The organism is Janthinobacterium sp. KBS0711, from assembly GCF_000988085.1.
In the GTDB taxonomy this organism is placed as follows: Bacteria; Pseudomonadota; Gammaproteobacteria; order Burkholderiales; family Burkholderiaceae_D; genus Janthinobacterium; species Janthinobacterium lividum_E.
On the sequence record NZ_LBCO01000033.1, the window covers coordinates 37,739 to 94,788 of the forward strand.

Genomic DNA, 57,050 nt, shown 5'->3' on the forward strand with positions numbered 1-57,050 from the left:
TGTGTTCCCCACCTACCGCGCCCACAATGAACAGGCGATGGCGCATTCGGCGATTGCCTATGCCAAAGCCCACATGCGCCGGCGCATGATGGCCGTCACCAGCTCCATCGGCCCGGGCGCCACCAACTTGCTGACGGCCGCCGCCCTGGCCCACGTCAACCGCTTGCCCGTATTGCTGTTGCCCGGCGACGTGTTCGTCTCGCGCGCGCCGGACCCGGTGCTGCAGCAGCTGGAAGATGCCACGGATGGCAGCGTTTCCGTCAACGATGCGTTCAAGCCGCTGTCGCGCTATTTCGACCGCATCGTGTATCCGGAGCAATTGCTGACGGCCTTGCCGCGCGCCATTGCCGCCTTGACGGACCCGGCTGCTTGCGGTCCCGTCACCTTGTCCCTGCCGCAAGACGTGCAGACGATGGCGTATGACTATCCGGTCGATTTTTTTGAACCGCGCATTGTGCGTTTCCGCGCCTTGCCGCCTGTCGAGCAGGAACTGGAAGAGGCGGCGCTGCTGTTGAAAAACGCGAAGCAGCCGCTGATCGTCGCCGGTGGCGGCGTGCTGTATGGCAAGGCCAGCGCCGCCCTGCAGGCGTTTGCCGAGCGCCATGGCATTCCCGTGGCGGAAACCCAGGCCGGAAAAAGTGCCTTGCCATGGGACCACCCTTTGCAGCTGGGCGCCATCGGCGTGACGGGCTCGCCTGCGGCGAATGCCCTGGCGGCGGACGCGGACGTGGTGCTGGCCATCGGCACGCGCCTGCAGGATTTCACCACCGGGTCGAACTCCCTGTTTGCGCAGGCGCAATTGGTCAGCCTGAACGTCAACAGCTTTGACGCGCTGAAACGCCGTGGCCTCGGTGTGCAGGCGGACGCGACCTTGGGCTTGCAAGGCCTGTCGCGGCTGCTGGGCAGCTGGAATAGCGCGGGCCAGTGGATGGACCGGGCGCAGCAGGCAGGGAACGCGTGGCGCGAGACGGTCAAAAGCATCACGGGCCGGCGCGACGTGGCCGGCTTGCCGTACGACGGCGAAGTCATCGGCGCCGTGCAGCGCTCGTCACCGGACTCGACCGGCAACGACATCGTCGTCTGCGCGGCGGGGACTCTGCCGGCCGAGCTGCATAAACTTTGGCGCACGTCGACGCCGGGCGGCTATCACATGGAATACGGCTACTCGTGCATGGGTTACGAGATCGCCGGCGGCCTTGGCGTCAAGATGGCCAAGCCGAAATCGGAAGTGATCGTCATGGTGGGTGACGGCAGCTATCTGATGATGAATTCGGAAATCGCCACCTCCGTCATGCTCGATAAAAAACTCATCATCGTCGTGCTCGACAACCGCGGTTACGGTTGCATCAACCGCCTGCAGCAGGCGTGCGGCAATCCTTCGTTCAACAATATGTTGCCCGATAGCGCCCCGCACATCGACTTTGCCCTGCATGCGCAATCCTTGGGCGCGCTGTCCGAGCACGTGGCCTCGATTGCCGAGCTGGAACAGGCGATGCTGCGCGCCCGCGCCGCTTCCCGCACGTACTTGATCTGCATCGATACAGACGACACGCGCACGACCGAAGAGGGCGGTTGCTGGTGGGAGGTGGCCGTGCCAGAGGTTTCCACCCAGCCAGCCGTGCAAGCTGCGCGCGCCCGTTATGAACTTGACCGCCAAGGACAACAACAATGAACGCACCGACATGGAATGTGAAGATCGGCATCAACCCGATCTCGTGGATGAACGACGATTTACCCAGCCTGGGCGGCGAAACGCCTTTGGAAACGGCCCTCAAGGAAGGCGCCGAGATCGGCTACGTGGGTTTTGAGCTGGGCAACAAGTTTCCGAAAAATGCCCCGGCCCTGAACGCCGTGCTGGGGAAATACCAACTTGCCTGTGTTTCCGGATGGTATTCGGGACGGCTGGCGCAGCGCTCCGTGGAAGAGGAAATCGCTGCCGTGGCATCGCACTTGCGCTTGCTGGCCGACAGCGGCGCCACCGTCATGGTCTACGGCGAAGTGGCCGACGCCATCCAGGGGGAAGCGCGCCCGCTGTATAAACGCCCGCGTTTCCAGTCGCAGCAGCAATGGCAGGAATACGCCAACAAATTGACGGCCTTTGCCGCCCATCTGCTGGCGCACGGCGTGCGCCTCGCGTATCACCATCACATGGGCGCCTATGTGGAAACGCCGGCCGACGTGGACCAGTTGATGGCCTTGACGGGATCCGAAGTGGGCTTGCTGTTCGACACGGGCCACATCACGTTTGCCGGCGGCGACGCGCTGGCGGTGCTCAACAAGCATATCGACAGGATTTGCCACGTGCATTGCAAGGACGTGCGCCCCAACGTCGTGAAACTGGCCCGCAACGGCCACTGGAGTTTCCTGCAGGCCGTCATCAATGGCGCCTTCAGCGTGCCTGGCGACGGCAGCATCGATTTTCCTGCCATCCTCACGCGACTGTACCTGCACGGCTATGAGGGCTGGCTGGTGGTGGAAGCGGAGCAGGACCCGGCCGTGGCCCCCAGCTACGCATACGCGAAGATGGGCCACGATTACCTGGCCAAGCTCGTCGAGGCCATCCCGCGCATGAAACGGGAGGCGGCATGAGCCCGCTGCTCGTCAAGGCCCGGCCGGGTTCCACTATCGTCGAGGTGACACCGGAATCGGCCGGCTGGACGCATGTCGGTTTCGCCGCGCACCGTCTTCCAGCGGGCGAGTCCTTGCAACTGGACACGGGCAAGCGCGAGCTGTGCATCGTCGTGCTGACGGGCACAGTCACTGTGCAGGCCGGCGAACAGGCTTGGCGCGAGATTGGTAACCGCCAAAGCGTCTTCGAGGACTGTTCGCCGTACGCCGTGTATGCCCCAATAGCAACCACGGTCGGCATCACGGCCGTGAGCAATGCCGAGGTCGCCCTGTGCAGCGCGCCGGCCACGACCCACCGTCCGGCGCGCCTGATCGATCCCGCCACTATGACGCGTTCCGTGCGCGGCAAGGGCGCCAACACGCGCTATGTGTGCGACATCCTGCCGCAGACGGAAGAAGCCGATGGCTTGCTGGTGGTCGAGGTGGTCACGCCATCGGGCCATTCCTCGAGCTATCCGCCGCACAAGCACGATGACGACAATATTCCGACCGAAAGTTCGCTCGAGGAAACCTATTACCACCGCCTCAACCCCGAACAGGGCTTTGCCTACCAACGAGTCTATACGGACGACCGCAGTATCGATGAAGCCATGGCCGTGGAAAACCACGACGTGGTGATGGTGCCGCGCGGCTACCATCCCGTGACCGTGCCGTATGGCTACGATGGCTATTACCTGAACGTGATGGCCGGCCCCAAGCGGGTCTGGCATTTTAAAAATGATCCAGCCCATGACTGGCTGATGACGAAATAACCAAGGACAAGCAATGACAACGCAACAGATCGGCCACTTTATTGGTGGCAACCCCATGGCTTCGCGCGCCGAGCGCACGAGCGACGTCTTCAATCCCGCCACGGGCGCCGTCACGGCCAAGGTGTCGTTGGCGACGCCGTCCGAGCTGAATGCGGCCGTGGCGGCAGCCCATGCTGCCTTTCCCGCCTGGTCGCAAACCTCGCCGCTGCGCCGCGCCCGGGTCATGTTCAAGTTCAAGGAGTTACTCGAGCAAAACGCCGACAAACTGGCCGAGCTGATCACGCATGAACACGGCAAAGTCTTTACGGATGCCAAAGGGGAAGTCACGCGCGGCATCGAAGTGGTGGAGTTCGCCTGCGGCATCCCGCAAATGATGAAGGGAGAGTATAGCGAACAGGTAGCCGGCGGCATCGATGCCTGGTCGATTCGCCAGGCGCTCGGCGTGTGCGTCGGCATCACGCCATTCAACTTCCCCGTCATGGTGCCGATGTGGATGTTCCCGATGGCCATTGCCTGCGGCAATACGTTCGTGCTGAAACCGTCCGAGCGCGATCCGTCGGCCAGCCTGCTGCTGGCGCAATTGCTGACGGAGGCGGGCTTGCCGGACGGCGTCTTCAATGTGCTGCAGGGTGACAAGGAAGCCGTGGATGGCTTGCTGCACCACCCGGACGTGCGCGCCGTCAGTTTCGTCGGTTCCACGCCGATTGCCGAATACATCTATGCCACCGGCTGCGCGCAAGGCAAGCGCGTGCAGGCGCTCGGAGGCGCCAAAAACCACATGGTCGTCATGCCGGACGCGGATATCCCGCAAACCGTGGATGCCCTGATGGGCGCGGCGTTTGGCTCGGCCGGCGAGCGCTGCATGGCTATTTCTGTCGTCGTGGCGGTGGGCAATGTGGCGGACCAGCTGGTGGAAGCCTTGGTGCCGCGCATTGCCGCCCTGAAAATCACGCAGGGCATGGATTTACAAGCGGAAATGGGTCCGGTGGTCACGCAAGTGCACAAGGACAAAATTGCCGGCTATATCGCCAAGGGTGTGGACGAGGGCGCCAAGCTGGTGGCCGACGGGCGCGGTTTCGTCTTGCCCGGCCACGAAAACGGCTTTTTCCTTGGCGGCAGCCTGTTCGACAATGTGACGCCGGAAATGACGATCTACAAGGAGGAAATCTTCGGGCCCGTCCTCTGTATCGTGCGCGTGCCGGACTTCACGACGGCGCTGGACCTCGTCAATGCGCATGAATATGGCAACGGCACGGCGATCTACACGCGCGACGGCAACACGGCGCGCGAATATACGCACCGGGTGCAGGTGGGGATGGTGGGCGTGAACGTGCCAATCCCCGTGCCGATGGCCTTCCACAGCTTCGGCGGCTGGAAGCGCAGCCTGTTTGGCGACCACCATGCGCACGGTCCGGAATCCGTGCGTTTCTACACGAAACAGAAGGCCGTCACGCAGCGCTGGCCGGCATCGACGGCGGCAGGCGCCGAGTTTGCCATGCCGACTCTGAAGTAAAGTACCGTGTAAACCCGGCTGGTTCGCTTCTTGCTTACTGCAATTGTTGTGTTTAGCCATTGCAGATCGCTCCCATGACGTCCAGCCGTACCCAGCCTTTGCGCATCGTTGTCGTCAACACCATTGTCGAGCACGGCGTGCACGAGAATGCGGCCTTGGCTGCCCAGGTGCAGCGCGGCAATGCCTTGCGCATCGGCTTGCTGGAATCGGGCTTCGACATCGTCGCCTCGCTGCCAGCCGACCTCTACCTTCCCGAGCGCATCGCGCAACTGCAGCCTGACCTCATCATCATCGATGCCGAATCGGACGCGCGCGACGTGCTCGAGCACATCGTCATCGCCACGCGCGACGAGCGCCGCCCCATCGTATTGTTTACCGAAGACGGCGCCACGGCCAGCATCGACGCGGCCATGGCGGCCGGCGTCTCCGCCTATATCGTGGCCGGCCTGCATGCCGAGCGCATCCAGCCCGTGCTGAACGTGGCCCTCGCGCGCTTTCGCCAGGAAGAAAAGTTGCGCGCCGAATTGCTCGACACGCGGCACAAGCTGCAGGAACGCAAGGTGATCGAGCGGGCCAAGGGCCTGTTGATGACGCATCACGGCTTGACGGAAGAGCAGGCTTACCAGCGCTTGCGCAGCATGGCCATGAACAAGAAACTCAAACTGGCGGACATCGCCCAGCGCATCCTCGACGTGGAAGATTTGCTGGGATGAGCCGGTATGCCAATTTTATGACGTGTTTTTATGACATATTGTGGTGCAGTGCACTGTATTGGTGCAATGTTGCCAGCAAGGTCAGGCAAAGGAATCAAGTATGACAGAGCAAACGGGTAGCCCGGCGGCAAGCAGCGCCCACGCGATGCGGTCCCTGCATCCGGAAAAACAGACGATACGCATCGGCTATCTGCCGCTGACCGATTGCGCCTCGCTGGTGATGGCCTCGAAACTGGGTCTCGATGAAAAATACGGCATCAAGATCGAACTGAGCCGGGAGATGTCGTGGGCAGGCGTGCGCGACAAATTGAATAGCGGCGAACTCGACGCTGCCCACGTGTTGTACGGTCTCGTGTATGGCGTGCAGATGGGCATCGGCGGGCAACAGCACGACATGGCCGTGCTGATGAACCTCAATCACAGCGGCCAGGCCGTGACCTTGTCGGCGGCGCTGGCGCGCGAGGGCGCCCACGATGGCCCCACCTTGGCACGGCACATGCGCGGCGCGGCGCGGCCATTTGCGTTTGCGCATACTTTCCCTACCGGCAACCACGCGATGCTGCTGCAATACTGGCTGGCTGCGCATGGCATCGATCCGCTGCGCGACGCGCGCGTGATGACGGTGCCGCCGTCGCAGATGGTGGCCGCCTTGCGCGCGGGCCAGATGGATGGCTTTTGCGCCGGCGAACCGTGGGGCTACAAGGCCATCGTCGATGGCGTGGGCGTGACGGCCACCACCAGCGGCGCCATCTGGCCCGACCATCCGGGCAAGGTGCTGGGCACCAGCGCCGTATTTGCGCAGCAGCATCCGAACAGCTGCCGCGCCCTGATCGCCGCCGTGCTCGAGGCGGGACGCTGGATCGACGCCAGCGACAGCAACCGGCTGGCCATGGCGGCCACATTGGCCGAGCCCGCTTACCTGCATACGCCGCAGGAAACCCTGGCGCCCCGCATCCTCGGCCATTACCAGGATGGCCTGGGCAAGACCTGGGACGAGGCGCACGGCTTGAAATTTTACGGCGATGGCGCCGTCAATTTCCCGTATTTGTCCGACGGCATGTGGTTCATGACCCAGCACCGGCGCTGGGGCTTGCTGCGCGACGAACCCGATTACCTGGCGGTAGCAAGGCAAGTCAACCGCATCGACCTGTACCGCCAGGCGGCGGAGATGACTGCCACGCCCGTACCAAAAGCACCCATGCGCAGCTCGACCCTGTGCGACGGCGTCGTGTGGGACGGCAGCGCGCCGGAAGCGTACGCGGCATCGTTTGCCATCGGCCATTTTTTCTGATTGGAGAGTGCATCATGACGCAATGTGGTAGCGTGACCCTGGTCGGCGCCGGTCCCGGCGACCCGGACCTGCTGACCCTCAAGGCCGTGAAGGCCATCGCGCGGGCCGACGTGGTGCTGATCGACGACCTCGTCAACCCGGCCATCCTCGCCCATGCGGCACCAGGCGTGCGCGTGGTCGAGGTGGGCAAGCGGGGCGGTTGCGCTTCCACGCCGCAAGCGTTCATCGAGCGCCTGATGCTGGCCGAGGCGCGCGCGGGCCTGCACGTGGTGCGCCTGAAGGGGGGCGACCCGTATCTGTTCGGACGGGGCGGCGAAGAGCGCGCCTACCTGCGCAGCCATGGCGTGGCCGTCGAAGTGATCCCGGGCATCAGCAGCGGCCTGGCCGCGCCATCGTCCATTGGCGTGCCGCTCACGCACCGCGGCTGGAGCCAGGGCGCCATCTTCGTCACGGGCCACGGCAAGGATGCCGCGTCCGAGCCGAACTGGTCGGCCCTGGCGCAAAGCGGCTTGACGCTCGTCATCTACATGGGCGTGGCCAGGGTGGCGACGATCCAGGCCGGCTTGCTGGCCGGCGGCATGGCACCCGGCACGCCTGTGGCCGTGGTGCAATCGGCCAGTCTGGCCACCCAGCGCCAGTTGCTGAGCACCTTGCAGCGCTTGCCGGACGATCTGCAGACCAGCGGCCTCGGCAGTCCCAGCATCATCGTCGTGGGCGACGTGGTGCGCTGCGCCGACGCCTGGGATGACCATGGCGCAAGCACATTGCAGGCTGGAGCGTTGCGGGAAGCTTGAGCGCCAGGTGTTTTCCACAGCAACCACCCTGCGCGCTTTTTTTCTTGCACAAGCGCGTCGGGCATGAGCTTTGATAGTATCCTCGTACTTGCTGGGCGGCCGCGGCGCCGCCCATTCGAGGAAACCGGAATAAGCGATCGACAATGCACACTTTGAGCAAGGGCGGGGCGGGATCAGGTATCAGGATATGGGCGGGCGGCCTGCTGCTGGCCCTGGCGGTGGGCGGCGCCTTGTATGCGGGCGCGGCGCGCACGGTCAATGACGACGCCGAACAGCGTTTCGACAATCTCACGCATAGCGCCCAGCACAGCCTGATCACGCGCGTAAAAAGCTATTCCGACCTGCTGCGGGGACTCGAAGCCCTGTTTCGCACCAGCGAGCACCTGACGCGGCGCCAGTTCCACGATTACGTGACCGGCCTCGATATCGTGCGACAGTTCCCGGCCATCGAATCGGTCAACTACGCGGCGGCCGTGCCGTCCACGCAGCGGGCCGCTTTCATCGAGGCCGTGCGCCGTGATACCAGCCTGGCGCCGCGCGGCTATCCCGCTTTCACCATCCGGCCCGCGGGGGAGCGGCCTGAATACACGGTGCTCACTTACCTGGAACCCGATTCCCTGCTGGCCGAACGCATGGGTGTCGATATCGGCGCCAACCCGCTGGTGGCGCAATCGCTGGCGCAGGCGCGCGACAGCGGCCAGGTCAGCGCGTCGGGGCAGGTGATCATGATCAAGGGGCCGCCCGCGCACGTGGGCCTGGGCATGCGCCTGCCCGTGTACCGCAATGGCATGCCGCAAGGCAGCGTGGCCGAGCGCCGCGCCGCCTACCAGGGTTCCGTCGGCATCGGCTTTGGCGTGGCGCAGCTGGTGCACAGCGCGCTCGAACGCAGCGCCCTGGAGCCGCTGCACCTGACCCTGTACAGCGCGGCCGACCCGTTGACGGCCAGCGGGACCCTGTCCATCACGCCGCAGGACCGGCTGCTGTTCAATGATGACGGCGACCTGGCGGCGGCGCCGCCGCAACCGGGCAGCGATGCCGACTATTTCGACCAGGTGCTGCCCGTCGCGTACCAGGGCGGCCTGTGGAAGGCCCATTTCCGTGTGCGCAAGGCGGAGCTGTACAGCCCCTTCGACCGCTATTTCCCATGGCTGGCGCTGGCCGTCGGCGTGGCCGGCACCCTGCTCATTTATGGCTACATCTTTACCTTGTACCGTTCGCGCCGCAACGCGGTGGCGCAGCGCACCCTGCTCGATACGGTGCTCGACAGCGTCGACGCCTACGTCTACATGAAGGATGCCGACTTGCGCTACCGCTACGTGAATGCGCGCACGGCCACCATCCTGGGCCGTCCGGCGGAGCAGCTGATCGGCCGCCAGGATGGCGAGTTGATGCTGGGCGATGCGGCCGCCGCCGCGCAGCTGACGGAGCGCCAGGTCTTCGACAGCGGCGCCAAGTTCGTCGGCGAGGAGCGCTTCGTCGATGCGCAGGGCCAGGTGCATCACCTGTGGAGCGTGAAGGTGCCGCTGGGCTTGCCCGGTCCCGTCACGGGCCTGATCGGCCTGTCCACCGACGTGACGGAATTGCACCGCCTGAAAGAGCAGGCCGACGCGGCCAGCCAGGCCAAGAGCGACTTCCTGTCGAACATGAGCCATGAAATCCGCACGCCGATGAACAGCATCATCGGCATGGCGCACCTGGCGCTCAAATCCGTGGCCGACGCGCGCCAGCGCGACTACCTGCAAAAAATCTACCATTCGGGCCAGCACTTGCTGGGCCTGATCAACGATATCCTCGATTTTTCCAAGATCGAGGCGGGCAAGCTGGAACTGGAAGTGCTGGACTTCCGCCTCGACACCCTGCTGGCGAACGTTGCCAGCCAGCTGGGCGACGCGGCCGCCGTCAAGGGCCTGGCGCTGCAGTTCGATATCGCGCCGGAGCTGCCGCAGCGCTGGCGCGGCGACCCGCTGCGCCTGGAGCAGGTCTTGCTGAACCTGACCAGCAACGCCATCAAGTTTTCCGACAATGGCAGCATCTTCGTGCGCGTGCGCCAGTCCGAGGAACGCGGCAGCTACGCCATGCTGCGCTTCGAGGTGCAGGACCGGGGCATCGGCATGAATCAGGAAGAGGTGGCGCAGCTGTTCCGCTCCTTCCACCAGGCCGACCCGTCGACCACGCGCAAGTATGGCGGCAGCGGCCTGGGACTGGTGATCAGCAAGCAACTGGTGGAGCTCATGGGCGGCAAGGTGGGCGTGTACAGCCAGCCGGGCCTGGGCAGCACCTTCTGGTTTACGGCGCGCCTGGAGAAAAGCGCGCAGGCGGCCGACGAGCGCATCGCCGAAGTCGAGCCGGAAGTATTGGGCGTGATACGCGGCGCGTCCATCCTGCTGGTGGAAGATAACGTCTTCAGCCAGCAGGTGGGCTGCGAATTGCTGGAAGACGCCGGCGCCACCGTCTGCGTCGCCGGCAATGGCCGCGAGGCGCTGGAATTGCTGGCCCGCCAGCGCTACGACTGCGTGCTGATGGACGTGCAGATGCCGGAGATGGACGGCTTCGAGACGACGCGCCGCATCCGCGCCGACCCGAAACTCACTGGCTTGCTGGTGATCGCCATGACGGCCAATGCGGGCAGCGAAGACCGCGCGCGTTGCCTGGAGGCTGGCATGGATGAATTCGTGACCAAGCCGATCGCCCCGAATCTGCTGTTTCACCTGCTGGCGAAATGGTTCCGCTTACGTGGGGGTATTGGCGGCGTCGGCAGCATGGGCCAAGCGCGCGCAAGCGACAGGCTGGCGGCGCCGAAAGCGACGCCACCGGGCGCCGCGCCGGAGTTGCGCGATACGGCCATCCTCGACCTGGCCACCCTGGCCCTCACGTTCAGCAATGACGCCGTGAAGATGCGCAAATACACCCAGTTGTTCCTCGACACGGCGCGCGACGGCATCGCCGAAATGGAGCAAGCCATGGCGCTGGAAGACCTGGGGCGCCTGGCCGACCTGGGGCACCGCAGCAAATCGTCGGCGCTGGCCGTGGGCGCCCATGCCTTTGCGGGTCTGTGCACGTCGATCGAAGGCTTGCGCCTGGGCGGCGATCTGCAGCAGGCGCGCGCCTTGCTGGCGGCCCTGAGGCCGGCGCTGGCGCAGGTGGCGGAACAAATTTCCATGGAATTTGCCGCCAGCGACGCCCCCTGACGCACGCAGCGGCGATAATAGGCGTTTGACGTCTCTGGCCACCCGGCCGGAGACGCGGCAACCCATCGGATCAGCATGCATACACCCGTCACGCCCGGCCTCCTTATCCTGCACGGCAACCAGCTGGAACAGCTGCGCGCCGCCGTCTTCCAGTGGCTGCGCCAGCATCCGCTGGCGCCGCTGGAAACGGATATCTTCCTGGTGCAGTCGAACGGCGTGGCCGAATGGCTGAAGATTGCCCTGGCCGAGGAGATGGGCGTATGCGCCGCCACGCGCATCGCGCTGCCGGCGCGCCTGCTGTGGGAAAGCTACCGGGGCATGCTGGGGCGCGACAGAGTCCCGCGCGTGTCGCCGTTCGACAAGTCCCCGCTGACGTGGCGTCTGATGCGTCTGTTACCGTCGCTGCTGGCCGACCCCGTGTTCGCGCCGCTGCGCTACTTCCTGGCCGATGGCGATTGCGAACGTCGGCTGCAGCTGGCCGAGCGCCTGGCCGACCTGTTCGACCAGTACCAGGTCTACCGCGCCGACTGGCTGGCCGACTGGGCGGCGGGGCGCGACCAGTTGCGCACGGCGCGTGGTGAATCCATCGTTTTGAAGGAAGACCAGCGCTGGCAGGCGCAGTTGTGGCGCGCCGTGGCGGCCGACGTCGAGGATGTCGAGCGCGACACGGGCCGCGCCGACATCCACGATGCCTTCCTGGCGGCGATTGCCGCCGGCGATGCGCCGGCTGGCAAGCTGCCGCGTAGGGTGGTGCTGTTTGGCGTGTCGGCCTTGCCGTACCAGACCTTGCAGGCGCTGGCCGCGCTGGCGCGCCACACGCAGGTGGTGCTGGCCGTTCCCAATCCGTGCCAGTTCTACTGGGGCGACATTATCGACGGGCGCGACTTGCTGCGCGCGGAAAACAAGCGCCAGCGCCAGCGCAACGGCACCGACCTGGCGCAAATTCCGCTGGAAGAACTGCATGCGCACAGCCACCCGCTGCTGGCCAGCTGGGGCAGGCAAGGGCGCGACTTCATCCGCATGCTCGACGAATTCGACGAACACGCGCAAGCGGAAGGGCGCGACGACAGCCTGCGCATCGACCTGTTTGGCGAGGAGGTGGGCGAGACCCTGCTGCAGCAGGTGCAGGTGGCCATCCGCGAACTGCGTCCGCTGGCCGAGCATGAACAGGTGCCGCCCGACGCGGCCGACCGCTCGATCGAATTTCACGTGGCGCACAGCGTGCAGCGCGAAGTGGAAGTGCTGCACGACCAGCTGCTGGCCATGTTCGCGCACAGCGCCGAGACGCTCTTGCGTCCGCGCGACGTGGTGGTGATGGTGCCTGATATCGATACCTTCACGGCCGCCATCCACGCCGTCTTCGGCCAGTACCGGCGCAACGACGAGCGTTTCATCCCGTTCGAGATCGGCGACGTGAAGGACCGCAGCGTGAACCCGCTGCTCGTCGCGCTCGAGTGGCTGCTGCAACTGCCGCAGCAGCGCTGCCGCCAGAGCGAAGTGCGCGACCTGCTCGACGTGCCGGCGCTGGCCACCCGCTTCGGCTTGCAGCCGGACGACCTGGCCACCCTGGGCGCCTGGATCGAAGGGGCGGGCGTGCGCTGGGGCCTGGACCAGCATCACCGCAGCGGCCTGGGGCTGGGCGCGGCCGGCGAACAGAATGCGTGGATCTTTGGCGTGCGGCGCATGCTGCTCGGCTATGCCAGCGGCAGTGGCGCCAGCTTTGGCGGCATCGAGCCATATGCGGAAGTGGGCGGCCTCGATGCGGCGCTGGCGGGCTCGCTGGCGCAGCTGGTCGAGGCGCTGCTGCACTGGCGTACCGTGCTGGCCGGCGCGCGCACGCCGGCCGAGTGGGGCGTGCAGGCGCGCGCGCTGCTGGCCGCCTTCTTTGACGCCGACGACGAGGGCGACCGCCTGACCCTGGCGCAGCTGGAAGGCGCCTTGCAGGGCTGGCTGGAAACCTGCGAGCATGCTGGCTTTGTCGAGTCGGTGCCGTTGTCCGTGCTGCGCGTGGCGTGGCTGGGCGCGCTGGACGAACCGACCCTGAACCATCAATTCGTCTCCGGCGGCGTCACGTTCTGCACCCTGATGCCGATGCGCGCCGTGCCGTTCCGCGTCGTATGCCTGCTGGGCATGAACGATGGCGATTTCCCGCGCCGCGCGCAGAAGGCCGATTTCGACTTGCTGGCGCTGCCCGGCATGGCGCGCCCGGGCGACCGCTCGCGCCGCGACGATGACCGCTACCTGATGCTCGAAGCCTTGCTGGCCGCGCGCGACAAATTGTATGTGAGCTGGGTGGGGCGCAATGTGCGCGACAATTCCGAGCAGCCGCCGTCCGTGCTCGTGTCGCAGCTGCGCGACTACCTGGCGGCCGGCTGGTCGCTGGACCGCCACCTGGTCTCCCTGACGACCGAGCACGCGCTGCAGCCGTTCAGCCGCCGCTATTTCGAGGCCGATGGCTTGCTGACCTATGCGCGCGAATGGCGCATCGCGCATGCCGATGCGGATGCACAGGCCGAGGAACTGGCGCTGGGGCCCTACGAACTCGATCCCGGTACGCGCTTGAAACTGGGCGAACTGGCCAGCTTCTTGCGCCAGCCCGTCAAGTACTTTTTCCGCCGCCGCTTGAGCGTGCATTTCGCCGACGCGGCCATGCTGGGCGAGGATGAAGAGCCGTTCGGCCTGAATGCGCTCGAGCGCTATCTGCTGGAAGACACCATGCTGGACGATGGCGGCGCGGTGGAAGCCTTGGACGACGTGCGCGCCAGCCTGGAAGCACGCGCGGAAAAGCTGGCGCGCGAAGGCGTGCTGCCCATCGGCCTGATCGGCCGGCAAGTGCAGGCGCAGCTGGTCGAGGCGCTCGTGCCCGTGCGCAGCGCGTGGTTGTCGCTGCGCGCCTCGTTCCCGTACGCGGCCGACAAGCGCGCCATCAACTTGCCGTTTGGCGAGGTGCAGATCGACGATTGGCTCGACAGATTGTGCAGCAACGGGCAGGACACGGCCTGGCTGATGCAGATATCCTCGAAGGTGACGGACAAGGGCGGCCTGGCGCGCGGCGACAAGCTGATGCTGATGTGGTTGCGCCAGCTGGCCGCCGCCGCCCTCGGTTTCCCCGTCACCGGCTACCTGGTGGCGCGCGACGCCATCGTCAGCATGGCACCGCTCGATCCGGTCACGTCGCGCGACGCGCTGGCCACCTTGCTGGTGCTGTGGCGCGAAGGCATGAACCATCCGCTGCCCACGGCCTGCAAGACGGGCCTGGCGCTGGTGCAGCAGGGCGACCCGCGCACCGTGTATGACGGTGGCTTCGACATGACTGGCGAGCGCGCGGAACTGTGTTTGGCCCGCCTGTGGCCCGAGTTTTCTGCTTTGGCTGCGGAGGAAGCGTGGGAAGACTGCACGCGCGAGCTGTATGGTCCGCTGGCCGACTGGCTGCAACAGCACATCACGATCGACCCGATCAGCGCGCCCGATGATGATGCGGGAGAAGAACAATGACGAGCCATTTGCTCAACCCCCTGGCGTTCCCGCTGCATGGCTCGCGCCTGATCGAAGCGTCGGCCGGTACGGGTAAAACCTGGACCATTGCCGCGCTGTACGTGCGGCTCGTGCTGGGGCATGGCGACGACGACAGCCGCTTTACGCGTCCGCTGCTGCCGGCCGACATCCTCGTGATGACATTTACCCGCGCCGCCACGCGCGAATTGTCGAATCGCGTGCGCGAGCGCCTGATCGAGGCGGCCGCTTATTTTCGTCACGAATTTGGCATTGAATCCGGCGGCAGCGACCCGTTTCTCGACGCCTTGCTCGAATCCTATCCTGACGAGAGCGAGCGGCAAAAGGCCGCGCACCGGCTGATGCTGGCCGCCGAGACGATGGATGAAGCGGCCATTTTCACCATCGACGCCTGGTGCCAGCGCATGCTGCGCGAGCACGCGTTCGACAGCGGCAGCCTGTTCGACGAGGAGCTGGTCAGCGACGAGCAAGCCCTGTTCGAGGATGCGGCCCACGATTACTGGCGCCAGCAAGTCTATCCCTTGCCGCCGCAGGCGCTTGACGTGCTGCTGGCCTGCTGGCCCGACGTCGGCGCGCTGAAGAAAGGCGCGCGCGAGCTGGCGCGCCGCGCCGACATCATGCGCATGGCGGACGAGGAAGCGTTGTCGGCACTGATCGCGCGCGAACAGCGGGCCCTGGCCGCGCAGCTGGCCACCCTGAAGGCGGGCTGGGTCGAGCGCGTGGACCAGATGGCCGTGTGGATCAACGACCACCGCGCCGCCAATCCCAAGTGTTTTAACGGCGTCAAGATGAGGCCGGAAAACCTGGCGAAGTGGTTCGATGGCTTGCGCCGCTGGGCGCAGGATCCCCTGTTGCTGCTGCCGGCCATCACGGCCAAGGCGTGGGAGCGCCTGACGCCGTTCGGCATCGAGGATGGGTTTGCCAAGAGTTTCACGGCCCAGGTGCCCGAGTGCTTCGAGCATACGGAGGCGCTGGGGATCGCCCTGGCGGGTATCACGCCGCTGGCGCACAAGCTGCATCTGCATGCGGCGGCGGCCATCGCGCGGCGCATGGACCAGTTGAAGCGCCAGTCGCGCCAGTTCGGCTTTGCCGACATGCTGCAGCGCTTGCACGACGCGCTGGCCGGCGAAAATGGAGTGGCCCTGCGCCAGCGCATCATCGACCAGTATCCGCTGGCCATGGTCGATGAATTCCAGGATACGGCGCCGGCCCAGTACCAGATTTTCAACCTGCTGTACCGCATCGCCGACAACGACCCGGCGCTGGGCCTGTTCCTGATCGGCGACCCGAAACAGTCGATCTACGGCTTTCGCGGCGCCGACATCCAGAGCTACCTGGCGGCGCGGCGCGCCACCACCGGGCGCCACTATCAGCTGGGCACCAACTACCGCTCGACGGCGCCCTTGGTGGCGGCCGTCAACCAGCTGTTCCTGCACGCGGAGCGCGACGAGGTGCCGCTTGGGGCCTTCCGCTACCGGCAAAACGGCGAGAATCCGCTGCCGTTCGAGGCCGTCGACGCCAAGGGCCGCGCCGAGCACCTGGTGAACGCCGGCGGCCCGTTGCCGGCCCTGCTGGCCGCCTGCGCCAGTGATGAAGCGCTGCGCGGGGACAGCTACCGCGAGTATTTCGCGCAGCATTGCGCCGAACATATCGTCGCCATGCTGGGCGATGCGCAGGCCGGTTTTACGGGCCCCGACGGGTTTGCGCGCTTGCAGCCGGCCGATATCGCCATCCTCGTGCGCGACCGCAAGGAGGCGGCGGCCATCCGCCGCGCGCTGGCGCGCCGCCGGGTTGCCAGCGTCTACCTGTCCGACAAGGATTCCGTCATCGACAGCGAGGAAGCGCAAGACGTGCTGCGCTGGCTGGCTGCGCTGGCCAATCCCCTCGACGGGGGGCTGGCGCGCGCCGCCTTTGCCACGCGCACCATCGGCCTGTCGCTGGGCGAACTGGCGCGCCTGTCGAGTGATGAACTGGAATGGGAGCGCCGGGTCGAGCAACTGAAGGCCCTGCACCTGATCTGGCAGCGCCAGGGCGTGCTGGCCATGCTGCGCCGTTTCATCCACGAATTGCAATTGCCCGCCATGCTGCTGCAGCAGACGGGAGGCGAGCGGCGTTTGACGAATCTGCTGCACCTGGCCGAGCTGCTGCAATCGGCCAGCCGCCAGCTCGATGGCGAGCAGGCGCTGATACGCTGGCTGGCCGAGCAGATCGCAGGCGAAGGCGAAAACGGCGACGAGCGCGTGCTGCGCCTGGAAAGCGATGCGGAGCTGGTGAAGGTCATCACCGTGCACAAGTCCAAGGGACTCGAATATCCGCTCGTGTATCTGCCGTTCGCCGTCACGGCGCGCAAGGTGGATAAACGCAACCGCAGCTTCTTCGAGTATGCGGGCGACGATGGCGAACGCCGTCTCGACCTGTCCTTGTCCGACGAGGCGATGGCGGCGGTGGAAGAGGCGCGCATCGAGGAAGACTTGCGCCTGCTGTACGTGGCGCTGACGCGGGCGCGCCACTTTCTGTGGCTGGGCGTGGCCGCCCAGGCGGCGCGCAAGGCGGGCGAGAATACCTTGCACGAATCGGCGCTCGGCTACCTGTTGACGGGCGGCGACAAGCTGCCGTTCGACCAGCTGATGCTGCGCTGGCAGCAGGTGGCGGGCAGCTGCGACGCCATCTACGTCAGCACCTTGGGGCAGCCCGACGCCTGCACGGTGCTGGACCGGGTGGAGCGGCGGCCCGAGTTGCGTCCCGCGCCCGTGTTCGCGGGCGAATTCGAGCGCGACTGGTCGGTGGGCAGCTTTACTTCGCTGACACGCCAGATCGGCGCCGTGGCGGCCGCGCACGTGCCGCAGCGGGCGCTGGAAGAAACCTTGCTGGAAGACGGCACGGCGGTGGCCGTGGCCACGCCGACGCACATGGGCGACGCGCCGTGGCACCGCTTCCCGCGCGGTTCCGTGCCTGGCAATTTCCTGCACGAGCAGCTCGAGTGGATGGGTGGCGAAGGTTTTGACAGCGTCCGCGATGATAATTTCAACACGCGCCTGGCCGCGCGCTGCGAGCGGGCTGGCTGGGGCCACCGCCAGGACGACGCCATCGCCTGGCTCAGGGAAATCGCCATCACGCCGCTGCCGCTGCTCGATGCCTCGCTGTCGCAGCTGGACAGCACACTGTCCGAGATGGAGTTCTGGTTCCCCAGCGAGCATTTGTCCACGGCGGCGCTCGACCAGCTGTGCACGCGCTTGCTGCTCGATGGGGCATCGCGTCCCGTGCTGCCGCGGCGCCAGCTGCACGGCATGCTGAAAGGCTTTGCCGACCTGGTCATCGAACGGGATGGCCGCTACTGGGTGCTCGACTACAAGTCGAACGCGCTGGGCGCCAACGACGCGGCCTACCACACGCAGGCGCTGGCGGCCGGCATGGCGCAGCATCGCTACGATATCCAGGGCGCGATCTACATGCTGGCCCTGCACCGGCTGCTGAAAAGCCGTCTTGGCGATGCCTACGACCCGGCCGAACACCTGGGCGGCGCCATCTTCCTGTTCCTGCGCGGCATCGCGAATGCGGACACGCATGGCTGCTACTGGCTGGCGCCGCAACTGGAACTGCTGGACGGCCTCGATCAACTGTTAGAAGAAACGGAACACCATGCAGCATAACGTGCAGTTGGATACCCTGCAGATGGATGCCTTGTTCAGCCATGTCGACGGCCTCGCCGAGGCAGGGCACCTGCGCCGCCTGAGCGCCGCCTTTGCACGCTTTATCGCCAGCCTGGACGAACAGACGCCGAATGCGTCCGCCGTGGCCGTGGCCGTGGCGTGCGTGGTGCTGTCCGAGCTGGAAGGGCGGGGGCACAGCTGCCTGATGCTGTTTGAGCTGGCCAGCGAACCGTCGCAGCTGCTGGGCTGGAGCGAAGAGCTGTGGCATGGCGTGCTGGCCGTTTCCGGTCCGCTGCCGGGCAGCGTCGCTGGCTGGCGCGCGCTGCTGGCCGGCGCGCCGCAGGTGTGGCAGGTTGGTGCCCCCGACGTGAAACAGCCGCTGGTGCTCGATGGCGACCGCCTGTACCTGCGCCGCTACTGGCGCGACGAGACCCTGGTGGGCGAAAAAATCGCCGCGCGCGCGCAGGATTTGACGAATCCGCCGCTGCCGCAGGTGCGGCTATGGCTCGATATCCTGTTCGACCAGCCGTCCAAGGACGGTGGCCCGGACTGGCAGAAAGTGGCGTGCGCCATCGCCCTGCGCGGCAAGGTGGCCATCATCACGGGCGGCCCGGGGACGGGCAAGACCTACACGGTGGCCAGTTTGCTGACCTTGCTGTTTGCCGTCTCGCCGCAGCCGGAGCAGCTGCGCATCGCGCTGGCCGCGCCGACCGGCAAGGCGGCCGCGCGGCTGAAGCAGTCGATCGACAAGGCTTTGGAAGGTTTGGCGGCCAAGGCGGGCGATGCGTTGCCCCTGCTGGAACTGGCGCGGCGCATGGGCGCGGCGCGCACCCTGCATAGTTTGCTGGGCGCGCGACCCGATACGCGCGCCTTTGCCCACCACGCGGGCAATCCGCTCGACGTCGACGTGCTGATCGTCGATGAAGCGTCGATGGTGCACCTGGAAATGATGGCGTCCGTGCTCGACGCCTTGCCGCCCACGGCGACCTTGATCCTGCTCGGCGACAAGGATCAATTGGCGTCCGTGGAAGCGGGCGCCGTGCTGGGCGACTTGTGCCACGACGCGCAGGCGGGCGGCTACACGGACGCCACCATCGCGTATGCGCAGGCGGCCAGCGGCGTGGCCATTCCGCCCGCCTTTGCGGGGGCGGCAGGCGCGTTGGCGCAGCAGACGGTAATGCTGCGCCACAGCCACCGCTTCAGCGGCCCGATCGGCGAACTGGCCTTGGCCGTGAATGCCGGCAGGCCCGATCTGGCCAAAGCCTGCTTCGCAGGCGACAGCGGCGGCCAGCTGGGGTGGAGCGTGAGCGCGCAGCCGGACGAGGTGCTGCGCCTGGCCTTGCGCGGGCGCGCGGAGGCACCGGGCGGCTACCAGCCCTACCTGGCGCTGGTGACTGCCGGCGAGGCCGCGTACGCGCAGCATGACGACTGGGTGCGCGCCGTGCTGCATGCGTTTGAAGCATTCCGCATCCTGTGCGCCGTGCGCGAGGGCGAGTGGGGCGTGGCCGGCCTGAACACGGCCATCGAGCTGCGCCTGGAAAAGGAAGGCTTGATACGCCGCAGCGAATGGTATGTGGGCCGTCCCGTGATGGTCACGCGCAACGATTACGGCACGGGCGTGTTCAATGGCGACATCGGGTTGACCTTGCGCGATCCGGCGCGGCCGGGATCATTGCGCGTGTATTTCCTGGAAGGGGAGAACGTGCGCAGCGTGCTGGCCACGCGCCTGCGCCACGTGGAGACGGCGTTCGCCATGACCGTTCATAAATCGCAGGGCTCGGAATTTCGCCACACGGTGCTGGTGCTGCCGCAGGAAGGCGGCGCCATGCTGGCGCGCGAACTGGTCTACACGGGCATTACGCGCGCGCGCGACTTCTTTACCCTCGTCTCGCCCACGCAGGCCGTGCTGTTCGACGCGATTCTGCGCCGCACGCAGCGGGCCAGCGGCTTGAGAGGGCTGATCGGCTGATGGGTTGGTGGGGCTCGATAGATTTCCACATGGAAATATATCTGTTGTATTCCGAATATTGATGAAATTTGTTCCGATTTTTGTGTGAAAATGCTTTCATAGAGAAAGCGGTGCAACAGCACTGTTTCACGCCAATAAAATCGAAACGAGGAGTCCATCATGTTGTCTTCCCTTCGCACGCGGCTGGTGCTCATTTGCGTGGCCATCGTCGTCCTGTCCATGCTGGCCTTGTCGGCCGCCAATTACGTCACCACGCGCGGCAGCATGCTGGCGTCGTCGGACCAGCAGATGCAGCAGCTGCTGCAAAGCCAGTCGGCCGTGCTGGCGCAATGGGTCGATGGCAAGAAAAAGGTCATGGCGTCCGTCGTCATGTCGGCTGAGACGCCCGATCCGCTGCGCGCCTTCCAGATCGCGGAAAAGGCTGGCGATTTCGCGGAAGTGTTCATCGGCTACGTGGACAAGCGTTCCGTATTTACCCATCCTGGCCGTCCGGCCGATTTCGATCCCACGGCGCGCGCCTGGTACACGGATACCGTCAAGGCGGGCGTGCCGATGCTCACGCCGCCGTACGTGGATGCTGCCAGCCACAAACTCGTGGTGTCGTTCACGGCGCCCGTCGGGCCGAAAGAGGCATTGGTCGGCGTGGCGGGCGCGGATGTGCTGCTCGATACGGTGATTGCCAACGTGGTGGCGATCAAGCCGACGCCGCACAGTTTTGCCTTCCTCGTCGACCAGAGCGGCACCATCATCGCCCATGCGAACAAGGACCTGAGCCTGCAGCCGGTGGCGAAACTCGATGCGGCGCTGTCGGCCGCGCAGGTCAACCGCCTGGAAAGCACGCGCACCAGCGACGCCGTGCGCCTGAACGACCGCGACGGCAAGCTGTACGTCACGCGCGTGGCGGGCACCGACTGGCTGCTGGCCGTGGTGCTCGACCAGCAGGAAGCCATGCAAGCCTTGCAGACGATGCTGACGACGGCCACCGTCACGGCCGCGCTGCTGACGGGGCTGGCCGCGCTGCTGCTGTCGCTGCTGGTGTTCAAGATGCTCAAGCGCCTGGAACTGGTGCGTGACGCGCTCGACGACATCGCCTCGGGCGAGGGCGATTTGACGCGCCGGCTCGACGCTTCCGGCGTGGATGAACTGGCGCAGATCGCCGGCGCCTTCAACCGCTTCATCGACAAGATCGCCGCCGTTCTCGTGAAAATTCGCACGGCCAGCGAGTCGGTCAAGGTATCGTCATCGGAAATCGCCGCCGGCAACCAGGACCTGTCGTCGCGCACGGAGCAGCAAGCCAGTTCGCTGGAAGAGACGGCCGCCTCGATGGAGGAGCTGACCAGCACCGTCAAGCAAAATGCCGACAATGCGCGCCAGGCCAACCAGATGGCGCAATCGGCGTCCGGCGTGGCCAGCAAGGGCGGGCAAGTGGTGGCGCAGGTGGTCGATACCATGGCCTCGATCAACGATTCGTCGAAGAAGATCGTCGACATCATCAGCGTCATCGACGGCATCGCCTTCCAGACGAATATCCTCGCCCTCAATGCGGCTGTGGAAGCGGCGCGCGCGGGTGAGCAGGGACGGGGCTTTGCCGTGGTGGCGACGGAAGTGCGCAGCCTGGCGCAGCGCTCCGCTGGGGCGGCCAAGGAAATCAAGCTGCTGATCGACGATTCGGTGAGCAAGGTCGATTCGGGCGCGCGCCTCGTCGACGAGGCTGGCGCGACGATGCAGGAAATCGTCGACAGCGTGCGCCGCGTCACCGACATCATGGGCGAGATCACGGCCGCCAGCGTCGAGCAAAGCTCGGGCATCGAACAGGTGAACCAGGCGATCGCGCAAATGGACCAGGTGACGCAGCAGAACGCGGCCCTGGTGGAAGAGGCTGCGGCTGCGGCCGAAAGCCTGCAAGACCAGGCCAATACCCTGGCGCAGGTGGTGGGCGTGTTCAAGCTCGATGAGGGGCAGGCGCCGGCCTCTGTCAAACCGGTGGTGCGCGCACCTGCCGCGCCGCGCCTCGCCAGCAGTGCGGCAAGGACGCCTGCCGTCAAGGCGGAGCGCAGCGAGGAGTGGGAGACGTTTTAAGCCGGTTTCCAGGCGCGCCGTGGCGCCAGGGTCGGCGCCATCTGTTTCGCCACCTCGAAAAAAGCGTTGGTGGCCGGCGTGTTCTGGCGCCGGTCGCGCACGGCCAGGCCCACCTTGCGGCTGACGGGCGGATTCAGGGGCAGGGCGACCAGCTCAGGATACTGTTCGCGCAGGCGCTGCGGCAGGGCCAGTTCGGCGACGATGGACACGCCGTCGCCGCGGCTGACCATGTCGAGGATGGTGATCACCTGGCTGATGCGGTACGGCACCTGCGGCTGCAGCCCCGCGTTGGCGAACAGCGGCTCGATCAGGCAGGCGCAGCCCGCCTCGGACATGATGAACGGCCCCTCGCACAGCTGCGCCAGGGTGATGGAGTTTTCGCTTGCCAGCGCATGGCTGCGCGGCACCAGCGCCATCATCTGGTCTTCCACCAGCGGCGCCGTATCAAAACGCTCGTCGGGCAGCACGACGAAGCCCACGTCGACCCGGCGTTCGCGTATCCACTGCACCACCTCATGGTCGGCGCCTTCGTCGATGCGCAGGTCGATGCCCGGATAGCGCAGGCGGAATTGCGCCGTGATGGCGGGCAACAGATTCAAGGACGAGGTGGGGCCAAACGAGCCGATGCGCAGGGTGCCCTGGCGCTGGCCCAGCACGTCGGCCGCTTCCTGGCGCATGGCTTCGGACAAGCCGAGGATTTCGCGCGCGCGCACGAGCAGCTGGCGGCCCACGTCGGTCAGCTCGGCCGAGGCCTGGTGGCGCACGATCAGGTCCACGCCCATCTCCTTTTCCAGCGCCTTCAAGGCGTGCGAGACGGCCGACTGGCTGATGCCCAGCTGCGCGGCGGCGGCGGAAAAGCCGTGCAGTTCGGCCACCAGGGTAAAAATTTCCAGTTGCGTGAAGGTCATGGTGTGGTTTCTTTGATGTATGAGTATTTACTCATTATTTCATGAGTTGATATTAGTATTAATATATATCTGCAGCGTCCGCTGCACAAGCGACATCATAGGACTTTCCATGCGCACTACCGCCATCCCTTCAGCCGCCTTGCCTTCCGTGCAATCGCCGCTCGTCTATCTCAAACTCATTTTCGTCGCCCTATTCTGGGGCGGTACCTTTATCGCGGGACGCGTGCTGGCGCAGCAGATGCCGCCCATGACGGCCGCCAGCGGACGCTTCGGCGTGGCCGTGCTGTTGCTCGTTGTGCTGGCGTGGAAACTGGAAGGGGGCTTGCCGCGCCTGGACCGCAAGCAGCTGATGACGACGGCCGCGCTGGGCCTGACGGGCATCTTTCTGTATAACCTGTGCTTCCTGGCGGCCCTGTCGCGCATGCCGGCCGGGCGCACGGCCCTGTTCGTGGCCTTGAATCCCATCGTCACGGCGCTGGCCTCGGCCATGCTGTTTCGCGAACGGCTCGGCTCCTTCAAGTGGCTGGGGATCATGCTGGCGTTCTGCGGCACGGCCATCGTCATCACGCGCGGCGACCTCGCCGGCGTGCTGCATGGTAACGGCGGCGGCATCGGCGCCGGCGAGATCTTCATGTTTTGCGGCATTTCCAGCTGGGCCGCCTACACCCTGATCGGCCGGGTCGCGCTGAAGGGCTTGAGCCCGATTGCCGCCACCACGTATGCGGCGATGTGGGGCCTGGTCTTTTTGCTGGTGGGGGCGGCCGTGGAATTTCCCACCGTGCCATGGCGCAGTTTCGGCTGGCAAGTGTGGGCCGCCATCGGCTACCTGGGCGTGTTCGGCACAGTGATCGGCTTTGTCTGGTATTACGAGGGCGTCAAAGCGCTGGGCCCGTCGCGCACAGCCGTGTTCAACAACCTCGTGCCCGTGTTCGGCATCGTGCTGGCGGCGGTGTTGCTGGGCGAGCCGGTGCTCGCCTCGATGCTGGTGGGCGGGGCGGTGACGATTGCCGGCGTCATCATGACCAACCGGCAAGCGAAATAGTTCCGGGGTCAGTTGCGCTCAGCGGGCGCGGCGGCGCTTACTTGGCTTCGCCGGCGCCTTCTTGTGCCGGCTGACCGAGGCGCGCATCACCTTCGGCTCTTCGATGCCGTTCTCGGCCGCCAGCATGCGGCGGATGTTGACGGCGTCCATGGCGCGCACGGAATTGGCGCGCGCGTTGAGCAAAATCATGGTGGCGAACTTGCCGGCCGACTTGATGCGCATGATCAGGCAGCGGCCCGCTTCATTTGTGTAGCCCGTCTTCGACAGGCCGATGTCCCAGCCTTTGGCGCCCACCAGGCGGTTCGTGTTGTGGTATTCCACGTCGCGGCCCTTGATCTGGATGATGTCCTTCGAATCCGTCGTGATACGGCTGATTTCCGGGTAGCGCGAGGCGGCCACGGCCATCTTGACGAGGTCGGCCGCCGTCGACTGGTTGTTCGGCGACAAGCCCGTCGGCTCTTCGATCACGGTCTGGCGCATGCCCAGGGCCTTGATCTTGGCGTTGACGGCCACGGCAAACGCCGTCGGGCCGCCGGGGAAGGTACGCGCCAGCGAGGCGGCGGCGCGGTTGTCGGACGACATCAGCGCCAGTTGCAGCACGTCGTGGCGGCTCAGGGTGGCGCCCACGGGCACGCGCGAGGTGCTGTGTTTCAAGGTGTCGACGTCTTCACGGTCGATGCTGATCTCTTCCTGCATGTTCGCCTTGGAGTCGAGCACGACCATGGCTGTCATGAGTTTGGTCAGCGAGGCGATGGGCACCACCACGTTGGAATTTTTTTCGAGCAAGACTTTGCCTGTACCGTCTTCGACCACCAGTATCGACTGGGAACCGAAGGGCACGGCGATGGCCGCTGTCGAAAGCGTCATCAGCACCGCGGCGAACATTTTTTTGAGCATGGGATTGTATGTGGAAAAGCAGTTTTGGGGCGCCATCGTGGGCGCTGCGCGCAAATCCGGGACGGGGCCGCGCGGGGACGCGGCGTGTATCTCGGAGGCAATATTTGCCAAGCTTAAACAATACCATTAAAGATCAAGCGATGTCTACGGTACAGGCCCGCAACAGGCGGCGTTGCGGCCAATTTGGCAAATAAAAACGGCTGTTCTTGCCGTAGTGAAAATTGTTGCGCATTTATTGATTTCATCTTGGAAACTTCGTATGATTTGAGCAATATTGGCAGCGAGGGCCTGGCGGACGCCGCGCGCTTCGTCGTTGATCCCTGCCGCTTCGTGCTTCGTCGCCCCGCGCTATGCCCCGCAACAGGGGCGCCGTAGACTGCGTTCATGCCTGAATCACAGACCACGGGGAACGCATCGTGTTAAAAAAATATACGGATTGGTACCGCAGCGTCGATGAGGAATCGTTGCTGGTACTGAAACACCCGGAGATGGCGGAGCAGGTCCAGGGACGGGTGCGCCGCTACGTCGCCATGAAGCTGGTCAAGCTGACGCCGATCGAGCGCCAGCAGCTGCACGATTTCCTGCTCAAGTACCGTGGCGCCGGTTTTTACATCGCCGCGGGAAAGCTGATGCTGTTGTTCAGCGCCATCGGTGTCGCACTGCACCTGCTGCTGCCGGCCAGGTTCGAATTGCTCAAGGCCCTCATCTTCAGCAACGGCCTGGGTTTTGCGCTGGCGTGGGGCCTGGTGGGCGTGTGGTTCAATTACCGCAGTTCCGTGCGCAACAGGCTCAAGAAACTCTTGCTGATCGTGTCGACCTGCGTGGCCGGGGTGGCGGTTGGCGTGCTGCTGGCCGGCTTGAGCGATACCGGTTCCATGGACATGGCCTTCGAGCGCTTGCTGCGCGTGGGCGGCACGGCCTTGCTCGTCGCTTGCCTGTTTTATATGGTGCCGCTGGCGATCGTCACCACCTGGCGCAACCGGCAGTACGAAGCACTGACCCTGCAACTGCAGCAGGATGCCGAGCGCGACCGCCTGGCGCGCGAACTGAGCGAATCGCAGCTGCGCCTGCTGCGTGCGCAGATCGAGCCGCATTTCCTGTTCAATACCCTGGGCGCCGTGCAGCAGCTGGCCGAGCAGGGAGCGCAAGGCGCCAGCCGGGCCGCCGCATTGACGGCCGACCTGATCGCCTTCCTGCGCGCCAGCCTGGCGGAGATGCGCAGCGAGCAAGTGCCCTTGCAAAGCGAATTCGACATGGTGGCCGCGTATTTGCGCGTGATGCAGGCGCGCATGGGCTCGCGCCTGCGCTATGCGCTGGACTTGCCGGCCGAGTTTGCGCACGCGACGATACCCAGCATGATCTTGCTGACCCTGGCGGAAAACGCCATCAAGCATGGTATTGAACCAGCGCTGCGCGGCGGCGAGATCCGCCTGTCGGCGCTGCGGGTGGACGGCATGCTGCGCCTGCGCGTGCAGGACACGGGCATGGGTTTGCCTGCCAGCGGCACGGGCGGCGCACTGGGAGGCGGCCTGGGCCTGGAAAACGTGCGTAGCCGGCTGTTGCTGTCCGATCCGTCCGCCAGCCTGAGCCTGCGCGACGGCGAAGAGGGCGGCGTGATCGCTGAAATATTGCTTCCCATTAAAATTGCATCGAGCCTGAAAGCACCCGCCGCATGAACCCCACCATCCTGATCGCCGAAGACGAACCCCTGATGCGCGAGCGCCTGCTCATGCTGCTGGCGCAAGCCTGGCCCGAGGCGCACGTCGTGCTGGTGGCGGAAAACGGCAACGATGCCTGGGACGGTTTCCTCGAGCATGAGCCGGACGTGGTCTTCCTCGATATCCGCATGCCGGGCCTGTCGGGCCTGGAAGTGGCCGAGCGCATCGGCAAGCGCGCCCATGTGGTGTTCGTCACGGCCTACGACCAGTACGCCGTCGATGCGTTCGACGCGGGCGCCGTCGACTACCTGCTCAAACCCGTGCAGGCCGAGCGCCTGCAGCGGGCGCTGGCCCGCCTGCGCGACAAGCTCGGCGCCCAGCCGGCCGACATGGCCAATTTATTGCAGTCGCTGCGCGCCGCCTTGCCGGCCGCACCGCGCGACAGGTTGAAATGGATCAAGGCCAGCGTGGGCAAGCAGATTCGCCTGATCGACATCGACGACGTGTTGTTCTTCCAGGCCGACACCAAGTACACGCGCGTCGTGCTGGCCGGCTCGGAAGCGCTGGTGCGCACGCCGCTCAAGGATTTGCTGAGCGGCCTCGATCCGGAACAGTTCTGGCAAATCCACCGCGGCACCATGGTCAACGTCAAAGCCATCGAGGCGGCCGAGCGCATCGACGCCGAACGCATGCAGGTGCTGGTGCGCGGCAGCACGGAAAAGCTGCCCGTCAGCCGCACGTTTACGTATCTGTTTCGCGATTAGTGCGCAAGAAAAAACGCGCGCTTACTGGATCTTGGCAATCGACACTTCCGTCGACTTGACCAGCGCGATGACTTCGCTGCCTACTTTCAAATCCAGGTCCTTGATCGAGCGCGAGGTGATTACCGACGTGACGATGCCGTGCGGCGTTTCCACGTCCACTTCCGAGACCACGGGGCCAAAGATGATTTCCTTGATCTTGCCGCGAAACTGGTTGCGTACATTCACTTCCGAGATAGCCATGATATTTCCTTTGTGCCCGTAATACGCCATGCGGCGCGACAAGGCCAGAGTACGGCCCGCGCGCGCTTTTGACCACGAATCGATGCGCATATCGATATGCGGAAAGGCGTGCATCAGAAGGCAGCTGGTAGCTGCGCTATCGCGTTCTTGAGGACCAGGTCGCATCGCCCCATCATGTCTTCATATTTTTCGGGTACATCCTTGTTGCGACTGAAACGGTTGAGCATATTGATGCACATGTCAGTCAAATGATTTTTCTGCAAGATCTGGTCGACGATATGTTGCGTGGCCCTGGAGATATGCTCGGCTGCTTCTGGAGAAAGTTGATTGCCGTTCTCGTCTGCCACGGTCACAAACCTGGCCCCCACCTTGCTCGCTTCGACTTGCCGCTCCAATGACGCTACCTTGTCCTGGGCGGATACCACAGCCGCTCGCGCGGCAACGACATCAGCCGGCGCGGAACTGTTCTTGCCGTCCTTTGTCTGATCTTCCTGGAGCGCCCCCTTGTCATGCTGATCGCCGGTACTTTTGCCTGGTTCAGCTGCGGTGTCGCTCAAGTGCGTGAGTGTTGCCTTTTTGTCGCTGAGGTCAAGTTTTGCCTGTTCGAGTTTGCTTTGCAATTGTTTGCTGGCCTCCGTATCTGTCATTGGCATATTGCTTGTCTTGCGCGGAATCATCGCACCGGTTAATTGTTCGATGGCCAATACACCCAGTGTGAGATCTTGCGAGCGTGCCATCAGCATCATGACATCGCCGTCGGACAGCCAATTGTTTTGTGCAAACGCACAGATACGGAACAGATGCTCGCGCATCAAGGTGATCGATTGCGAATGCAGGCCGACACTTTGCGAATTGGCCTGCAACGCATTCGATACCGAAGCTGCGTTGTTGGCGGAGCTGACGGATGCGCCCAGCGATGAAATATAGGCTTGCAATGCGTCAGGGGTGGGCTCGGCACAAATGACACCTTTGGCATCGGCATATGCCAGGCGTTGCGGCGCATCCAGATGTATCGCAGTGGCCTGCTTGGGTAGTGCCGTAGTACGATCAATGGTGTTGAAATTGGCGCACGCCGAGAGCGACAGCATTACGGCGCTGCTCACGGCCAGGCGCCAGGAGGTAGGGGTGAGGCGAGCCGGCGCGGTCCTGTCGGAAACGCTGGTAGGTATGGTAGGCATGGTAGGCATGATGTGGCTCCTTGAACGTTGATGCTTGCATTGATCGGCTGGCGACGCCGCTGCAGGCCGCCGCCATTGACAGCATGGTGCCTGCCTTGGTGCGCGTGCACATCCTTCATATGAAGGATGTGGCGCTATTGGGAGGGGGCGTGAATACAGACGGCGCCGATCCGGTCATCGCCGCCTTTTACCGGGCGGCATTGGAACCGTTGCAGTGGAGCGTGGCCATGCGCGCGTTCGCCCGGCTGGCCGGTGGCGAAGTCGCTTGCTGTTTCCTGAAGGCGGAAACGGGCGCGGTACCCTCGCGCGGCTATGTGACCGGGCTGGACCAAAGTGCCTGGGAGGATGGCTACCGGCGCTACTACCATGCGCTCGATCCCGGCTATGCGGTCCTCACGCGCGGGCCGCCCGGGCGCATGCATCTGATGCAGGATTATTTCAGCGAGCAGACGGTGGCGCGCAGCGAATATTTTCAGGATTTCTATTTGCGCGCGGGCGTGCGCTATTCGTGCAGCGGCGTCGTGCGCGACAACGGCGCGCTCACCATCCTGTCCGCGCACCGCGCCGCCGGCCAGGGCCCGTATGACGCGAACACGCACAGCCAGCTGCAGCGCGTGCTCGAGCATCTGCCAAATGTGTTTCGCCTGCGCGATACGGCGCAGCAAGCCCAGGCGCATGGCGCGCTGGCCTGGGAGGCGCTCGATGCCTTGCCGCGCGCCATCTTGCTGGTCGATGCCTGCCTGCACCTGGTTTTCATGAACCTGGCGGCGCAGCGCTTGCTGGCCGCCACGTCGCCGCTCGCCGCCGTGATCACCTTGCACGGCGGTAAGGTCGCTGTGTGTGTGAGCCAGCTGCAACAGCAACTGGCGCCGCGCGTGCGGCAAGCTTGCCTCGGAATGGCGTGCCACCGTCCAGCGCCCTTGTATGCGAGCGATGCAGACGGCCGGCCGGCGCTGGAAATTGGCATCCTGCCGCTGCCCGTGCGTATCGGCCCGGCAGATGGCGATGGCGCCAGTCTGGCCATGCTGTCCTTGCGGCCGCTGTTCAGGAGCGGGCGGCGGCATTGGCCCGGCGCGGCCGAGCGGCCATGCGGCTTGACGGGCGCGGAGTGGTCGCTGGCGCTGGCCCTGGCCGACGGCATGGAGCCAGCCGCGTACGCCCAGCGCCAGGGTGTGCGCATCAGTACCGTGCGCAGCCAGATCCAGGCCATATTGGCCAAGACAGGCACGCACCGCAGCAGCGAGATTGCCAGCCTGTTCAGCGCGTTCGAGTGGCAGGCAGGCGCACCGCCATAAAAAAACCGGGACATGTCCCGGTTTTTTTATGGATACGGCGAAGATTATTTCTGATAAATCTTGTCGAACTCGCCGCCGTCGTCAAAGTGTTTCTTTTGCGCTTGTTTCCAGCCGCCAAACACGTCATCGATGGTAAACAGCGTGATCGGCTTGAAGCTGGCCGCGTATTTCTTGGCGACTGCGGCCGAACGGGGGCGCAGGTAGTGCTTGGCGACCAGTTCCTGGCCCGGTTCCGAGTACAGGTATTGCAGGTAGGCCGTGGCTTCCTTGCGGATGCCGCGGCGGTCGACGACCTTGTCGACGACGGCCACCGGCGACTCGGCCAGGATGGAGATGCTTGGATACACCACTTCAAAGTTGTCGCCGAATTCAGCGCGCACCAGTTGCACTTCATTTTCAAACGTCACCAGCACGTCGCCGATTTCACGTTGCGTGAAGGTGGTGGTGGCGCCGCGGCCGCCGCCGTCCAGCACGGGTACGTTCTTGAACAGCTTGGTAACGAGGTCGCGCGCCTGCGCTTCGCTGCCGCCTTTTTTCACGGCATAGCCCCAGGCCGCCAGGTAGGTGTAGCGGCCGTTGCCCGAGGTTTTCGGGTTCGGTACGATGACCTTGATGCCGGGCTTGGCCAGGTCGTCCCAATCCTTGATGTGTTTCGGGTTGCCTTTGCGTACCAGGTACACCATGGTCGAATAGAACGGCGCCGCATTGTTCGGGAATTTCTTGGCCCAGTCGGCCACCACGAGGCCACGGTCGACGAGGATGTCGATGTCATTGGCCTGGTTCATGGTGACAACGGACGCTTCCAGGCCATCGGCCACGGAGCGCGCCTGCTTGCTCGAGCCGCCGTGCGATTGCTTGATGGTAATCGTTTCGCCCGTTTTGGCTTTCCAATCAGCAATAAATGCGGGATTCACATCCTTGAACAATTCGCGCATCACGTCGTACGAAGCGTTCAGCAAGACCACGGGTTCGGCGGCACTGGCGGCCATCGGCAGGCTCATGGCGGCAGCGGAAGCGGCCAGGGCGCTGGCCAGGAACCAGCGGCGCGAGCGTTGGGTGAGCGTTGCTGCGGCAGTCGTTACGGCGTTGGAATGGGTCATGTTGAACTCTTGTTGTGAGAATAGATAGACATAGTCTAAAATTCCGGCCGGAAAAGAAACGAATTTTTCGTAATATGCTTAGATTCGATTCCCGTTTGCGCTAAAAAACAGATATCGATTTCTGGAAACATTCGTGGGCAAGATGCGCATCAGCACTTAGTCTGCAAGCATGGCGCCATAGGCAAAACCGGCCTGTGGCGCGCGGCAAAAAACCCGAATGCGCCGCTTGGTGTATAGTCGAATCGCACGATACAGGGGTAAAACCGTCTGCATCGGCAACTGGAATATTTTGTGAGCGTACATGAGTCTTGAAATTCGTATTGCAACATCGACCGACGCTTTCGAGGCGTGCAACGTATTACGACGCTCCATCGTCGAATGCTGCAGCCTCGATCATCGGGACGATCCGGCCATCCTGGAAGCCTGGCTGGGCAATAAAACACCGCAGATGGTGGCGTGCTGGTTCGCGTCGCCCACCAATTTTTCGCTGGTCGCAGTCGAGGCGGGCGCCGTGGTCGGCGTCGGCTTGCTGACGCGCGCCGGCAAGCTGGCCCTGTGCTACCTGCTGCCCGAGGCGCAAGGCCGCGGCGCCGGCAAGGCGCTGGTGGAGCGGCTGGAAGCGCAGGCGCGCGAGTGGGGCATCAAGGCCCTGCAGCTGCACAGCACGGCCAGCAGCCAGGCCTTTTTCGTCAAGCAGGGCTATATCGAGGCGGGCAATGTGCGTTCGCCATACGGTGTGGAAACGATTTTTTGCTGGAAGCAGATTGACGCCGCCGGCATTGCCAGTGGCGACCCCAAGCGCAAACGCTTTTGCAACTGCAATTCGGCCTGACGCCCCGTCAATACCTCAGCCCGCCCATCCGGCGGCGGGCCATTGCCTCCCTTTGCATCATCCCTTCAGTAACTGATCTGGATATACACGCCTTGCTGCGTAGCATCGTTTGCCGGTAGCAAGGTGCCGCCGGCAAACAATTTTAGGTCGCCGGGTGCGAACGCCAGCCAGTTTTCGTTTTGCGTCAGCGGATGCGTGGCGATGACGGCGATGCGGTCGTCCAGATGGTTGTGCTGGCGAAAGTCGATGCTGCGCTCGCAGTCGATCAGCTGCGCCACGGAAAACGGGTATTCGCGTATCACATAGTGCAAATGCGTGGAACAGTGGGCAAACAGCAGCTCGCCGTCCGACAGGATGAAATTGAAGGTGCCGTGGGCGGCGATGTCCTTGGCGACCTCGGCGATGGCGGCGCGCAAGTCGGCGCGCGCGGGTTCACCGAGGGGAAACTGCGTGCGCAAGCGGGCCAGCAGGTGGCAAAACGCCTGTTCGCTGTCCGTGTCGCCGCTGGCGCGGTAGTGCGCATTGGCCGGTGCGCGCCACGTTTTCAAGTCGCCATTGTGGGCAAACGACCAGGTCTTGCCCCACAGTTCGCGGGCGAACGGATGGGTGTTTTCCGGGGCAATGCGGCCCTGCGTCGCCTTGCGGATGTGCGCGACGATGTTTTTTGCCTTCACGGGATGCTGCTGCACCTGGGCCGCCAGCGGCGAATCGATGGCCGCCAGATGATCCGTCAGCAAGGTGCAGCCGCTACTGGAATGATAAGCGATGCCCCAGCCGTCGCGGTGCTCGTCCGTGCGCCCGCCCCGTTCGGCAAAGCCGGCAAAGGAAAATCCCAGCGCCGCGGGCTTGCTGCTGTTCATTGCGAGTAACTGGCACATGGCGGCCCTTCCTGATGGTATCGGTACATGACCACAGTAAAGGCCGGGGCAGGTGGCTGGAACGAATGTTTCCGACTATGGTTATGCGCTGGCCGTCGCATCCCTTATGTGCTGGGCGCATATCAAATGGTGAAACCATTCGTTCTCCTTTGGTTGGCGCTGCCTTACTCTGCACACTTTGGCGCCGTCTTCCCCATGAGGGCAGCTGGCGCAGCCCGATGAAGGAGCACGTATGCCATTTCCCGTCCTGAAAAATTACCTGGCCCGCCTGTCGCACCAAACCCAGGCCGGCACCAGCGTCTGGCTCGACGGGGAGGGCAGGGCGCTGGGACGCTTTTTCAATTGCACCATGACGAGCGCCTTCCAGCCGCTGCGCGAACTGGAAAGCGGCAAGCTGGTGGCGTTCGAAGGACTGGCGCGCAGCGTGTCGAAGGCGGACGAGGGCTTGTCGCTGTGGCGTTTGCTCGATCACGCGGCCAGCGACGACGAATCCGTGGAGCTGGACCGGCTGTGCCGCATGCTGCACGCCATCAATTTCTTCCGCCAGAGCGAAGCGGAGCAGTCGGACCTGTACCTGAACGTGCATGACCGGCTGCTGAGCGCCGTCAGCAGCAATCACGGCCACGCCTTCCAGCGCATCCTCGACGCGCTGGGCTTGCCCATCGAGCGCATCGTGCTGCAATTGCCGACGGTCACGACTAACCAGGGCTGGCTGCTCAATTACGTGGCCGACAATTACCGCCGCAACGGTTTCCGCCTGGCCATCAACGTGGCCAGCGTGCAGGAGGCAACGGGTATGCTGGAGCGCCTGCACCCGCATGCGTTCAAGCTTGACGCGGGCAACCTCAGCGACGAGCAGGCCGTCTCCAGCTTCGTCACCGTGTGCCATGCGGCGAAAATTCGCGTCATCTTCAAGCGCCTCGACACGCCGGCGGCGCTGGCCGCGCTGCAGCGCGTCGCCGCCATCACGGGTTTGCCCATCGTGGCCCAGGGATATTTATTGGACAAGCCCTTGACGGCGCTGGCGCAGGCAAAGCGCGACGTCGCGGCCAGTGTGGCAGCCGCATAGGGCGCCGGATGCTGAAATGAGGGCGGCACGATAGGCATTGAGGGTTTTTCTTCGCAGCACAATACGCTATAGTATTCCCATCGTTAAATTGGACTGACTATGGCATCGCGCAGAAATTTTCTACATCATGGTATGGGCCTGGCCGCGCTGGGCCTGGTAGCCACCCCGCTCATCGGCTGCGCCTCGCGCACGGCCGCTCCCGCCTCGGCTTCGGCCAGCGCCAAGCCGCACGCGCCGCGTACGGGCGTGCCGCCCCAGCCGACGCAACTGGCCAGCGTCGACCGCTCGATCACCTCGCAGTCGCGCCAGGCCATCACCGAGATGGAACCGCCTCCCGACATCTTCGACGCGCAGGCGCTGGACCTGGAATTCTGGCTCAAGCCCCGCACCCTGGAAGTGGTGCGCCCGGCCAGCAATGAAAAGGCTAAATTGCTGTACTGGAAAGATGGCGAAGTCATCGATTCGGCCTACCAGGAACTGTGTCACTTGCTGCGCGACGTGAACGGCAAGAAGACGGCGCCTATCGACCCGAAACTGCTGGAAACCCTGTGGGGCACGCAAGCGTTCGTGGCCCGCTACGGCATCGAGCAGCCGCTGGAAATTTTGTCGGGCTACCGCACGGCCGAGTCGAACAGCCGCCTGCGCGAAGCGGGCGTGCCGGCCGCGCGCCAGTCGCTGCACATCTCGGGCCGCGCCGCCGACATCCGCGTGGCGAATCTGAACGCGGAAGTGCTCGGTTCGCTCGTGCGCAGCTTCAAGCAGGGCGGCGTGGGGTTTTATTACCGCAGCGGCCCCCGTGGCGGCTGGATTCACGCTGATACGGGATTGCAGCGCGTCTGGAAAGGTTAAACACCTGACCAAACCTGCTGCGCGGTGCGCTTTGCGGCTTGCGATGCTCGCTGTGCTATGGCACAGCTGCGCTTCTCGGCCACAAATCACTGCCGCTCGCTACGGTTTTGTCAGGCGTTTTAGTCGTAGTGGTAGGGCGGCTCCGGCACGCTGTCGGCGTGGATCAGTTCCAGTTCATGCAGCTTGGCCGGGCGCTCCCACCAGATGCGCCAGCCGCGGCGCTGGTTTTCCCGTACTTCCGGGTGCGTTTGCAGATAGCCGTCGATAAAGCGGGTAAAGTCCGAGACATAGCCGCTGCGGCGGTAAGGTAGTCGATGGCGCATGCGCGTCCTCCCATGGTTTTTCCTTTTGACCGCCCTGGCGCGCAAAAGTGCCGCACTTTCCACCGCACTTTCCATATTCTCCATGAAACTCTCCAGCCATAACATCGAACTGTTCCTGGCCGTCGTCGACGGCGGTTCGTTCTCGGCCGCCGCGCGCGCCTTGCGGCGGGCGCCATCGGCTGTCAGCATGGCGATGGCCAACATCGAGGCGGAACTGGGCATCGCCCTGTTCGACCGGGGCGCGCGCGAAGCCGTGCCCACGCCGGCCGCCATGGCACTGCTTCCCCACGCGCGCCTGATCGCCGAGCAGTTGAAGCAATTGCACCTGCACGTGCAGGAATTGTCGCAGGGACTGGAAAGCCGCATTTCGCTGGGCATCGCAGCCGAGCTCGACCATACGCCCTTCCTGGCCGCCGTGCGCGCGCTGTCGCAGCGCCATCCGCTGCTCGACATCGAAGTGCTGACGGCGCCGCAGGACGACGTGCTCGACATGCTGCACCGTGGCCGCATCAGCGCCTGCATGGCCTTCGCTGGCGGGCGCATCAATCACGAGGAACAGTTCCAGCTGGTGGGCAGCGATGCCTTGCTGGCGATTATCTCCACCCAGCATCCGCCCGACGCGGCGGGCCGGCCCCTGTATATCGAGGAATTGGTGAATTTGCGCCAGATCATCGTGGCCAGCCGCGAACTCGACCTGGCTGATGCGCGCCCTGTGGTGGGGCTGTCCTATTGGCGCACGGACAGTTTGCCGATGGCGCTGGCGATGGTGGAGGCGGGACTGGGCTGGGGCAACTTTGCCGCCTCGGCCATCCAGGATTCGCTGGCGGCGGGGCGGGTGCGCTGCGTGGCGTTCAAGAATACGGGCAATGGCCTCGTCGTGCCGATCCACCTGGTGTGGATGAAGGACCGGCCGCTGGGGATGGCGGCGCGGTCCTTTCTTCAGTTGCTCAGCGAAGCGGCCTGAACATTCGCTGGCTCTTCCTTCGGCTGCTGCGCCGACAGGGGTACGCCGAACAGGCCATCGAAGAAGTAGTTGAAGATGAAGCTGTAGCACGGGATGATCAGCATCAGCGCGAAATCGAGCACGAACGCTTGCCACAGGCTGATGTCAAGCCACCAGGCGATCAGCGGGATCAGGTAAATGACCAGGGTGATCTGGAAGCCGATCGCATGCAGGATGCGGCGCCACACGGTGCGCGTGCGCGACACCTGGCGGATTTCCCAGTATTCGAATGCCGTGTTGTAGAGCAAATTCCAGATCACGGCGATGGTGGTGATCATGATCGCCAGCGGCCCCGTGCTGGTGGGCGACTCGCCCGAAAGCAGGGTCAGCCAGGCTGTGGAAATGGCCATGCCGATGATTTCAAAGGCGGTGACGTAGACGATTTTGCGTTTGATGCCTTGCATGTAAAGCCTGTAAAGAAGAGATGGCGGCCATTTTAAGTCAGGTATGTTGATCTTTAAAGTCAACAGCCGTCAGTTTTTCTGATGGATTGAGCAGGGTAATACCATGCGCGCCGCGAACGGTGGATAATGGCGGCTGGCGGGCAACCGGTCCCGCCGCATCACCGCAGAAAAGGTCAACGAGCATGCAAGGCGCAGCAGACAGCAACATCCCCGACGTTCCCGACACCCCCGCCAGCGGGGAAGAACCTCCCCGTTTCCGCCCCCGTCCATGGGAACACCTGGAAACGCCGTATGACGTGGAAGTGTGGATCGAGGAACATAACCGCAGCATGCAGGACAATATCCGTGCCACGGAAACGGGCGTGGGCATCTGCTTCACCTTGGCCGAAGGGGGCGATATCTATATGCAGACGAGCGCCGACGGCGCCGTCGTGCTCGACGTGACGCCGGACGCGGCCTGGGTCTCTCCGCTGATCAGCGCGGCCACGGGCTGCGAGGCGCCGGACTCGTCCTTGTGGGTCTTGCCTGACGATAAATTGATCCAGCTGATCGTGGGGTTGTCGAGCCTGGTGGCCAGCACCTTGCTGGTGGTGGGCCATGATTTCGGCTTGCGCCGGCGCCGTATGGGCATGGGCCGCTGAGCGCCCCTGTTGCAGAAACGTTATCTGTGACAGGCATGGCTCGACACTGCGCGTGGTGCGTGCTAGTCTCGCTACTGCACCCACCTGTTTGCCAGGGCGGCGCTGCAAAGGACAGCCATGGACACACCACCGCAAGCGGTACCTGCTCCGGATTCCTTCCCGCCCGGCCACGACGGCGCGGCGCGGCATGTCGCGCCCCTGCTTGACGATGGCGTCTTCAGTCCTGAACGGATGAAGGCCGAACGCGAACAAGCCTATTTCAACGATTTATACCTGCTGGCACCCGTCGCCTATTTCGTGCTGGGCCTCGATGGCGTGATCCTGCAGGTCAACCTGGTGGCGGCCGAGCTGTTCGGCCTGGCGCGAGGGCGTCCCGGCCACGTGCTGTTCCGTTCCTATGTCCACGAGGCGTTCCGCCGCGATTACGAACAGTTCGTGGAGCGCGTGCTCAATAGCAGCGAGCCCGAGCGCATCCAGCTGCAGGTGCAACTGCCCCCGCCGCGTCCCGGCGCGCGCGAGGCGGGCTTGCCCGTCAGCCTGCTGGGCAGCGCCGACCCGAACGGCCAGGCGCTGCGGCTGGTGCTGGAACAGGCCGAGGGCAAGCTGGCCGCGCTCGAACGCAGCGAAGAGCGCTTCCGGCGCATCGTGCACAGCGCCGAAGAGGGCATCTGGGAAATCGATGCGCAGGCGCTGACCAGCTTTGTCAATCCGAAGATGGCGCACATGCTCGACTGCCAGATCGAGGATATGCTGGGCCAGCCGCTTGCAGCCTTCATGGATGAGGAGGGGCGCGCCATCCTCGAGCGCAACATTGCGCGGCGCCAGGACGGCATCGTCGAGCGCCACGAATTCAAGTTCCTGCGGCGCGACGGCAGCACCTTGTGGGCCACCCTGGCCACCAATCCCATCTTCGATTCCAGCGGCACCTACCTGGGCGCGCTGGCGCTGGTCAGCGACATCACGGCGCAGCGCGCGGCATCCGAGCGCATCTGGCGGCAAGCCAATTTCGACCAATTGACGGGCTTGCCGAACCGCCACATGTTTCTCGACCGCTTGCAGCACGAGGCGGCCCACGCCAAACGCGAGGGTGCTTGCCTGGCGCTGCTGTTTATCGACCTCGACCATTTCAAGCAGGTGAATGACCGCCTCGGCCACGAGAAGGGCGACATGCTGCTGCGCCAGGCGGCGCGGCGCATCAGCGAGCGCGTGCGCAGCACCGATACGGTCGCGCGCCTGGGCGGCGACGAGTTTACCGTCATCCTCGCCGGCGTAGGGCAGCTGGGCGGCATCGAGCGCGTGCTGCAGGAACTGACGGCCGCGCTGGCCCTGCCGTTCGTGCTTGACGGCGACACGGCGCAAGTATCGGCCAGCGTGGGCGTGGCCCTGTATCCGGCCGACGCCGAGTCGCCGGACACCTTGCTGCGCCATGCCGACCAGGCCATGTATGCGGCCAAGAGTGCGGGGCGCAACAGCTACAGCTATTTCACGCCGGCCTTGCAGCAGGCGGCCGAATTGCGCCGCAGCACGGTGCGCGAGATGCGCCTGGCGCTGGCGCAGGACCAGTTCGAAGTGCATTACCAGCCCATCATCCGCCTGTGCGACGGCAGCATCGAGCGGGCCGAGGCGCTGTTGCGCTGGCGCCATCCGCTGCGCGGCTTGCTGGCGCCCGCCGATTTCATCGGCTTTGCCGAGGCGAACGGCCTGATCATCGATATCGGCGAGTGGGTGTTTCGCCAGGTCGTGCGGCAGGCGCGGCAGTGGCAGGACGAGCATGGCGCCGCCTTCCAGATCAGCATCAACAAGTCGGCCGTGGAATTTCGCTGCGATGCCGCGCTGTACCAGGACTGGGGCGGGCATCTGGCGCGCCAGGGGCTGGCGCCAGGCGCGATTATCATCGAAACAACGGAAGCCGTGCTGCTCGACGAGGCGCGCCAGGTGGTCGAACGCCTGCGCCAGTTCCGTGCCATGGGCCTGGCGCTGGCGCTCGACGATTTCGGCAGCGGGCAAGTGTCGCTCGCGTGCATCCAGAAGGCCGATATCGACTTTCTCAAGCTCGACCGTTCGCTGGTCGGCGAACTGGGAGGCGATGGCGCGGGGCAGGGCTTGTGCGAAGCGATCATTGCGCTGGCGCAGCGCCTCGGCCTGAAAGTCGTGGCCGAAGGCGTGGAGACGGCGTCGCAGCGCGACCTGCTGCGCGCCGCCGGCTGCGACTATGCGCAAGGGTATTTCTTTTCGCGCGCGCTGCCGGCGGGGCAGATGGACCGCCTGCTGGCGTCTCAGCCGGCGGCCTGAAGCGTCTCCTGCGCCTGGCCGGCGCCGTCCATCAACTGTTCCACGGCGTCCAGGGTTTCCGCATGGCTGACGGTGGCCAGGGTCAGGCCGGGCGCCAGGATGACGCGGTAGTGGCGGCTGGCCGGATAAAACCAGCGGTAGTTGTCGGTGCGGATGTAGTAGCCGACGATTTTCTTGTCATACGCCGAGGCGATGTGAATCACCGACGTATCGGGCGACAGGACCAGTTCGCAGCGGCGTATCAGGGCCGCCAATTCCAGGATGTGGCCGGTGGGCGGCGCGCTCATCACGTTGGCATGACCGGAGCCCTGCACGATCTCGGCGGCGCGGGCTTCGGTGCCCGGCGCGGCGATCACCAGCAGCGCATGGCGCGGATAGCGTGCCGCCAGGGCGGCGCAGCAGCGCTGGGCGTCGGCCACGCTGACCGTGCGTTGCGCATTGCTGCCCTGGAAATTGAGGCAGAACAAGCCTTCATGGGTACGCAGCAGGGTGTCGCAGGCGGCGTCGACCCGTGCCGCGTGCGCGTCCACGCCGAACAGTTCATAGCGCATGTCGATGTCGCGCAGGCCAAATTGCCCGAAGGCGGCGAAAAAGCTGTGCAGGATGTGGCGGCTGCGGTCGCACGGCACCGTATGGTCGAACATGCCCAGCTTCGCCGTCGAGGTGCCGTACTTGGGAATGGCAAAGCCCGTCAGGTAGCGCGCCCCCAGCCATTTGATACGCAGCAGCAAGGGAATCGAAAAGCGGTTGTAGGGGTTGAAGATGACGTCGTAGCGGCGTCGGCGCAGGTCGGCGATGGTGGTGCGCAAGTCGCGCAGCAGCGGCTGCTTGTCCCAGATGAGGATCTCGTTCACATGCGGGTTATCGGCGATGACGTCGCGGTTGGCGCTGCTGGCGGCCACGTCGATCTGCCAGTGTGGATAGTTTTTTTTCAGTTCGCGCAGCAGGGCCGAGGTGACGATCATGTCGCCGATCTTGTCGTTGCGCAAAATCAATACCTTGCGCACCTTGGCGATATCGAGGGGCTGCTTGCCGGATTTGCCCAGCAGGGCATAGCTGATCAGCCGGGCGGCGGTTTTTATCAAGGGAGCTCCGGAAGTGGATGACGGGAGGCGCCGGCGTAGTGGTGAACAGGCAAGCGACAGCAGCATCTTACGGATTTTCACCGTCCTGAGCCAGGGCGCGCGCCCTTTTTATTGCCGCGTGCGCCAGGGCGGCGCACGCGCGGGAAGCGGTTATTCCAGGCCCAGCAGGGCGACGACGCGCTCGCGGCTGATGCCGACCAATGCCGAGCTGATCGCCAGCAGCGATTCATAGCCGGGCTCGCTGGCCTTTTGCGTGAAGTTTTCCGCCAGGGCATCCATGCTGACGTTCACTTGCACCGGTTGCGCGCGGGCGACCCGTCCCGTCGCTTGCGCCAGGGCCAGGCTGACGGAACTGCGCGCCGCCTGCAATTGCGCCAGCGCCTGCACCACTTGCTGCAAGGTGGCGCGCAGGGCTTCCACGTCGCCGGTACTCCATTCTTCCGGGGCGATGGCGGCCGGTTCCGCATCCGTGCGCACGCGGCTCATCTGGCCGGTCGGGTAGCGGATGCCGCTGCCGCGTACGGACAGGCTGTCGCGCACGTTGGCCCAGGCCGCTTCCGGCGTGCTGAACACCAGCTCGCCATTCTCGCCCAGTTTGACGCCGATGCCCGATGGCATCAGGGCGCGGTCGAAGCGCGAGACGATTTCATTCGCGCTCAGGCCAGGTTCGATATTGACCGAGCGCAAAGCCTGGTTCGCGCCGCCGACGGAAAAGGCCAGCACTTCCTGCGGGCCTTCCTGCAGGCTGGCCATGGTCAGGCCGCGGATGCTGAAGTTCTGCTGTGCCGCCTGCGGGCTGGTATAGGCGAGCTGTGCGTCGAGCGTGCCGCCCGAGGCGCTGGCGCGCTGGCGCCAGGTATTGCTGAACTGGCGTACTCTGGCCTCGACTTGCCCTTCGCGGCCCTGGCGCGCGGCCAGCTTGGCCGCCAGTTCGCTTTTCAGCGCTTGCAGCTGGCTGCTGCTGCGTTCCAGATAGTCGAGTGTTTGTTGTGCGTTGGAAATCTCCCCCTGCAACTGGTGATCCCAGTTGCTCAGGCCACGCTGCAGGCTCGCCGTCGACCTCTTCGCCGCTGGCGCCTCGCTGCGCGCGCTGGCGCTGCCGTTGATGGCGGCGGACGCGTCATCGACGACGCGGGCGGTGCCCGCGCCTTTGGCATTGACGCCGGAAGAGGAGGAGGTCTGAACGATTTGCATGATGGTCAGAGAAGATCAAACAGGGAAATGGTGCCAACCTTGGCGTAGGCTTTATAGGTTGCCTGCAGGGCCGTCTGGTAGCCGGTCAGTTCAATGGCTGCCGCGCCCATGTCGGTCTTTTTCAAATCGGACAGGGCCATGTCGTTCGACAGCGACACATTGGCCAGGTTGCCGGAGAGCGTCGTGAGGATGTTTTGCGCGCCGCCGAAGATGGCGATCTTGCCGGAGAGCAAATCCATGCCATCATCTGTGCCGCCGAGGCCGTCGCTGACGATGGCGCGCACGGCCGGATCGTTGGGATTGACGCCCGGCGCGCTGAGGGTGCTGATAACCTGGTCGATCTTGTTGAGCCACACGTCCAGGTTCTTCACGTCGACGTTGGCCGCCTGCGTCACGCCATTGCCCACCACCACGGTCTGCGTATCGGTATTTCCGACGTAGCTGTAGCGCGAGCCCATGGTTGCCGCCGGGTCGTATTTGATGGCGGGCTGGTCGGTGGCCGTGCCGGAAAACATGTAGCGGCCTTCCTGGTCCTTCAGGTTCGCCGTGTACAGCACGCTGTCGCGCATGGCCGTCAGCGATTGCGTCATCGCATTCAGGTCGCCGGGCGTGTTGCTGCCGTCGGCGGCCCATACCAGCAGGTCGCGCGCCTGGCCCATGTCGGTGACCATGCTCGACAGGTAGTTTTCGTTTTTCAACAGGCGCACTTTCACCGTGGCGATATTGTCCTTGTACTGGCTGACCATGGCTTGCTCGCGCGTCAGGCGCGAAATGCGCACGTTGCCGATCGGATCGTCCGATGGCAGCTGGATGCGCAAGCCCGACGACATTTGCTGGGTCAGGAAGTTGATGCGTTCCTGATTTTGCTGAAGTGAAATATTGATCAGCGATTGGTACTGGCTACTGGCGACACGCATGATCTTCTCCTTAACCCATCATTTGCAAAGTGGCGTCAAACAAGGTATTTGCCACGGAAATGACTTTCATGTTTGCTTGATACATATTCTGGAACTCGACCAGGCTCATCGCTTCTTCGTCCTTGTTCACGCCGCTGGTCGATTTCCAGTCGTCGATCGCTTGCGAGCGCACCGTGTTGGCCGTCTTCAGCAAGGACTGGTTTTGCTGGCTGTAGATGCCCAGCTTGCCGACCAGCTGCGTGTCCGCGTCGCTCATCAGGACAGAACCCACCCAGCTGACGGTGATCGGTTGATTCTTAATCTCGATCAATTTCTGCAGGTTGCCGCTGTCGCCGGCCGCCCCCGTCAGCGACAGGGCCAGGTCCTTGGCGTTGAAGCCGGGGGTAATGCTCAGCTTGCCATTCGCGTAGGCCAGCAGGGGGCCGCCGGCCGTGCCGGTCATGGTTTTACCCAGTGCCAGCTGCGCGTTGATCTTGCTGGTGAGCTGGGTGGCCATGTCTTGCAGCGACTGCTGCAGCGGTTTCAGGGTATTTTGCTCGAACTCGCCCAGGCCGCCCATCTGGCCGCCGATGGCCACCGGATCGAGGACGTACGACGATTTGGCGAAATCGAGGCTCAGGATTTGTTCACCGGTGTTCGTCATGTTGCTGCTCAGGGTGCCGGCCATGCTGCCGATGACCAGCGGCTGGCCCGACTTCAGCGAGACATTGCGCGAGCCGTCCGGCTGGTCGAGCACCTCAATGCCCATTTGCGAGGCCAGGCCATCGATCAGCTGGTCGCGCGCATCCATCAGCGACGACACATTCGTGCCCGACGCCGTGGAGGTGCTGATGCGCTGGTTCAGCGCGGCGATATTGGCCAGGGTGGTATTGGCTTGCGGCACGATCGCTGAGCGTTGCTGCTGCAGCGACAGCAGCTGGTTGCTCATGACGGTGCTGATGCTGTTGAAGCGCTGCGCCATGGCGTCGGCGGAGGTGACGATCTGCTGGCGCAGCGGCGTCGACGTCGGGTCGACGGCCGAGGCATTGAGGGCGGCGAAAAAGCCGTCGATGCCGTTGCTGATGCTGGAGACATCGTCGCCCATCACGCGCTCGAGCTGGGTCAGGTAAGGCTGGGTCTGCGAACGGGCGCCCTGGTCGGACGCGGCGCGCCACATTTGCTGGCTTTTATAGGCATCGGCAAAACGCAGCAGGGCGGACACTTCCACGCCATTGCCGGCCGAGCGCACACCCACGCCGGCGCCAAGCGAGGACAACAGCACGCCCTGACGCGTGTAGCCCGCCGTTTGCAGGTTGGCGATGTTCTGGCTGGCCGCATTGAGTGCGGCCTGGGCGGCGATGCTGCCTGACAATGCATTGCTGATGATGCTCATTGGGCAAGTTTCTTTCGTGAAGAGTGTGGCGCGTGCGGGTGGGCAGGCATTGAATCGTTGTTACCTGGTACAGGCGACGCTTCAGACGGATTTATTAAGCGGCGCTGCAATATTGTCGGTCTTGACAGCGCTTTTGGCCGCCACGGGGGCGCCGGCCGCCGGCAGCAGCTGGCGCAGGATGGCGTCGGCAATGCCGAAAGCGCGCTGGCCGGCCATCTTGTCGGCCACCAGGTTGTCGGCCATTTCCAGCATGTCGCTGTTGACGGGGTCCTTGAAGACGCTGTCTTCGCCCGCCATCTCGCGCGTGCCCGAGCGCATCTGGCGCAGCATGTGCGAGATGAAGAAGGCTTCGAACTTGACGGCCGCCTCGGTGGCCTTGGCCGCATAGCGGGGATCGGCCGGCGCGGCTGCCGCCGGGGAGCGGTCGTCGAGCGCCGAAGGCAGGGCGCTGCTGCTGTCGTTGATATTAAGCATCAGATCACCACCAGTTCGCCTTCGATGGCCCCGGCCTGGTCGAGGGCTTGCAGAATTGCCATGATGTCATCGGGCGAGGCGCCCAGGCTGTTGACGACGTCGATAATCGATTGCAGCTTGGCGCCAGCCGGCCATTTGAACATATTGCCGTTGCCCTGGTCGACGGACACCTTCGATTGCGGCGTGACGGTGGTCTGGCCGCGGCCGAATGGCGCCGGCTGGCTCACTGCCGAGCTTTCCGAAATGACCACTTTCAGCGAGCCGTGCGTGACGGCGGCGGCCTTCACGCGCAAGCCTTCGGCGATGACCACGGTGCCGGTGCGCGAATTGAACACCACTTTCGGCGTATCGACGCCCACATCGACGGAGAGCGCTTCCAGCTTGGCCATGAAGGCCACGCGCTGGGTCGGGTTTTCCGGCGCCAGCACTTCCACGCTGGTGGCGTCGCGCGTGGTGGCAACGGCGCCAAAGCGGCGGTTGACGGCTTCGACGATATTGATGGCCGTCTCGAAATGCGGGTGGCGCAAGTTCAGGGTGACGGTCGGCTTGGTCGAGAAATCGCTGAGGATTTCGCGCTCGATGTTGGCGCCGTTGGGAATGCGGCCCGAGGTGGGTGTGTTGACGGTGACGGACGAGCCGCTCTTGCCGGTGGCGTTCAAGCCGCCGACGACCACGTTGCCTTGCGCCAGCGCATACGTTTCATTGTCGGCCGCGCGCAGTTGCGTCAGCAGCAAGGTGCCGCCGCGCAAGCTTTTCGCATCGCCCAGCGACGAGACGGTGACGTCGATGGCCTGGCCACGGCGGTATCCTGGTGGAAATACGGCGCTGACCATGACGGTGGCGACGTTCTTGCTTTTCGCTTCGGCGCCGTCCGGCATCTTCACGCCGAACTGCTTGAGCATGTTGACCACGGACTGGCTGGAAAACTTTACCTGCGTGGTGTCGCCGCTGCCGTTCAGGCCCACGACGAGGCCATAGCCGACCAGCGGATTGTCGCGCACGCCCTCGATGCTGACCAGGTTGCGCAACACTTGCGCGGCGCTGGCGGGCAGGGCAAAGCCGGAGAGCACGGCCAGCATGGCTGCCAGGGGCAGGGCGGAACGAAATTTCATGAGGTCACCTTAAAACGGCATCCATGGGCCGACGAAGAAGCGCGTCAGCCAGCCTGGTGTATTGGCTTCGGCCAGGGTGCCCTGGCCGGAATAGGCGATCTGTGCATTGGCGATGCGCAAGGACGAGACCTGGTTGTTCGAATCGATGTCGGCCGCGCGCAGGTAGCCGCGCAGGCGCACGAATTCCTCGCCCTGGTTCAGGGTCAGCGTTTTTTCGCCCTGCACGCGCAGCAAGCCGTTCGGCAGCACTTCCTGCACGATCACGGTGATGGCGCCGGACAGCGCATTTTGCTGCGTGCTGGTCGAGTCGCCGGCGAAGTTGCGGTCGGCCGACAGGTCGATGCCGGTCTTGGGGAAGGTCTTGCCGAGGATGTTGGCCGCATTCACGCCGACGGACGAGCCCTTGTTGAACGAGGTGCCGGCCTTCTTGCTGGCCTGCGTGGTTTCCTGCAGGGCCACCGTGACGACGTCGCCGACGCGGAAGGCGCGGCTGTCCGAGATCAGGTCCAGGCCCGCGTCGGGATTGAAAACGCCGCCGCCCACGCCGCCGCGCGCAGCGCTGCGCGGCGCCACGGGCAGCGGCGTATCGGAAAAGCTGGGCGCCACCGGCGCGGCCGGCTGGCTGGCGCAACCGGCCATCAACACCAGCAGCATGGCTGCCGTGGCTTTCATGGCGACCGTCATCAGCGTGCCGCTTGCGCCAGGTATTGCAGCATATTGTCGGCGGCCGACAGCACCTTGGTGTTCATTTCGTAGGTGCGCTGGGCAGCGATCATGTCGACCATCTCTTCGACCACCTGAACGTTCGAGCCTTCCAGCGCAAACTGTTTCAGCTTGCCCAGGGCGCCTTCGCCGGGACGGCCTTCCGTCGGCGTGCCGCTCGATGCCGTTTCCTGGAACAGGTTTTCACCGAGTGCCAGCAAGCCCGTCGGGTTGATGAAGCTGGACAGGTTCAGCTGGCCCAGCTGGGTGCCGTTGACATTGCCCGGCACGGTGGCCGTGACCATGCCGTTTTCGCCGATGGTGATCGCCGTGGCATTGTTCGGCACGGTGATCTGCGGCACCAGCGGCAAGCCCTGGGCGTTGACCATCACGCCGTTTTCATTGATGCCCAGCTGGCCGGCGCGCGTGTAGGCCGCTTCGCCGTTCGGGCGCAGCACTTGCAAGAAGCCGTTGCCGGTGATGGCGACGTCGAATTCGCGGCTCGTCGTTTGCAGGCTGCCGGTGGTAAATACCTTTTGCGTGCCCACCATGTGGGTGCCGTTACCCAGCTGTACGCCCGATGGCGAGAGGGTATTGTCGGCGCGCTGCGTGCCCGGCTGCTGCTCGACCTGGTAAAACAGGTCTTCGAAGACGACGCGGTCGCGCTTGAAGCCAACGGTATTGACGTTGGCCAGGTTATTCGCGATGGCTTGCAGTTTGGCATCTTGTGCCTGCACGCCGGTCTTGCTGATCCACATTGCTGGATTCATGGTTTGCTCCTGGTAATTGGTTGGCGTTGGGCTTAGGCGCCCAGCAGGCGGTTGCCGGACTCAGTCATCGCGTCGCTGGCCTTGAAAATTTTCATCTGCATTTCGAAACTGCGGTTCAGGCTCATGGTGGCGACCATTTCCTCGACGGCCGAGACGTTGCTGCCTTCCAGGTGGCGGTCGCGCAGGCGCACCGCCGGGTCGGCCTGCAAGTCTTCGCCGCTGCGCGCCACGATCAGGCCCGCCTCGTTCTTCGTCAGCTCGCCCGCTTCCGCGTTGACCAGCTTGAGCTTGTCGACGGTCTGCATTTGCGCCGTCCCCGGCACCTGGATGGAAATCGTGCCATCGGCGCCGATCGACAGGCTGGTGTGCTCGGGAATCGTGATGGGGCCGCCTTCGCCCAGCACGGGCCGGCCGTTGATGGTCAGCGCGCCCGTTTCATCGAGGTCCATGGCGCCGGCGCGCGTGTAGGCTTCGCCGTTTTGCCATTGCACCGCGAGAAAGCCGGGGCCCGTGACGGCCACGTCGAGTTCGCGTCCCGTTTCCTTGATGGCGCCCGTGCGCGTGCCGACGGCGCTCGACTGCGTCTGCGTCATGTGGCGGTCGTCGTAGCCATAGCCGTTTTGCAGCGGCTGGGCAGTGGACACTTCCAGGTTGGCGCGGAAGCCGCCCGTCTCGATATTGGCCAGGTTGTTGGCGTGTACCTGCTGTGCCCGCAGGGCACGGTCGGCCCCGCTCATGGCGGTATAAATCAGCGCATCCATTGCTCTTTACCTTTGCGTTTCGTGGATTACAGCGCTTGCATCAGCGATTGCAGCATGGCGTTCTCGGTCGAGATGACCTTCGAGTTGGCCTGGTAGTTACGCTGCGACGTCATCAGGCCCACCAGTTCGGAGGTGATGTCGACGTTCGACTGTTCCAGCGAGCTCGTCACCAGTTTGCCGGTCATGCCGACGCCAGGGCGGTCATACATGGGGGTGCCGGAAGTGGTCGAGGTGACCCAGCTGGTATCGTTGACGGCAGTCAGCGCGCCTTCATCGGGGAAGGTGGCCAGGGCGATCACGCCGATGCTCTGCTTTTGGCCGTTCGTGTATTTCGCCACGACGGATCCGTCCTCGGCCAGTTCCACGCCCATGTAGGTGCCCGAGGCATAGCCGTCGGCGCGGTCGGTCGAGGTCGTCGCTTCGCCGGCGAACTGGGTGGTGCCCGTGTAGTCGATGGCGACGGACAGCGGCGCCGCGCCAGCCGGCGTCGGCAGCACTGGCGCGGCGGACGTGCCGGTCACCAGCTTGCCGTTCGTGTCGAACGTCATGCTCGTCACCGGCGTCACATCGGCGTTGTCGAAGGTGTAGTGGACGTCCACGCCCGTCGCCGTCTTGACGAAGTACTGGCCCAGCGAGTGCTTGGCCCCCAGCGAATCGTAGACGATCGAGGACTTGCCGCTGTTGTAGCTCAGTTCATTGGTCTTGCTGAAGGGCACGGCCTTGATGGTCCATTCGGACGACATGTTGGCGGCATACGCGAGCTTGGTCGTCGCCACGGCGGGAATCTGGCCCGTCGGAATCTGCATGTCGCCCATGGTGCCCAGGGTGGTGCTGCCCTTGATTGCGGCATAGCCTTGCACCATCTTGCCGTTCGAATCGACCAGGTAGCCACTGTTGCTGGCCGAGAAAATGCCGACGCGGCTGTAGCTCATGGTGTTTTGCGCATCGCGCGAGACGAAGTAGCCGCGGCCGTCGATGGCCGCGTCGAGCGCGCGGCCCGTGTTCAGTACGCCGCCATTGAGCGACATGCTTTGCGTCAGCGAGCCGATTTCCGTGCCCGTCGCGCGCGAACCGGCGTACATGGCGGAAAAGTTGGCGCGGCTGCTCTTGAAGCCGTAGGTGCTGGCATTGGCGATATTGTTACTGGTGCTGTTCAGCTGCTGGTTGATGGACTGGATACCGGACAGGGCGATGTCGAAACTCATGTTGACTTCCTTTAGTGAAGGACGAGATTAGTGTGCTGGAAACGAAGGGAAGGGCGGATCAGGCCGTCTTGCCGTTAAAACCGGTGATCGCGCCAGGGTTGACTTCGCCCAGGTTCGACACGCTCAGGATCATGTTGCCGCCGGACGACAGGCGCACGCTGTTGAGCTTGCCTGCGATGTCGACCGTCGGTTTTTCGGCGCCGCTGGTGCTGACCTTCATGCTGTAGGTACCGGCAGGCAAGCCCAGGGCCACTGGATCGATGGTGAACGGCACGGTGCCGGCACCTTGGGCGCCCAGCTCGATCTTGTATTCCTTGTCGTCCAGGCCTTTCAGGGTCACCGTGGTCTTGGTGGTGCTGGCCGCCAGCGCGATGCTGCCGCTGACCTTGCTCTTGTCGAGCTGCACTGTTTCGCTGTTGACCATCACTTCGGAACCCACTTGCGCGCCCAGGGCCAGCACCTGCATCGATTGCAGCACGCTGGCATTGGCGCTGGTCAGCGACGCCAGGTTCTGCATCGCTTCCGTCTGCGCCTGCTGCGTCAATTGATTGACGAACTGGCTCGGGTCGGTCGGCGCGAGGGGATCCTGGTTCTTGATCTGGGCGACCAGCAATTTGGTGAACATGTCCTGGGTGGCATTGCCTTGCGACTTCACGGCATTGTTGTTGCTGCCGCTGCCGCTGGTGTTATTTGTAAAGAGATTGGTTTCCATGGATTATGCTTCACCTAATTTGAGGAGCGATTGCTGCATCGACTTGATGCGGCCCAGAACTTCGACATTGGTTTCAAAGGCGCGCGAGGCCGACATCATGTCGGTCATCTCGGCAACCTGGTTGACGTTGGGATAGAACACCATGCCATCGGCATTGGCCATCGGGTGGCCCGGTTCGTACACCTTGCGCAGCGGCTCGTCGCTTTGCACCACGTCGAGCACCTGTACGCGCCCGCCCGCGCCGCTGGCGCCGGGGCCATCCATCACGGCCGCAAACACGGGTTTGCGCGCGCGATAGGTTTCGCCTTCGGAACCGGCAACGGAATCGGCATTGGCCAGGTTGCTGGCGATGGTATTGAGGCGCACGGTTTGCGCCGCCATCGCCGAACCGGCGATCTTGGAAATATCCTGGAAGCTCATGCTGATCCTTATTGTCCGGAAATGGCCTTGGACAGACCCTTCAGTTTCATGTTGACGAAAGTGAGGCTGGTCTGGAAGTCGGTGGCATTCTGCGAGAACGCCGCCTGCTCGACGCCGATTTCAACGGTATTGCCGTCGCGGCTGGGGTGGTAGGGCACGCGGTACAGGGCGCTGGCATCGTCATCGGTCGACAGCAGGCCCGCTTCGTTATCCTGCAACTGCTGCAGGGCGCTGCCGAAATCCATGTCCATGGCCTGGAAGCCGGGCGTGTTTTCATTGGCGATATTGGCCGCCAACACGCGGGTACGGTCGGCACGCAGCGCGAGTGCATCGGCGTGCACGCCCAGCGCATCCTTGAAATTAATCCCCATGGTCATCCTTTGTATTGAATTCGATCGTGCTTTTTGCGGTTCGGGCCAGAAAATAGGTGGTGCAGAGGTAAAATCCCAGCCTGGTCATGTTGACGCATGGTAAGGTCATGCCGCTTCAGTATCTTTGATTAAGGTTAGCAATGATTTACTTTGAGAACTATTCCGTGATGTGGAACAAGGCGCAATGTCGTCAAATACTGCTTCCAGGCATCTTTTTATTGGCCAGCCTATATAGTAGTGCAGGTCGCGCAGAATTGCCAGCCGACAATATATTTTCACGTATGGAACAGTTGGCGCGTGAGCAGCTGGCGCAGCAGGCAGCCTCGGCGGGATTGCTGGAACCGCAGTTTCAAGTGACCGTCGTGAAAAGCGCGCGCCCCGTGCCCGCGTGCGCGGCGCCCGTCGCGCTGGAAACGGCGGACAGCCGCTCGGCGCAGCGCATGCGCTTTGTCGCGGTGTGTCCTGGAAGCAACGGATGGCGTTACGAAATGCTGGCGCGCGGCAGCATCACGGCCCAGGTGGCCGTCACCAGCGTGCCCGTCACGGCCAATACGCCGCTGCAATCGGGCGACGTGACGTTGGCGCGGCGCGACGTGACGATGGTGCCGGACAGTATTTCCGCCTTGTCCGGCGCCGTTGGCCTGTCGAGCCGGCGCAGCTTGCGTGCCGGCGAAGTGCTGCGGCAAGGACAACTGGCGTCGCCCGTGCTGGTCAAGCGGGGCAGTGCCGTCAATATCGTGGCGCGCAAGGAACAGGTAGAGGTGAGCATGGCCGGCGAAGCGATGGACCCGGGCGCGCTGGGCGAGGTGATTCGCGTGCGCAACGCCACCAGCGGCACGGTGATACGTGCCAGGGTAGTCGATGCGGGCGTGGTGGAACCGGCCGATATTGCCGGCCGTTAAGGAAAATCAGTCCGCGGCGGCCGTGCGCTGCAGACGCGTCGCCAGTTGCGTCAGCTTGGCGGCGTAGTTGGGATCGGTGGCATAGCCGCCACGCGCCAAACCCTGCGCGAAGGCGCCCGCATCGGCGCCCGTGTTCAGGGCGGCGCGGTAGCGCGGATTGTCGAGCAAGACTTGCGCATAGTCGCGGAAGGCGCTGGCCTGGTCCGGGTAGCTGCGGAAGCGCTCGGTTTTCTTCAGGGCCGTGCCGCTGCCCGCTTCGTATTCGGTGGTGACGTTGCTGGCCACGTCGCCCTGCCATTTCCCGCCGGCCTTGATGCCGAACAGATTATTCGTGTCCGCGCCCGTGCCCTGGCGCAGCGGACGCTGGCCCCAGCCAGATTCCAGCGCCGCGTGGGCGGCGACGATTTCCGGCGCCACGCCCAGGCGCGCGCCCGTTTCTTGCGTCCACGGCTTGATCGAGGCGAGGAATTGCTGCTGCGTTTCGCCGATTTCTCCGCTCTGGTTGATGCTGCCCAGTACATTCACGGGCTGGCTCTGCTCCAGGTAGGAGCGTCCTTGCGGACTCAGGCTGGTGGCGCTGCCGCCGCCCTGTTCGATGAAGCGGGCCACTTCGCCCTGCACTTGGCGGAACACGCTGCTGAAGCTGCCGTTGGAGCTGGTGGCATCGGTGGCGCGCATATTGCTCTGCACGGCGGATGTGGCCGTCGTCGATGGGGTTGCCGCCGTGGCGCGGGTGGTCAGGAAATCAGCCTGGCGCATACGTATCTTCCTCGCCATGCAGCACGCGCTGCATGATGCTGTACTGCTCTGTTAATAAATCGCTGTTGCGGGTATTCAGGCGCTTGCATTCGAGCACCATCTGTTCCAGCGCGGCCCAGTCGCGCTGGGCGGTCGTACGCGCGCCTTCTTGCAACAGTGCAAACAATTGCGCCATATCGCCTTGCGGGCCCAGCAGGGCAGTGACGAGGCTGACCCGTTGCCGGCGGCGCGCATCGAGCGGCTCGACGGCGGCGACCACCTGGTCGGCCAGCGCCGTCAGCCGGGCGCTCTGGTGGTGCAGGGTAGCCTCGAATTGCTCTTCCAATAAGGTTTGCAGGGCGGCATAGCCGGCGCGGTCGTCCGTCATGCCTTGCAGCACGCGGCGCACGGCTTCCTGGCGCGTGATGCCCTTGCGCGGTGCGGTCACGATTCGCCGCCGTGGAAACGCTGGATCAAGCCTGCCAGTTTCGATGGATCGAACGGCAATTCGCCCTTGGCCAGCGCATCGCGCAGCATGGCCACGCGCTCGTGGTCGATCTCGGGCATGGCGCGCAGGGCGGCCATGGCCGGTTGCAGCACGGCCGATTGCAGTTCCGCCCCGGCCGACGAGCCACCCATGGCGCCCGCGGCGCCCGCGTTCTCGGCGATCGCCTCGGCAGGTGCGACGGCGCTGCTGCGCACGGCAGCACCGGTATTGCCGGAGGAGATTTTCATACGTTGTCCCTTGCCCTTAATTTGCATGCTCGTCCCGATCTTTCTTTGCGGGCAGGCCCAGTTTATCGCGCAGGCGTTGCAGGGTGCCGGAGTCCGGTTCACCCACTTGCAGCTCGTCGCCTTGCGGCTTTTGCCCTGCCATGCCGAACATGGCGGCGATGCTGTCGGCCTGGCCACGCGTTAATATTAACAGTTCGATGCGGCGGTTGATGCCGGCGCTGGCATTTTTTACGTCCAGCGGCGCGCGGTCGGCCATGCCCACCACTTGCAGCACGCTGTCCGGACTCATGCTGCCGATCAGCAATTGCGCGCGCGCCGACATGGCGCGGTTGGCCGACAGGGTCCAGTTCGAAAAGCCTTCATAGCCGGTATTGGCGTATTGCATCGAGTCCGTGTGGCCGACGATCAGCATCTGGTTTTCCATTTGCGCAAACACGGGGCCCATCTGGCGCAGCAGCTTGCGGAAACGGTCCGTCGGTACGGCGCTGCCGCGCACGAACATGCCTTGCTTGTCCGTATCGTGCAACATGACGCGCAAGCCGTACGGCGTGATCACGGATTGCAGGTTGCTCTTCAGTCCCGCTTCATCGCTGAGCTTGTCGAGCGCGCGCGACAGCGACAGCAAGTCTTCCGGCGACTGGTAGCTGACCTTGGTCTGGTTTTGCGGCGCGGCGCCGGCCTTGCCTTCCTGCGTCTGCTTGCCTTCCGTGCGCGTGTCGCCCGAGCCCTTGCGGGGCATTGGGAAGCGTTCGATGAGGCTGCCGCGCGGACCGCCGCTCTGTTCCGGCATGACGCCCTGGCCTTCGCCCTGGCGGCTGCTGGCCGACGCATCCATCATGATTTCCTTCATCGCCTGCTGCTCGCGCGCGGCCATCAGCCACAGCACGAGGAACAGCGACAGCAGGGCCAGGCAAAAGTCGGCGAACGCAACTTTCCAGGCGCCGCCATGGCCATCGTCGTCGTGCTTGCGTCCGGCACGCTTGATGATGGCCTGTTCATGTTTCTCATGCGGCTTTAGCACGGCGGCCTCCCCGGCCTTGGCCTTGCTCTTGTTCGGCGCCGCCATCTTCCAGCGCATTGATCCAGCTTTCCAGCTGGGCGAAGCTCGGCTTGATGTTCAGCTGCACCAGACGGCGGCCCGCATCGATGGCCAGCAGCGGCGGCTTGCCCGCCACGTGCGTGACCAGCACGACCTTCACGCATTCCATGGTCGAGCCTTCCTCGCCCACCAGCTGCTTCATCATGTTGCACATCGGATCGAGCACGCCGTAGCAAAAGAAAATACCGATGAAGGTGCCGACCATGGCGGCGCCCACTTTTTCCGAAATTTCCGCCGCATCGGCGCCATCGGCCACGGAATTCATGGCCATCACGATGCCGAGCACGGCGGCCAGAATACCGAAGCCGGGCATGGCTTCGGCGATCTTGTGCAAGGATTTCGACGGTTGCAGCAATTCGTCGTGGATGGCTTCCAGTTCCTGCTCCAGCACGCCTTCGAGTTCATGCGCGTTGATCTTGCCCATCGCCATCAAACGGAAGTTATCGACGATGAAGGCCAGCAGCTTCGGCTCTTCCAGCACCAGCGGATAGCGCTGGAACAGGGCGCTTTCGCGCGGCGCCTCGACGTGGGCGTCGAGCGCCTTCAGGCCGCCGGCGGCCGTTTGCAGCAGTTCATACATCAGCAGCAGCAACTGGCGCTGGAATTCCGAGCCTTGCTTCTTGTGCGTGACGATCTTGCGCATCTGATGCAGCATTTCACCGAGTACATGCTTGGGGTTGCCCAGCACCAGGGCGCCGACGGCAGCGCCGATGATGATGATCAGCTCGACCGGTTGCCAGATCGCGTGGACGGTGCCGCCCATCAGGGCGAAACCTCCGAATACACACCCCATCACGATTAAGATACCGATAATTACCATGTCAACTGCCTTTCTGCGTCATTGTGCTGCGTCAATTTGATGGATAGTGAAACTTATGCGTCTTGCAGCATGGCTTTCATCTTGCCCAGTGCCGTCTTGTTGAGCTGGCAGACGCGGGCGTCGCTCAGGTCCAGCACGGCGGCTATTTCTTTGTAGCTCAGTTCGAATTCGTAATACATCTGGATCACGCGCTGCTCGCGTTCGTCCAGCGCGCGCAAGGCTTGCTCCAGGCTGCGCCGCACCATCAATTGCTCTTCCGGGCTCGGTGCGCTGTCGGCCTGTCCCAGGCTTTCCTGCAGCACTTCGTCGAAACTGGCGATCAGCTCGGCGTTTTCCGCCAGCTGGTATTCCTGGAAGGCTTCCGGCGTCAGCTTCAGGGCGGCCATGATTTCCGCGTCCAGCGGCTCGCGCCCCAGGCGGCGGGTCAGGGCGCGCACGCTGTCGCGCAGGCGGTGGCTTTCCTGGCGCACGGCGCGCGGACGCCAGTCCTGGCGCCGCAGTTCATCGAGGATGGCGCCGCGGATGCGCAGGCTGGCATAGCTGCCGAAAGACTGGTCCGGCACGCCGTAGCGGCGCAAGGCTTCGAGCAGCCCCATTAGGCCGATCTGTTCCATGTCGTCGCGGTCGATGGCGCCCGACACCTGCGAATTGAGCTGGCGCACGATGCGTTTCACCAAAGGGGAGTACGCCACCAGATGTTGTTGCTCTTCAGCAACGCTGAGCACGGCCGCGCAAGCGCTGGCGGCGGCATATTCGCCGGCGCCATACGCTTCCTGGTATTGCTCTACATAGGCCAAGGGATCTCCCACTAGGTCGGCTGGCGTGTTGGCTTATTCAATGATCAGCTTGCCGACCATGACTTCGGTGAACGGTTTTTCCATCTGTTCGCGCTCGTAGCTGACGTTGAAGGCCTTGTTGATCTGCTCGGCATATTGCTCCACGGTCATCGTCTGCGCCTTGTCCAGCGGAAAGCTCGACAGGGTGCTGACGGCGATCGAACGCATCAGCGGCAGGTGGTCCTTGGTCAGTTTTTCTTTTTCCTCGGTGGTGGCGATGACCAGGTCGGCCGACAGGTAATGCGTTTCGCCATCGCCGGGGCCGCGGCGCAGCATCACGATGACCTTGTCGAGCGTGAGGAACTTGCGCGCCTTCTTGCCCGTGGCGGGCGGCGGCGGGGCTTTTGCTTCGGCGACATCGGCATGGCCGGCGACCGGCTTGGCCAAATACCACATGGCGCCGCCAGCCGCGCCGGCGGCCAGCACGGCCACGGCGACAAAGCCGGCGATCAGTTTCATTTTCGTATTCATCAGGCGCTCTCTCGCTCGTGCATGGCGTAAGTGGTACTGGCAGTGCTGCCATCGGACAGGGCACGGCCCGGTTCGGCATCATCGTGCTGGCGGCCCGGTTGACGCTGGCCGCGCGCATCGCCTTCGGCAAACGCCTGGGCGGCGGGGCTGCGCGGGGTGGCGCTGATATTGACGGCGACCTCGGTGTACTGGCGCTGCGCCAGGTCGCTGCGCATGTTCTCGCCGATGCCTTGCAACTGGCGCAACACTTCCGAGTTCGACGCCGTGACGTTCACTTGCAGCGCGCCGGCCGTATGGCGGATGGAAATTTCAATGCGGCCCAGCATGGGCGGGTCGAGGCGGATCGTCGCGTGTTCGCTGTTGCGGCCGATCTGCGTCTGCAGGCGTTCGCCCAGCGCTTCGCGCAGCGGTTCCTGCCATTGCTGGGCAGGGCCGTTGAGCTTGATGGTGTCGCCGGATGGCGCCGCCGCAGCCGTATTGCCGATGGCGCCCGTCAAACCCGGATTGGGCGTGGCTGGGGCCGGCGTCGCGGCGCCGCGTTCGCCTTCGCGCGCGGCAGCAGGGGCGGCGACGGCTGTTGCCGGCGCGCCTTGCTGCAGCAGCGATTCGAACGGCTGTGCCGGCGCGCTGCCCTTGGCGGGCGCGGCCGGGTTGGCGGCGGCCAGCGGTTCGCGCGTATCGCGGCTTGCCGGTTGCGCCGTTCCCTGTGCCGTGATGGTGATTGCCGCTGGATGCAGGCTGATGTTGAGTGCCGGGTTGGCTTGCGCCACGTTCGCCTGCGCTGCTGTCTGTGTTTGCGCCTGGGCGGCGGCGCGCGCTTCGGCTGCGGCCGCATCCGTTGGCGGCGGCATCGTCACCGGCAAGCCGATGACGGGGGCGGCCATGGCTGGG

53 protein-coding genes are annotated in these 57,050 nt (G+C 64.3%); 23 read left to right on the forward strand and 30 right to left on the reverse strand.

What is annotated here, in order from left to right; all coding sequences use genetic code 11:
* The 12 genes from iolD to VM94_RS18895 all read left to right on the forward strand — a co-directional run.
* Positions 1–1,672 (forward strand): 3D-(3,5/4)-trihydroxycyclohexane-1,2-dione acylhydrolase (decyclizing) (gene iolD, locus VM94_RS18840; protein WP_082127863.1); only part of this gene is annotated, 1,672 nt, incomplete at its 5' end.
* The gene (gene iolE / locus VM94_RS18845; RefSeq protein WP_046684868.1) at positions 1,669–2,589 is read left to right on the forward strand and encodes a myo-inosose-2 dehydratase; all 921 of its coding nucleotides are present in this window, start codon (positions 1,669–1,671) and stop codon (positions 2,587–2,589) included. The genes iolD and iolE, both read left to right, overlap by 4 nt.
* The gene (gene iolB, locus VM94_RS18850) at positions 2,586–3,380 is read left to right on the forward strand and encodes a 5-deoxy-glucuronate isomerase (protein WP_046684869.1); all 795 of its coding nucleotides are present in this window, start codon (positions 2,586–2,588) and stop codon (positions 3,378–3,380) included. Before iolE ends, iolB begins: the two co-directional genes overlap by 4 nt.
* 13 nt (positions 3,381–3,393) lie before the next feature.
* Positions 3,394–4,893: a CoA-acylating methylmalonate-semialdehyde dehydrogenase gene (locus VM94_RS18855; RefSeq protein ID WP_046684870.1), complete on the forward strand. Its 1,500-nt coding sequence runs from the start codon at positions 3,394–3,396 to the stop codon at positions 4,891–4,893.
* 74 nt (positions 4,894–4,967) lie between these two features.
* On the forward strand, positions 4,968–5,606 hold the full coding sequence (locus tag VM94_RS18860) for an ANTAR domain-containing response regulator (protein ID WP_046684871.1): 639 nt from the start codon (positions 4,968–4,970) through the stop codon (positions 5,604–5,606).
* Between the two features lie 100 nt (positions 5,607–5,706).
* The gene (locus VM94_RS18865; RefSeq protein WP_046684872.1) at positions 5,707–6,897 is read left to right on the forward strand and encodes a CmpA/NrtA family ABC transporter substrate-binding protein; all 1,191 of its coding nucleotides are present in this window, start codon (positions 5,707–5,709) and stop codon (positions 6,895–6,897) included.
* Positions 6,898–6,911: 14 nt separating this feature from the next.
* Positions 6,912–7,691 (forward strand): uroporphyrinogen-III C-methyltransferase, encoded by a 780-nt coding sequence (gene cobA / locus VM94_RS18870; protein WP_046684873.1) that lies wholly within the window; start codon positions 6,912–6,914, stop codon positions 7,689–7,691.
* Positions 7,692–7,834: 143 nt separating this feature from the next.
* Positions 7,835–10,879 carry a CHASE domain-containing protein gene (locus VM94_RS18875; protein WP_046684874.1) on the forward strand — a complete coding sequence of 1,015 codons (3,045 nt, stop codon included), beginning with the start codon at positions 7,835–7,837 and terminating at the stop codon, positions 10,877–10,879.
* A gap of 75 nt (positions 10,880–10,954) precedes the next feature.
* A complete protein-coding gene (gene recC, locus VM94_RS18880) occupies positions 10,955–14,374 on the forward strand; it encodes an exodeoxyribonuclease V subunit gamma (RefSeq protein ID WP_046684875.1) in 3,420 nt (1,139 codons plus the stop codon).
* Positions 14,371–18,042, forward strand: coding sequence for an exodeoxyribonuclease V subunit beta (recB, locus tag VM94_RS18885; protein WP_046684876.1), 3,672 nt, complete (start codon positions 14,371–14,373; stop codon positions 18,040–18,042). The genes recC and recB overlap by 4 nt, the downstream gene beginning before the upstream one ends.
* A complete protein-coding gene (gene recD, locus VM94_RS18890) occupies positions 18,032–20,011 on the forward strand; it encodes an exodeoxyribonuclease V subunit alpha (protein WP_046684877.1) in 1,980 nt (659 codons plus the stop codon). The genes recB and recD overlap by 11 nt, the downstream gene beginning before the upstream one ends.
* A 159-nt stretch (positions 20,012–20,170) precedes the next feature.
* Complete coding sequence (locus tag VM94_RS18895; RefSeq protein ID WP_046684878.1) at positions 20,171–22,090, forward strand: methyl-accepting chemotaxis protein; 1,920 nt, start codon at positions 20,171–20,173, stop codon at positions 22,088–22,090.
* Here VM94_RS18895 and VM94_RS18900 read toward each other — a convergent pair.
* Complete coding sequence (locus tag VM94_RS18900; protein WP_046684879.1) at positions 22,087–22,998, reverse strand: LysR family transcriptional regulator; 912 nt, start codon at positions 22,996–22,998, stop codon at positions 22,087–22,089. The two genes, VM94_RS18895 and VM94_RS18900, sit on opposite strands and share 4 nt — an antisense overlap.
* Before the next feature lie 109 nt (positions 22,999–23,107).
* Here VM94_RS18900 and VM94_RS18905 point away from each other — a divergent pair, with 109 nt between their 5' ends.
* Positions 23,108–24,040, forward strand: coding sequence for a DMT family transporter (locus tag VM94_RS18905; RefSeq protein ID WP_046684880.1), 933 nt, complete (start codon positions 23,108–23,110; stop codon positions 24,038–24,040).
* An 18-nt stretch (positions 24,041–24,058) separates the two neighbouring features.
* Here VM94_RS18905 and VM94_RS18910 read toward each other — a convergent pair whose 3' ends face one another.
* Positions 24,059–24,937, reverse strand: coding sequence for a serine hydrolase (locus VM94_RS18910; RefSeq protein WP_046684881.1), 879 nt, complete (start codon positions 24,935–24,937; stop codon positions 24,059–24,061).
* Positions 24,938–25,353: 416 nt separating this feature from the next.
* Between VM94_RS18910 and VM94_RS27360 the strand changes: the two genes are divergently transcribed.
* Both VM94_RS27360 and VM94_RS18920 read left to right on the forward strand, forming a co-directional pair.
* Complete coding sequence (locus VM94_RS27360) at positions 25,354–26,613, forward strand: sensor histidine kinase (protein ID WP_052755830.1); 1,260 nt, start codon at positions 25,354–25,356, stop codon at positions 26,611–26,613.
* Entirely contained in the window at positions 26,610–27,359 is a 750-nt protein-coding gene (locus tag VM94_RS18920; RefSeq protein ID WP_046684882.1) for a LytR/AlgR family response regulator transcription factor, read from the forward strand. Before VM94_RS27360 ends, VM94_RS18920 begins: the two co-directional genes overlap by 4 nt.
* A 21-nt stretch (positions 27,360–27,380) precedes the next feature.
* Here VM94_RS18920 and VM94_RS18925 read toward each other — a convergent pair whose 3' ends face one another.
* Together VM94_RS18925 and VM94_RS18930 are read right to left on the reverse strand one after the other, a co-directional pair.
* Entirely contained in the window at positions 27,381–27,599 is a 219-nt protein-coding gene (locus VM94_RS18925; RefSeq protein WP_034757699.1) for a TOBE domain-containing protein, read from the reverse strand.
* Positions 27,600–27,712: 113 nt separating this feature from the next.
* The gene (locus tag VM94_RS18930; RefSeq protein ID WP_046684883.1) at positions 27,713–28,786 is read right to left on the reverse strand and encodes a hypothetical protein; all 1,074 of its coding nucleotides are present in this window, start codon (positions 28,784–28,786) and stop codon (positions 27,713–27,715) included.
* Positions 28,787–28,926: 140 nt separating this feature from the next.
* Here VM94_RS18930 and VM94_RS18935 point away from each other — a divergent pair, with 140 nt between their 5' ends.
* Entirely contained in the window at positions 28,927–30,072 is a 1,146-nt protein-coding gene (locus VM94_RS18935) for a helix-turn-helix transcriptional regulator (protein ID WP_138828845.1), read from the forward strand.
* Between the two features lie 44 nt (positions 30,073–30,116).
* On the opposite strand, the gene VM94_RS18940 is transcribed toward VM94_RS18935, so the two are convergent.
* Complete coding sequence (locus VM94_RS18940; RefSeq protein WP_046685513.1) at positions 30,117–31,073, reverse strand: sulfate ABC transporter substrate-binding protein; 957 nt, start codon at positions 31,071–31,073, stop codon at positions 30,117–30,119.
* Between the two features lie 400 nt (positions 31,074–31,473).
* On the opposite strand from VM94_RS18940, the gene VM94_RS18945 reads away from it, so the two are divergent.
* On the forward strand, positions 31,474–32,004 hold the full coding sequence (locus tag VM94_RS18945) for a GNAT family N-acetyltransferase (protein WP_046684884.1): 531 nt from the start codon (positions 31,474–31,476) through the stop codon (positions 32,002–32,004).
* Positions 32,005–32,069: 65 nt separating this feature from the next.
* On the opposite strand, the gene VM94_RS18950 is transcribed toward VM94_RS18945, so the two are convergent.
* Positions 32,070–32,882 carry a class II glutamine amidotransferase gene (locus VM94_RS18950; protein ID WP_082127798.1) on the reverse strand — a complete coding sequence of 271 codons (813 nt, stop codon included), beginning with the start codon at positions 32,880–32,882 and terminating at the stop codon, positions 32,070–32,072.
* 232 nt (positions 32,883–33,114) lie between these two features.
* On the opposite strand from VM94_RS18950, the gene VM94_RS18955 reads away from it, so the two are divergent.
* On the forward strand, positions 33,115–33,951 hold the full coding sequence (locus VM94_RS18955) for an EAL domain-containing protein (protein ID WP_046684886.1): 837 nt from the start codon (positions 33,115–33,117) through the stop codon (positions 33,949–33,951).
* A gap of 99 nt (positions 33,952–34,050) precedes the next feature.
* A complete protein-coding gene (locus VM94_RS18960; protein WP_409929568.1) occupies positions 34,051–34,800 on the forward strand; it encodes a YcbK family protein in 750 nt (249 codons plus the stop codon).
* 119 nt (positions 34,801–34,919) lie between these two features.
* On the opposite strand, the gene VM94_RS18965 is transcribed toward VM94_RS18960, so the two are convergent.
* Complete coding sequence (locus VM94_RS18965) at positions 34,920–35,123, reverse strand: DUF3460 family protein (RefSeq protein WP_046684888.1); 204 nt, start codon at positions 35,121–35,123, stop codon at positions 34,920–34,922.
* A gap of 82 nt (positions 35,124–35,205) precedes the next feature.
* Between VM94_RS18965 and VM94_RS18970 the strand changes: the two genes are divergently transcribed.
* Positions 35,206–36,087 (forward strand): LysR family transcriptional regulator, encoded by an 882-nt coding sequence (locus tag VM94_RS18970; RefSeq protein ID WP_034757741.1) that lies wholly within the window; start codon positions 35,206–35,208, stop codon positions 36,085–36,087.
* Here the strand turns inward: VM94_RS18970 and VM94_RS18975 are convergent.
* Together VM94_RS18975 and VM94_RS28565 are read right to left on the reverse strand one after the other, a co-directional pair.
* On the reverse strand, positions 36,063–36,530 hold the full coding sequence (locus VM94_RS18975) for a PACE efflux transporter (RefSeq protein WP_034757742.1): 468 nt from the start codon (positions 36,528–36,530) through the stop codon (positions 36,063–36,065). The genes VM94_RS18970 and VM94_RS18975 overlap by 25 nt on opposite strands.
* 37 nt (positions 36,531–36,567) lie before the next feature.
* A complete protein-coding gene (locus VM94_RS28565) occupies positions 36,568–36,714 on the reverse strand; it encodes a hypothetical protein (RefSeq protein ID WP_160309303.1) in 147 nt (48 codons plus the stop codon).
* Between VM94_RS28565 and VM94_RS18980 the strand changes: the two genes are divergently transcribed.
* Both VM94_RS18980 and VM94_RS18985 read left to right on the forward strand, forming a co-directional pair.
* Complete coding sequence (locus VM94_RS18980) at positions 36,713–37,171, forward strand: hypothetical protein (RefSeq protein ID WP_046684889.1); 459 nt, start codon at positions 36,713–36,715, stop codon at positions 37,169–37,171. The two genes, VM94_RS28565 and VM94_RS18980, sit on opposite strands and share 2 nt — an antisense overlap.
* Positions 37,172–37,288: 117 nt before the next feature.
* Positions 37,289–39,463: a putative bifunctional diguanylate cyclase/phosphodiesterase gene (locus VM94_RS18985; protein WP_313902973.1), complete on the forward strand. Its 2,175-nt coding sequence runs from the start codon at positions 37,289–37,291 to the stop codon at positions 39,461–39,463.
* Here the strand turns inward: VM94_RS18985 and VM94_RS18990 are convergent.
* From VM94_RS18990 to flgB, 13 genes are all read right to left on the reverse strand, one after another.
* Entirely contained in the window at positions 39,448–40,548 is a 1,101-nt protein-coding gene (locus VM94_RS18990; protein ID WP_046684891.1) for a glycosyltransferase family 9 protein, read from the reverse strand. The genes VM94_RS18985 and VM94_RS18990 overlap by 16 nt on opposite strands.
* 150 nt (positions 40,549–40,698) lie before the next feature.
* The gene (locus tag VM94_RS18995; protein WP_046684892.1) at positions 40,699–41,742 is read right to left on the reverse strand and encodes a hypothetical protein; all 1,044 of its coding nucleotides are present in this window, start codon (positions 41,740–41,742) and stop codon (positions 40,699–40,701) included.
* A 5-nt stretch (positions 41,743–41,747) separates the two neighbouring features.
* On the reverse strand, positions 41,748–42,659 hold the full coding sequence (gene flgL, locus VM94_RS19000) for a flagellar hook-associated protein FlgL (RefSeq protein ID WP_046684893.1): 912 nt from the start codon (positions 42,657–42,659) through the stop codon (positions 41,748–41,750).
* 10 nt (positions 42,660–42,669) lie between these two features.
* Positions 42,670–44,031 (reverse strand): flagellar hook-associated protein FlgK, encoded by a 1,362-nt coding sequence (gene flgK, locus VM94_RS19005; RefSeq protein ID WP_046684894.1) that lies wholly within the window; start codon positions 44,029–44,031, stop codon positions 42,670–42,672.
* A gap of 81 nt (positions 44,032–44,112) precedes the next feature.
* Positions 44,113–44,505: a rod-binding protein gene (locus VM94_RS19010; protein WP_046684895.1), complete on the reverse strand. Its 393-nt coding sequence runs from the start codon at positions 44,503–44,505 to the stop codon at positions 44,113–44,115.
* The gene (locus VM94_RS19015; protein WP_046684896.1) at positions 44,505–45,617 is read right to left on the reverse strand and encodes a flagellar basal body P-ring protein FlgI; all 1,113 of its coding nucleotides are present in this window, start codon (positions 45,615–45,617) and stop codon (positions 44,505–44,507) included. Before VM94_RS19015 ends, VM94_RS19010 begins: the two co-directional genes overlap by 1 nt.
* A 9-nt stretch (positions 45,618–45,626) precedes the next feature.
* Complete coding sequence (gene flgH / locus VM94_RS19020) at positions 45,627–46,289, reverse strand: flagellar basal body L-ring protein FlgH (protein WP_046685514.1); 663 nt, start codon at positions 46,287–46,289, stop codon at positions 45,627–45,629.
* A gap of 11 nt (positions 46,290–46,300) precedes the next feature.
* Entirely contained in the window at positions 46,301–47,089 is a 789-nt protein-coding gene (flgG, locus tag VM94_RS19025) for a flagellar basal-body rod protein FlgG (RefSeq protein ID WP_167389655.1), read from the reverse strand.
* Positions 47,090–47,121: 32 nt separating this feature from the next.
* A complete protein-coding gene (locus VM94_RS19030) occupies positions 47,122–47,850 on the reverse strand; it encodes a flagellar basal body rod protein FlgF (RefSeq protein WP_046684898.1) in 729 nt (242 codons plus the stop codon).
* A gap of 26 nt (positions 47,851–47,876) precedes the next feature.
* On the reverse strand, positions 47,877–49,055 hold the full coding sequence (locus VM94_RS19035; RefSeq protein WP_046684899.1) for a flagellar hook protein FlgE: 1,179 nt from the start codon (positions 49,053–49,055) through the stop codon (positions 47,877–47,879).
* Positions 49,056–49,113: 58 nt separating this feature from the next.
* Entirely contained in the window at positions 49,114–49,767 is a 654-nt protein-coding gene (locus VM94_RS19040) for a flagellar hook capping FlgD N-terminal domain-containing protein (protein WP_046684900.1), read from the reverse strand.
* A gap of 3 nt (positions 49,768–49,770) precedes the next feature.
* Positions 49,771–50,187, reverse strand: coding sequence for a flagellar basal body rod protein FlgC (gene flgC / locus VM94_RS19045; RefSeq protein WP_034757795.1), 417 nt, complete (start codon positions 50,185–50,187; stop codon positions 49,771–49,773).
* A gap of 8 nt (positions 50,188–50,195) precedes the next feature.
* Positions 50,196–50,558, reverse strand: coding sequence for a flagellar basal body rod protein FlgB (gene flgB / locus VM94_RS19050; RefSeq protein ID WP_034758109.1), 363 nt, complete (start codon positions 50,556–50,558; stop codon positions 50,196–50,198).
* Positions 50,559–50,839: 281 nt separating this feature from the next.
* On the opposite strand from flgB, the gene flgA reads away from it, so the two are divergent.
* Complete coding sequence (gene flgA, locus VM94_RS19055) at positions 50,840–51,460, forward strand: flagellar basal body P-ring formation chaperone FlgA (RefSeq protein ID WP_046684901.1); 621 nt, start codon at positions 50,840–50,842, stop codon at positions 51,458–51,460.
* Between the two features lie 6 nt (positions 51,461–51,466).
* Here the strand turns inward: flgA and VM94_RS19060 are convergent, their stop codons facing one another.
* The 8 genes from VM94_RS19060 to VM94_RS19095 all read right to left on the reverse strand — a co-directional run.
* Complete coding sequence (locus tag VM94_RS19060) at positions 51,467–52,219, reverse strand: glycoside hydrolase family 73 protein (protein ID WP_052755832.1); 753 nt, start codon at positions 52,217–52,219, stop codon at positions 51,467–51,469.
* Positions 52,206–52,646, reverse strand: coding sequence for a flagellar export chaperone FlgN (flgN, locus tag VM94_RS19065; protein WP_052755833.1), 441 nt, complete (start codon positions 52,644–52,646; stop codon positions 52,206–52,208). Before flgN ends, VM94_RS19060 begins: the two co-directional genes overlap by 14 nt.
* The gene (gene flgM, locus VM94_RS19070; protein ID WP_034757812.1) at positions 52,643–52,933 is read right to left on the reverse strand and encodes a flagellar biosynthesis anti-sigma factor FlgM; all 291 of its coding nucleotides are present in this window, start codon (positions 52,931–52,933) and stop codon (positions 52,643–52,645) included. The genes flgN and flgM overlap by 4 nt, the downstream gene beginning before the upstream one ends.
* A 16-nt stretch (positions 52,934–52,949) precedes the next feature.
* Positions 52,950–54,011, reverse strand: a complete 1,062-nt coding sequence (locus VM94_RS19075) for a flagellar motor protein MotB (RefSeq protein WP_046684902.1) — start codon at positions 54,009–54,011, stop codon at positions 52,950–52,952.
* Positions 53,938–54,852: a flagellar motor stator protein MotA gene (gene motA / locus VM94_RS19080; protein ID WP_034757817.1), complete on the reverse strand. Its 915-nt coding sequence runs from the start codon at positions 54,850–54,852 to the stop codon at positions 53,938–53,940. Before motA ends, VM94_RS19075 begins: the two co-directional genes overlap by 74 nt.
* A 53-nt stretch (positions 54,853–54,905) precedes the next feature.
* A complete protein-coding gene (locus VM94_RS19085) occupies positions 54,906–55,649 on the reverse strand; it encodes a FliA/WhiG family RNA polymerase sigma factor (RefSeq protein ID WP_046684903.1) in 744 nt (247 codons plus the stop codon).
* 33 nt (positions 55,650–55,682) lie between these two features.
* Entirely contained in the window at positions 55,683–56,159 is a 477-nt protein-coding gene (locus tag VM94_RS19090) for a flagellar basal body-associated FliL family protein (protein ID WP_046684904.1), read from the reverse strand.
* Positions 56,159–57,050: flagellar hook-length control protein FliK (locus VM94_RS19095; protein ID WP_160309304.1), on the reverse strand; the 892-nt coding region annotated here is incomplete at its 5' end. The genes VM94_RS19090 and VM94_RS19095, both read right to left, overlap by 1 nt.

Bases quoted from the DNA above. Each gene is read 5' to 3' on its own strand.
- recD (WP_046684877.1), top strand. From the start codon at position 18,032: ATGCAGCATAACGTGCAGTTGGATACCCTGCAGATGGATGCCTTGTTC.
- iolE (WP_046684868.1), top strand. From the start codon at position 1,669: ATGAACGCACCGACATGGAATGTGAAGATCGGCATCAACCCGATCTCG.
- VM94_RS18980 (WP_046684889.1), top strand. From the start codon at position 36,713: ATGCAAGGCGCAGCAGACAGCAACATCCCCGACGTTCCCGACACCCCC.
- VM94_RS18965 (WP_046684888.1), bottom strand. From the start codon at position 35,123: ATGCGCCATCGACTACCTTACCGCCGCAGCGGCTATGTCTCGGACTTT.
- VM94_RS28565 (WP_160309303.1), bottom strand. From the start codon at position 36,714: ATGCTCGTTGACCTTTTCTGCGGTGATGCGGCGGGACCGGTTGCCCGC.
- flgL (WP_046684893.1), bottom strand. From the start codon at position 42,659: ATGCGTGTCGCCAGTAGCCAGTACCAATCGCTGATCAATATTTCACTT.
- VM94_RS18900 (WP_046684879.1), bottom strand. From the start codon at position 22,998: ATGACCTTCACGCAACTGGAAATTTTTACCCTGGTGGCCGAACTGCAC.
- VM94_RS19060 (WP_052755832.1), bottom strand. From the start codon at position 52,219: ATGCGCCAGGCTGATTTCCTGACCACCCGCGCCACGGCGGCAACCCCA.
- VM94_RS18960 (WP_409929568.1), top strand. From the start codon at position 34,051: ATGGCATCGCGCAGAAATTTTCTACATCATGGTATGGGCCTGGCCGCG.
- recC (WP_046684875.1), top strand. From the start codon at position 10,955: ATGCATACACCCGTCACGCCCGGCCTCCTTATCCTGCACGGCAACCAG.
- VM94_RS19015 (WP_046684896.1), bottom strand. From the start codon at position 45,617: ATGAAATTTCGTTCCGCCCTGCCCCTGGCAGCCATGCTGGCCGTGCTC.
- VM94_RS19030 (WP_046684898.1), bottom strand. From the start codon at position 47,850: ATGGATGCGCTGATTTATACCGCCATGAGCGGGGCCGACCGTGCCCTG.
- VM94_RS18985 (WP_313902973.1), top strand. From the start codon at position 37,289: ATGGACACACCACCGCAAGCGGTACCTGCTCCGGATTCCTTCCCGCCC.
- VM94_RS18975 (WP_034757742.1), bottom strand. From the start codon at position 36,530: ATGCAAGGCATCAAACGCAAAATCGTCTACGTCACCGCCTTTGAAATC.
- flgM (WP_034757812.1), bottom strand. From the start codon at position 52,933: ATGAAAATCTCCTCCGGCAATACCGGTGCTGCCGTGCGCAGCAGCGCC.
- VM94_RS19035 (WP_046684899.1), bottom strand. From the start codon at position 49,055: ATGAGTTTCGACATCGCCCTGTCCGGTATCCAGTCCATCAACCAGCAG.
- flgH (WP_046685514.1), bottom strand. From the start codon at position 46,289: ATGAAAGCCACGGCAGCCATGCTGCTGGTGTTGATGGCCGGTTGCGCC.
- VM94_RS19040 (WP_046684900.1), bottom strand. From the start codon at position 49,767: ATGGAAACCAATCTCTTTACAAATAACACCAGCGGCAGCGGCAGCAAC.
- VM94_RS18930 (WP_046684883.1), bottom strand. From the start codon at position 28,786: ATGCCTACCATGCCTACCATACCTACCAGCGTTTCCGACAGGACCGCG.
- VM94_RS18925 (WP_034757699.1), bottom strand. From the start codon at position 27,599: ATGGCTATCTCGGAAGTGAATGTACGCAACCAGTTTCGCGGCAAGATC.
- flgB (WP_034758109.1), bottom strand. From the start codon at position 50,558: ATGGGGATTAATTTCAAGGATGCGCTGGGCGTGCACGCCGATGCACTC.
- recB (WP_046684876.1), top strand. From the start codon at position 14,371: ATGACGAGCCATTTGCTCAACCCCCTGGCGTTCCCGCTGCATGGCTCG.
- VM94_RS18920 (WP_046684882.1), top strand. From the start codon at position 26,610: ATGAACCCCACCATCCTGATCGCCGAAGACGAACCCCTGATGCGCGAG.
- cobA (WP_046684873.1), top strand. From the start codon at position 6,912: ATGACGCAATGTGGTAGCGTGACCCTGGTCGGCGCCGGTCCCGGCGAC.
- VM94_RS18875 (WP_046684874.1), top strand. From the start codon at position 7,835: ATGCACACTTTGAGCAAGGGCGGGGCGGGATCAGGTATCAGGATATGG.
- VM94_RS18905 (WP_046684880.1), top strand. From the start codon at position 23,108: ATGCGCACTACCGCCATCCCTTCAGCCGCCTTGCCTTCCGTGCAATCG.
- motA (WP_034757817.1), bottom strand. From the start codon at position 54,852: ATGGTAATTATCGGTATCTTAATCGTGATGGGGTGTGTATTCGGAGGT.
- flgC (WP_034757795.1), bottom strand. From the start codon at position 50,187: ATGAGCTTCCAGGATATTTCCAAGATCGCCGGTTCGGCGATGGCGGCG.
- VM94_RS18945 (WP_046684884.1), top strand. From the start codon at position 31,474: ATGAGTCTTGAAATTCGTATTGCAACATCGACCGACGCTTTCGAGGCG.
- flgK (WP_046684894.1), bottom strand. From the start codon at position 44,031: ATGAGCATCATCAGCAATGCATTGTCAGGCAGCATCGCCGCCCAGGCC.
- VM94_RS19075 (WP_046684902.1), bottom strand. From the start codon at position 54,011: ATGCGCTGGAAGATGGCGGCGCCGAACAAGAGCAAGGCCAAGGCCGGG.
- VM94_RS19010 (WP_046684895.1), bottom strand. From the start codon at position 44,505: ATGCTTAATATCAACGACAGCAGCAGCGCCCTGCCTTCGGCGCTCGAC.
- VM94_RS18995 (WP_046684892.1), bottom strand. From the start codon at position 41,742: ATGCAAATCGTTCAGACCTCCTCCTCTTCCGGCGTCAATGCCAAAGGC.
- VM94_RS18855 (WP_046684870.1), top strand. From the start codon at position 3,394: ATGACAACGCAACAGATCGGCCACTTTATTGGTGGCAACCCCATGGCT.
- VM94_RS18970 (WP_034757741.1), top strand. From the start codon at position 35,206: ATGAAACTCTCCAGCCATAACATCGAACTGTTCCTGGCCGTCGTCGAC.
- flgA (WP_046684901.1), top strand. From the start codon at position 50,840: ATGGAACAGTTGGCGCGTGAGCAGCTGGCGCAGCAGGCAGCCTCGGCG.
- VM94_RS18895 (WP_046684878.1), top strand. From the start codon at position 20,171: ATGTTGTCTTCCCTTCGCACGCGGCTGGTGCTCATTTGCGTGGCCATC.
- VM94_RS19090 (WP_046684904.1), bottom strand. From the start codon at position 56,159: ATGAATACGAAAATGAAACTGATCGCCGGCTTTGTCGCCGTGGCCGTG.
- flgG (WP_167389655.1), bottom strand. From the start codon at position 47,089: ATGAATCCAGCAATGTGGATCAGCAAGACCGGCGTGCAGGCACAAGAT.
- iolB (WP_046684869.1), top strand. From the start codon at position 2,586: ATGAGCCCGCTGCTCGTCAAGGCCCGGCCGGGTTCCACTATCGTCGAG.
- VM94_RS18910 (WP_046684881.1), bottom strand. From the start codon at position 24,937: ATGCTCAAAAAAATGTTCGCCGCGGTGCTGATGACGCTTTCGACAGCG.
- VM94_RS18955 (WP_046684886.1), top strand. From the start codon at position 33,115: ATGCCATTTCCCGTCCTGAAAAATTACCTGGCCCGCCTGTCGCACCAA.
- VM94_RS18865 (WP_046684872.1), top strand. From the start codon at position 5,707: ATGACAGAGCAAACGGGTAGCCCGGCGGCAAGCAGCGCCCACGCGATG.
- VM94_RS18950 (WP_082127798.1), bottom strand. From the start codon at position 32,882: ATGTGCCAGTTACTCGCAATGAACAGCAGCAAGCCCGCGGCGCTGGGA.
- VM94_RS18860 (WP_046684871.1), top strand. From the start codon at position 4,968: ATGACGTCCAGCCGTACCCAGCCTTTGCGCATCGTTGTCGTCAACACC.
- VM94_RS18940 (WP_046685513.1), bottom strand. From the start codon at position 31,073: ATGAGCCTGCCGATGGCCGCCAGTGCCGCCGAACCCGTGGTCTTGCTG.